Source organism: Tetragenococcus halophilus subsp. halophilus DSM 20339, from assembly GCF_003841405.1.
Classification (GTDB): Bacteria; Bacillota; Bacilli; order Lactobacillales; family Enterococcaceae; genus Tetragenococcus; species Tetragenococcus halophilus.
The window spans coordinates 346,030-403,700 of the sequence record NZ_PXYA01000001.1 but is presented as its reverse complement, the minus strand read 5'-3'; the positions used below and the strand labels follow the sequence as shown (position 1 = coordinate 403,700).

Genomic DNA, 57,671 nt, shown 5'->3' with positions numbered 1-57,671 from the left:
CTAAACGCTCACCATAAGGTGGATTGGCAACAATAACGCCGTCCTCTTTTTCGGTACTAAAATCTTTTAGGGCTTGTTGCTTAAATGTGATTGAATCTCCTAATCCTAATTCATCAGCATTGGCCCGGGCAATATCAATCATTTCACCATTAATGTCAAAACCTGTAATATCTAATTCAACATCATAATCAGCTGCTTGCTCTGCTTCATTACGCGCTTGTTCAAATATTACATCCGGCACCCACTCCCACTGCTCACAAGCAAAATCTCGATTAAAACCTGGTGCAAGTTGATGTCCGATCAATGCTGCTTCAATACATAAAGTCCCCGAACCACATACAGGATCAACGAAAGGTTTATCTTTATACCAATTTGTCAACTTAACTAAAGCTGCAGCCATGTTCTCTTTTAAGGGTGCTCCACCCTTTTCTAGACGATAACCACGCTTAAATAAACTCGGACCCGTTGTATCTAACAATATCATCACATGATCCTTACGTAAAGTCACTTCTAAGCTATACAATGCACCTGTTTCAACTAAAGGAACGTTTTGTGGACGATGATAATAAGTTCTCATTCGTTCTACGATTGCCTTTTTAGTGATCGCCTGACAATCAGGCGTGCTATACAATTTAGATTTAATTGACTTACCAGCTACTGGAAAAGCAGCATCTAAAGGTAAGTATTCTTCCCATGGCAAAGCTTTAACTTTTTCAAATAGTTCATCAAAACTATAAGCGTCAAATTCTCCCACAACAATTTTTACCCTGTCAGCTGTTCGTAACCATAAATTCGTTTCCGCTATGGTTTTTACGGTTCCTTGAAAACGTGCACGCCCATTTTCAACTTGACAATCAATTCCTAAGTTTCGCAATTCTTTTCCTGTTAGAGCTTCCAATCCGCTTGCTGCAGTTGCTATCAGATTAAGGCGTTGGTTATCTTCCATAATTTCCTCCGAAATAATTTTCATTTTTTAATAAAAAAACCTCCCGTACTGGAAGGATTTTTTCCCTGTTTATTGTGATTTTCTATAAGCCATGTTTTGTCCAGTCATCTTACAGGGCAAGATAACTTGGATAATCATCTGTCTACAATGAAACATTGTCTTTTTGCTAGCGTTGAATTCCGCCGCAAAAAGCGCCCCGACCTTTGTTTGGGTTGCTCACTCGAGGGGTTTACCGCGTTCCACCAATAAGATTTCTCTTATTGCTTCGTCACTGTGGCACTTTCAAGGATACTCAAGCATAGTGTATAAAATACACCTTAGCTTTTTTTCCTGCCGTTATCTTAAATAAATGAAATACCTCAGCTTATTTTTTCGCTGAGCACGAACACTACAGACATCTCAGTCTGTGTGAGCATGGACTTTCCTCAGTTAGATTTACTCAAACCGCGATTATCCGAAAACCACAATTTTATATTTTAAAACTGACGCGTTTTTTCTAGATCATCGTCACCTGATGAACGGTTAGTATTTGATCGACTTTCAGTTGTCCGATTATCTCGTAAGCGAGTATCATTAGAGCGACTATAGTCGTCAGTCGATTGAGAAGTACGTATTTCCTCATTTTCTTCTTGATCTAATTTTTTACCAAAAACTTCTTTTTCCAAATTAGACAAACGTTTTAGGATATCGAAATTCGTTACTGTCTGACTTTTTGAAGTACTTTCTGATTGGTTCCGTGAATTTGTCGCTTGATTCTTACTTAATTGCGCAATTTTTGCATTCAAACGATCATTTTCTTCTTGTAGCGTTAAAATTTCTTTATTATAAGCTTCGTAATCTTTAATGACGCCATCTAAAAATTCATCAACCTCCACAGGATCGTAGCCGCGCATTTTTGTTTTAAACTCTTGCTGTAAAATATCTTTAGGAGTATATGTTATATTTGCCATTTTTCCACCTCATTGTTTGTTTGTACTACTTCTTATCTCAATTCTATTCTATCCAAAAAAAAAGAATAAATCAAACAGAATCATCGAAAACTGCATTTTGTAAATCATCCATTGTAATTAAATGGAGTAAAAAATTGTGCTTTTCAGCGTATTCTCTTGCGTCGTGTACAAAATAAGTACTTTTACCAGAAAATTCATCATCATATACAACAATAGCACCATCTACATGAGTAAGTAAAAAGTGTGTATGATTTTTTAATTGACTTGGATCTTTATAAGATAAATGGCTCACAGCATCTACATAATCAGCTTTTTCTACAATTTTTTGTAACATCGCTTGGTTTGCTTCATTCCAATTATCGCCAAATTCCAAGTAAGGATAAATGATTGAAAATTTCAATTCTGGGTACTCTTCTTTTAATTCATCAATCAGTTGAGCTGTCCAAATTTCGACACCTAAATTACCACCTATGATAACCCATTGTAATCCTTCTTCTAAATACTGTTCGAGCGTTGTTTTTATAACTTTCTTAATAACTTTTATTTTAGGATCTGTTTCTTGAAAAACGCCTAACTCAAAGCTTCTATAACCGGTAACGAACAATGTGTGAACAGCTTGCATAATATTACCTTTTCTTTCTTTTTATCTTTTTGGTATAATATGGTCTAGGAGTGTGAGAATCATGGTCTTTCATTATCCCAATGGCCATCCTAGCCACTATAATGAAGCGTCAAAACAAAAAATGCAAGGAAAAGATAAATCAATTAATTTTGCCAATCGTGGGATGCGTTTTGAAGACGCGATTAATCAAAGTAATGATTATTATCGTAATCACAATCTTGCTGTGATACATAAAAAACCAATACCACTACAAATAGTAAAAGTAGATTACCCCAAAAGAAGCGCTGCTGTTATTAGAGAAGCTTACTTTAAAGAGGCCTCTACCACCGATTATAATGGCGTATATAAAGGTTACTATCTTGATTTTGAAGCAAAAGAAACCAAAAATAAGACATCATTTCCGCTTAAAAACTTCCATGAGCATCAGATTGCTCATATGGAAAAATGTATGGAACAAGACGGTTTATGTTTTGTTTTATTATGGTTTTCGTCGTTAAAACGTTGCTTTTTCTTAGATAGTAAACAGCTTGTTTATTATTGGCGTAATAAAGAAAATCAAAAAAAATCAATGCCAATAACTGCTATTGAAAAGAATGCTATCGAAATCCAACCTAAAATAGCACCACGCATTCCTTATTTAGAAGCAGTTGATCAGTATTTGCAAGCAAAGGAGAAAAACTAACATGGCAAATCAATCAGATTCACGAGTCAGTCGACATAAGCAAGATAAACCCAAAAAGCGCGGTGTCGGCTCTATTTTACTTAAAATTATTATTTCTTTGTTTATCTTTGCTTGTATCGTTTTAGTTGCTGGAGCCGGTCTGTTTATGTTTTATGCAAAAGACGCACCTGAGCTGAGCGAAGACGAGCTAGATGCAACCGTCTCTTCCAAACTGTATGCTGCAAATGGAGAGATTTTCCAGGATATCGGTTCAGAAAAACGTGAAGAAATTTCCCCGACCGATGTTCCCCAACAATTAGAAGATGCGATTGTATCAATTGAAGATCGTCGTTTTTATAAACATATCGGGGTCGATCCAATAAGGATTGCAGGTTCCGCTTTTTCTAATGTCACTACAGGAGGAAAACAAGGAGGAAGTACTTTAACCCAACAGCTGATCAAACTTTCCTATTTTTCTACCAGCGAAAAAGATCAAACGCTAAAACGTAAAGCTCAAGAAGCTTGGTTAGCAGTTAAATTAGAACGGCAAAAATCTAAGCAAGAAATTTTAACTTATTATATCAATAAAGTGTACATGTCAAACGGCCTTTATGGTATGCAAACAGCAGCAGAGTCCTTTTATGGCAAGCCTTTGGAGGAACTATCGCTTGCGCAAACTGCGATGATTGCTGGCATGCCAAATGCGCCCAATTATTATGACCCTTATGAACATCAAGAAGAAGCAAAAGAGCGACGTGATACTGTTTTATATACAATGTTAGATAATGACAAAATCACGCAACAAGAATATGATGATGCCAGTAATACACCAATTGATGATGATCTGCAAGAACTAGAAGAAGACGATGATGACGGGAAGTATTATGACAATTATACAAAAGAAGTCATCAAAGAAGTTGAAGATAAAACCGGAAAAGATGTATATCGAGATGGACTTAATATTTATACAAATTTGGATGAGGATGCGCAAAAACATCTATACGATATTGTAAACTCTGATGAATATGTTGATTACCCTGATGAGAAAATGCAAGTAGCTTCTACACTGATTGAGCCAGATACTGGCCAGGTTAAAGCACAAATCGGTGGCAGAAATGTTAAAGAAGGAACGGTTTTAGGCAACAACTTAGCTGTTAATACCTCAAGAGATTTCGGTTCCACGGTAAAACCAATAGTTGACTATGGGCCAGCTTTTGAATTTAAAAAATATTCAACAGCTAAAACCATTGTTGATGAACCTTATTCTTATGAAGGTAGCGATACCCAAATCAATAATTGGGACAACTCTTTTATGGGGTCTATGACGTTGCGTAAAGCCCTTGTGCTTTCAAGAAATATCCCTGCAGCTAAACTTTTTGCAGACGTAGGCACCGATTCGATTCAAGGATTTTTGGAAAATGTGGGGATACAATACAAAAATTTAAATCAATCAAATGCTATATCAAGCAACGCTGATGAACAAGATGGTGCTAATTATGGTATATCTAGTCTGAAAATGGCGGCTGCTTATGGCGCCCTTGCTAACGGTGGAACATATTATGAACCACAATATGTTAATAAAATCGTTTATCAAGACGGTTCTGAAGAAACAGATGCTTTTGAGGTTGAAGGTCAGAAAGCTATGGAAGACACAACAGCTTACATGGTCACAGACATCTTAAAAGACGTGATTACAGATTCTGATGGTACAGGAACGAATGCCGCAATTTCCGGTTTATACCAAGCCGGTAAAACTGGGACTTCTAATTACACAGATGAGGAATTAGAAAAGCTTGAGGGTAATCCATCCTCTCCTTCACCAGATTCTAACTTTGTCGGTTATACTAGAAACTATTCGTTAGCGGTATGGACAGGTTATAATGATAAAATGACGCCTGTAACTAGCGAATCTTCCCATGTAGCCTCTGATGTTTATCGTGAATTAATGGAATATGTATCGTCTTCTGTCGAAAATAACGATTGGACAATGCCTGATGGTTTGGTTCGTATTGGAAAAGAACTTTACTTAAAAGGACAAGATGATACACCTTCAACTTCAAGAAGGACAAGACGAAGCGCACCATCATCTTCTTCCACTCCTTCTTCGCAAAGACCATCACAGACATCAGAAGCGCCTTCGACGGAGACAGAAGAAGAAAGTAATACAGAAACAGAACCAACTAGCGAATCAGAAGAAAGTTCTTCAACAACTGAAGAAGAGGAAGAAACAACGGAAACAGAAGAAGAATCATCTCAAGAAGAAGATAGTTCAGAACCAAGCAGCGAACCAGAAGAAGAACCTTCATCATCAGAAGAAAATCCACCTGAAGAGGAACCAGATACTAGTGAACCTGATGAAGGAAACAACGATGATGGAGGAAGTAGTGAAGAAAACGGAGGCGGAAACGAAGAAGAAAGTCCACCTGATACAGGTGATGATGGGAATCAAGAGGAGTCTTCGGAATAACAAAAACGGCAAGAGAGCAATAAAACTCTCTTGCCGTTTTTTTATTTTCACTTGATGAAAGTCATTCGTCTTCTAACCAATTATGTAAAGAAACATTTGGTAAGTCTTTTTCATTCCTACTACTTTCTTTTTTCATCATATTCCTTTTACGTTTTTTTTGTTCTTCTTCTACTTGTTGCTCAGTCGTAATGTTTTTCCGTTCCCAAGAGAGCAAAACGCGATCAATATAATTTAAACTATAAGCTTGATTTAAAACAGCTTCTTTTAAAGCTAAACGTATTAAATCTGGAGAATATTGATCCTCCTCGATCCATTGACCGATGCGTTGAAACTCAATTGGCGATAACGCTCGACCAAATTCTTTTTCAAACAATTGATACAAAGATCGGATCTTTTGCTCGTAGTCTTTTTCTCCTTCTTTTTTGCGTTTTTGGCTTTGCAGTAATTCCAGTTTTTCAAAAATAGCTGAAAAATCATAAAAATCATTTCTAATTCCTTGCCTATTTTTTTCCGATTCAATAGTGATCACTTGTTTTTCTACCAGTTGATTCAATAAATTATAAATTTCTTTTTGGTCACAGCCCATATTTTCCGCAATAGGAGCTAAATCAGGAAAATCATTACCCAATTCATGATATTTATATAGCTGAATCCATAAAATAAATTCATCATTGCTTAATCCCAATTGCCTGTAGTGTTCAATTAAAAGGTTGGAAAGTACAGTTTGTCCACCCTTTAAATAATCTTGTAATGAAATCATAAAAATGCTCCTTTATAAGTTACGAAAAAGCTGTTTCTTTCTTTTTAATAGAAACAGCTTTTTTATTATATTATTTTTCAATTCTTGTTTGGCATCTTGGACAAAGTCCATATACTTCCAAACGATGGCTATCGATATTATAGCCTGTTAATTTTCCAGCTGCCATTTCCACATCTTCTAAACCTGGATAGTAAAAATCAGTCATTTGTCCACAATTTCTACAAATTGCATGATAATGAAGTTCTGTAAAAAAGTCAAACCGACTAGAAGCGTCTCCATAATTCATTTCTCTTATTAAGCCAATTTTAGTAAATAACTTTAAGTTATTATAAACTGTTGCTACACTCATTCCAGGAAACTTATCTTCAATTGATTTATAGATCGTCTCAGCAGTGGGATGTTCATTTGAGTGAGCTAAAAACTCTAGAATAGCTTTGCGTTGCGGCGTGATCCGGATATGTTCTTCTTTTAACCGTCGTAATGCTTCATCAAAACTTCTCAATGCGACCCCCTCCATTTTCTACTAATTTTATAATACTATGACTTTCGCTTTTTTTCTAGCATTTTTGTTAAGTTCGTGCAAAAATGGCTGAGATAAAAATCCCTAGCAATGTTCATTCTTTGAATAACTAGAAGAAAAATTCTTCAATTCAGTTGAGTTTCCCGTAAAAACTGAATTTGTTAATTAATGAATCATTGCTAAGGCTCTATATCTCAGCACTTGAAAAAAATATTAAACATTTAATTGTTGCCCTACTGTAACCATTTGGTCTGTTAGTCCATTATTAGCCATTAACTCATCTAGAGAAATTCCTTGGTTTTGTGCAATATCCCATAAAGTATCGCCTTGCTGTACTGTGTAGGTGGAGCCTGTATTAGAAGATGTCTGCGTTTTTTCAGAAGTCGACTCACTTTCTGCACTAACTTCTGTCTCTTGAATCGACTCTGTAGTATTCCCAGCTTGTGCTGGTGTATCAAACTGCGTTAAATTATAAGCTTCAATTAAGGCATTAAGTTTTTGACCATAATCCGGATCAGTAGCATATCTTCCCGTAAGATAAGCCGTTGCATCTGTATAACTAGATGTTTGGCTTTTCCAAGTTCCTTCATAATTAGGAGCACCAGATGAGTAACTAGAAGCTTTCAAAACAGCTGCATGATCTTGTAAAGACTCTTCATAACTATTGTAAACTCTAAATGGTTCGTCCATAGTTTCCCACTCTCCATCAACATATTCTTTGGTGGACATCCAAGTCGAAGGCTCTTGACCATAAGCCTTCACACCAAATAGGTTATATGTAGGAGAAGAAGAAAGAGAAGAGTTACCATTCCCGCTTTCTAACAAAGCTTGTGCAATCATAACAGAAGCATATAAGTCATTACTGTCTGCAATTTGTTGTGCTGAAGTACTAATTTGATTAATTAAATAAGAAGCCTCATTTTCTGATGGTTGATACTCTTCTGCATAGCTTTCCTGTGGAAGTAAAGCTGCCGTAGTCGGAGCAATAACCAAGCCTGTACCTACTAATGATAATACTGTTTTCTTATTAAACTTTTTATCAAGCGTTCTCTTTTTTTGATGACGCTCACTACGCGTTCTGTAAACCATAACATCCTCCTTCGGAAAACTTTAAAAAAACTTTATTAAGAAAATTAAGAATTCTATAAAAATAATTGTAAAGTAAAAAAGAAAATAAAACAACATTTTTACTCCGTTTTATTCAAAAACTCTTTATATTGATCTTTCTATATACTGATATAAAGGCAAAAACTTTTAAAAAATTTTTTAAAAGTTTTTGAAAAAATAACAAAAAAGCACGGAAACTTTACTAAGATTCCGTGCTTCTTAGCGCTAGTCCATTGATTTAAAAATCGATACAATGTTTTCTGCAGTAAATCCGTATTCTTCTAATACTCTACCACCTGGGGCTGATGCTCCAAAGCGATCGATTGTCAGTAACTCGCCATCGTCTTTAACGTATTTATGCCAACCAAATGAAGCTCCTGCTTCGATACCTAAACGTTTTTTAATACCGCTTGGTAGAACAGATTCTTTATAGGCTTCACTTTGTTGTTCGAATAAATCAAAACTTGGAAGAGAAACCACTGAAACATCAATATCGTCACTTGCTAATTTTTCTTGGGCTTCTACTGCCAGATGAACTTCGGAACCACTCGCAATTAAAATACCATCCGGTTTGTTGCCTTTTTGTGGAGAAATGACATATCCACCCTTAGCTAGATTTTCTTCAGCATCTTCTGTTGTACCTGCTAGTGTGGGTAGATTTTGACGACTTAAAACAAGCATTGTTGGATGAGTTTTAGCCTGCATAGCCATCTTCCAAGCTGCTCGAGTTTCGTTTCCATCAGCAGGACGGATAACACTCATGTTTGGCATAGCACGTAAACTAGCTAAATGTTCAACCGGTTCGTGAGTAGGTCCATCTTCACCTACAGCAACAGAATCGTGAGTAAACACATAAGTTGTAGGTAAATGTTGAATAGCTGCTAAACGTAATGCAGGACGACAATAGTCACTAAAGACAAAGAATGTTCCACCATATATCTTGGTCCCACCATGTAATTGGATACCATTCATAATCGCAACCATTGCAAATTCCCGTACACCAAACCAGATATTACGTCCTTCATATTGGCCAGGCGCAAAATCTTGATCGTCAGTTGCCATTGTATTGTTTGAAGAAGACAAATCTGCCGATCCTCCCCAGAAAGAAGGCAATGCTTTAGAAATCGCTTGAATGACATCCTGGCTGGATTTACGACTAGCTTGTCCACTATCTGTATCATAATAAGGTAACTCTTTATCCCAATCTGTTGGTAGTTCACCAGCAAAAGCTTTTTTCAATTGTTCTGCTTCATCTGGATATTTCTTCTCGTAAGCCGCAAATAAGTCGTTCCATTCAGCCTCCGCCTTTTCACCACGATCTATCATCGTTTCCTTAAAACGAGCGGCTGCTTCTTCTGGCACTGTAAATTCAGGATAATCCCAGCCAAAGAAATGCTTAGCTGCGGTAACACCTTCCTCACCAAGAGCAGCACCATGAACAGCTGCTGTTCCTTCTTTTGGTGAACCTAAACCAATGACTGTTTTTACTTCGATTAAAGTGGGTTGATCTGTATTTTCTTTTGCTTGTTCTATTGCTTTAGCAATGGCTTCCATGTCTGTGCCATCTTCCACTAATAAATATTGCCAACCATATGCTTCATAACGTTTGCCTACATTTTCAGTAAACGCTTTAGAAGTTGGGCCATCTAAAGAAATCTCATTGGAATCATACAAAACAATCAATTTTCCCAATTGTAAGTGACCTGCTAAAGAAGACGCTTCTTGGGATACACCTTCCATTAAATCACCGTCACCTGCTAATGCATAAGTATAATGATCAATAATGGAGAAATCTTCTTTATTATATTGTGCAGCCAAGTGAGCTTCTGTCATTGCCATACCTACGGCCATAGCAAGACCTTGACCTAAAGGACCTGTTGTTGCTTCTACTCCATCGATGTCACCAACTTCTGGGTGGCCTGGTGTTTGACTACCGTACTGGCGAAAGTTTTTTAGATCATCTATTGAAATATTATAACCAGAACAGTGCAATAAACTATATAATAAAGCTGAACCATGTCCTGCCGATAAAACAAAACGATCCCGATCGATCCAGTTCCGTGAAGTTTTCGGATTCACTTTTAAATATTTTGTCCATAAAGCATAAGCCATTGGCGCAGCTCCTAAAGGTAAGCCGGGGTGACCTGAATTAGCTTTTTGGACAGCGTCAATACTCAATGTTCGCAGCGTATTTACGCCTATTTCATCAGTCTCATCAAACAATACGAACCCTCCTATTTAGGTTAAATTTACTTTTAATACTATTTCATTATAAAAGATCAATCGCTTTTTTTCAACTAAAATTGAAAAGGGATACACCGCTTATCAACGATCATGTAATCCCTTTTTCTTTTGTATTTTCTTTAATTTTTCTGGTGTAACATCTTTTCCGTCAGGATCCACAACTTTCATACCTTCAATATGTTTTCTCATACCTCCGCGAAAATCTTGCAGATATTCCTTTCTTAGTGTATCTTGTTCATTTTGTTCTTTATCTGTTAAACCTTCTGTCTTTTTTTTATTTGCTAATTCATTAATACGATTTATTTTTTCATCTGATATCATTTCTATAGCCCCTTTCCTAACCTTTATCATACACAAGGATAATAAAAAAAACAAACAACAACATCTAAATTAATGCGAACGTTTGTTTGAATTCTATAACAACATATGCTAAACTTTAATTAATAAGAAAGAGAGAAGGTGTTAACTTTGGCAAAACGAACAGAGAATCGACAGATTGAAGTCCTTAAATTTATCCATACATGTGTCAGCCAAAAAGGATACCCACCTACTGTTAGGGAAATTGGTGAAGGCGTTAGTTTATCTTCTACTTCAACTGTTCATGGGCATTTATCACGTTTAGAAAAAAAAGGAATGATTCAACGTGATCCTACAAAACCGCGCGCTATTGAGCTAACTTCTTTAGGATTAGAAGCAATCGGTGTGCAGCAAGAAAATATTCCAATGCTTGGTACTGTCACAGCTGGTGAACCTATTTTAGCTGTTGAAGAAGCTTCAGATTATTTTCCCATTCCGCCTAATTTAACAAGTCTTGATGGGCAATTATTTATGCTTACTATTCGTGGCGAAAGTATGACCAATGCAGGGATTCTAGATGGAGATCAGGTCATTGTTCGCAAACAAAATTTTGCCGAAAATGGAGACATTGTCATCGCAATGACTGAAGATGAAGAAGCAACCTGTAAAAGATTCTATAAAGAAAAGGATCATATTCGTTTACAACCTGAAAATGATTTTATGGAACCGATCATTTTGCCAATAGTTAAAATCTTAGGACAAGTTGTTGGTCTCTATCGCCATTTCTAACAAAATACCAGTAAGATCTTCAAAAAAAATGAAGATCTTTTCTTTTTTGCTTTACAAAGGGAACAAATATTCGTATAATAGAATTACAAACATTTGTTCGCATATAAGGAAGGAGTAATTTACTATGAAAGGAATACGTCGTTTTGGGTTGATGATCGTTATATTATTAATCGGTATCACAATCGGTCACTTTGGTCTTTTTATTTCAATTTTATTTGTCTGTCCTTTAATAACCCTATGGCTATTACTCTGGGATGATAAAAAGAGTAGTCAAATAGAATATAAACGTCAAATACATCGTTATCAAACAAAGTCATAAAAAAGAAGCTTAAAACCAACTTATATGGTTTTAGGCTTCTTTTTATAACGCTTTACTCTTTTAAAAACAAGGGATTAATAGTCTAATAAAGTAAGTATCTCGTAGTCTTCAATCTTATCTCTTCCATGTAAATCTAATAATTCAATCAAGAAAGCACAACCGATAACGACTCCCCCTAATTTTTCAACTAGATCTATCGTAGCCTTTACAGTGCCGCCAGTAGCTAGCAAGTCATCACAAACAAGTACTCTTTGTCCAGGTTTAATAGCATCCTCGTGTAGCGTCAAGGTATCCTGACCATATTCTTTATCGTAGGTTACTTCAATCGTTTTACGAGGTAATTTGCCTGGTTTACGCACAGGAGCAAAACCTACACCAACCTCATAAGCCACGGGACAGCCTACGATAAACCCACGTGCTTCAGGACCTACCACCATATCAATTTGTTTTTTATCGGCATAATCAACAATTTTATTAACCGCTTCACGGTAAGCTTTACCATCTGCCATAAGAGGTGAGATATCTCTAAAGGTAACGCCTTCTTCGGGATAATCAGGAATACTTGCAATATAATCTTCTAAATTCACTTATTTTTCCTCCTAATAAACGTGCGTATAATATTTTTAATATCGAATACTTATTTTTTATGTTGCTAACCAACTTTTCAAAGAGGGTAAATCACTTAGCAATAAAAACTCTTCTGTTTTGATTTTGTTCAACCGTTTTTGATAAGCTTGGCTTTCGGTCAATGCTTGAGGTTTTGGATCTTGTACTTGATTCATAATCCCGTCTGTTATTGTAACAAATCCTAAGTCAAAAAACACTTGAATCATAAAAAACAATAATTTTTCTGGAATAGCTAAATATTGTGCAATAACGGGTAACTTGTATCTCACATCCACTTGCTGTTGTTTGGAGATAAAGTGAAATAACTTAGCATACTGTTCTCGCGTGCCTACGCCATCTAGATAAGCATCATCTTTAGCTGAACACAAGAAAAATACACGTGAGACTTGAGCTGCTTTAATAGCTGCTTTAGCCTCTTCTAATTGTATTGGACAGTTAAAAAGTACCAACTGATTAAAAGTAGTCTTTTCTATTGCAGCAAGAAAATCCTGTGAATCTTTATAAGTGACTACCGGATGTTCAATTCTTTCCTCAATCTTTTTGCTTTCTTTTTCAGAAAAACTAACAAACAATGTTGGCTCTACAAATGTTAGATTTTGTTGATGCTTTTTTGAACGATAGTCAAATACTTGCATGTGATTGATACGATAATCCTTTAAAATAATTTGAGGAATACGTTTATGATTCCACTCATTAATCGACAGTTGCGCTACAATATCAATAAATTCACTTTGAAATTCTAACATATCAGGACCAAAACCAAAGCCGATGCCTTCCACATTTTCTTCAGAAGAATCTTTTAAGGACAGTTTCAGATGTTTGCCATCCGCTCCAACAGTCCGGGTATTTATCGCGGAACAATCTTTAAACAAAATATACGGCAAAGGATTATCCATACCAAAAGGCGCTAAATTTTGCAGCGCTTCAATATGTTGTAATTTAACATCTGACAAGCTAAGTACTGCATCAACTGAAAGTTGATTAGCCGGCTGAATATTATTTGAATCAAGTATTTCATTCACTTTTTTTATTAGTAAAGACAAATTCTCTTTTTGTATACTAAGTCCAACAGCGGCATGGTGTCCGCCAAAACTGGTCATTAATTCGCGAGTTTGGTCTAAAAGCTTGAATAAATTAACTGTATCAACACTGCGTCCTGAACCCTTTAAGAGTCCTTCTTGCGTCTGAGTCAAAACAATCGTGGGTTTTCCTACTTTTTGTGCAATATTTCCTGCTACAATCCCTAGTACACCTTCATTCCAATTTTCACCTGCAATGATTTGAACTTTTTTATCCGGAGATAATTGTCGCATGGCTTCTTCAGTTATTTCTTGAGTAATTGCTTTTCTTTGTGTATTCACTTGATTTAATTGTTCAGATAAATAGGAAGCTTTCTCTTGATCAAAAGTGGTTAATAATTCTACCGCTTCGTTAGGATCTTGTAAACGTCCTAAGGCGTTTAATCTGGGAGCAATCGCAAAACCAATGGTTGACTCGTCTACTTCTTCTATACGGATTTGACTTCCCCGTAACAATTCAAGCAAACCGATGCGCTGTGTTTGTTTTAAAGCCTCTAATCCAAAAACAACTAACGCGCGATTTTCATCAGTAAGTGAAACCATATCAGCGACAGTACCGATGGCTACTAAATCTAAAAAGTCTGTGGGTACTTCATCAAGTAACGCACAAGCAAACTTAAAAGCAACACCAACGCCGGCTAGTTCACCAAAAGGGTATTGTCCTTCTGGATGACGCGGATGAATAATAGCATAAGCATCAGGCAATGACTGGGGTAATTCGTGGTGATCCGTAACGATTACATCTACATTCTGACTGTTAGCAAAATCAATTGCTTCATGGCCAGAAACGCCGTTATCAACTGTAAGTATCAGTTGAACACCTTCAGTTATTTTTTCTTTATATACCTCTATATTAGGACCATATCCATCTTTAAAGCGATTGGGTAAATAATAATCAACATCGGCACCTAAAAGCTCCAATGTTTCTTTTATCAGTGATGTACTCGTAATACCATCAGCATCGTAGTCACCATAAACCAAAATTTTTTCTTCATTTTCCAGTGCTTGTTGCACCCGTGAAACGGCCTCTTCCATATCAAATAGTTGAAATGGGTCATGTAATTGATCAAGCGACGGATGAAAAAAAGTTGCTATTTCCTGCGGACTTTGAATCCCACGTTGCCACAGAAGTTTTCCCAAAAAGCTAGGTATCTTTTCTTTTTTTAATTGATCAATAAATTCTTCTGGCAATTCTACATCTGATGGAAGTTGCCAATTATAATTCGCTGGTTTCAAACAATCACTCCTAACCACAACATTACATTATAGCAAACCTAAACAAATAAGCAAAGAAAGGATAATTTTTAGTTAAAGCATCCTTTCTTTGCTGGCTTTTATTAACTATCTGAAGAGTGTTCTTCTTCCTTTGCTTGTGCTGTTTCTTCTTCAACTGCAGCACTTTGGTCACTGTCTGCTTTTAAAGCAGCTAACTTATTATTGTATTCACGTTCTAATTCTTGTCGTTTATCCGCTACTTTTTGGTCAAGTGATTGTTCAAGTTCACCTAATTGTTTTTTTAAAGATTTGATTTCTTTTCTTTGATGCCAAATCGTACTAGTAGCAACCAATGCAATTACTATGGCGCCTAAAAATGCTGACCCAATAATAATAATAACAAGTGGTGCTGATAGTTGGGAAAATCCAAAATTTATAGGAACATCCATGTTATTCATCACCGCAAATAATACAATCAATAAGGTTAAAACAAATCCAAGAATAATTCGCCATTGACTTTTCATAAAAACACTCCCTCACTTTATACTAATGAAACTATTTTTGATTGAAGATACCCGCTGCTAAAAAATCACCGACTTTAGGAAATAGTTGATAGGCTCTAGCAGCAAATTCCATAATCGCCGGTTGGTTAATTTCTCGTTTAGGACGACTTATCTGTTTGACGATTTTATGTGCCAGCTTATTAGGTTTTATAACAAAAGCATCCACATTTTCCAGATAATTGCCACTAGGATCGGCTTTGTCGAAAAATTCAGTTCGAATCGGACCTGGATTCACAGTTGTCACTGCAATACCAAATGGTTTTAATTCTAAACGTAAAGCATTTGAAAAACCAAGAACAGCAAATTTAGTCGCAGAATAAATACTAGACTTAGGCGTAGCCATTTTACCTGCCATTGAAGCAATATTTATAATATGTCCGCGTTTACTTTCTAACATATCTGAAGCAACACGTTGCGTTAGAAGCATTAAGCCTAAAACATTCACTTCAAACATCTCTCTGATTTTTTCCTGTTCAAAAGAGACAAAATTATCAAAATGGCCAAAGCCTGCATCATTAACCAAACAATCGACAGCCCCTACTTCTTGTTTTACTCTTTCATACATACGCTCAATACTGTCAGGATCTGAAACGTCAAGTTGAAAAGCATAAGCTTCATTTTGGCTAAGTTGCTTACATTTTTCTTTTACTTGACCGATCAATTGGATACGTCTTGCACATACAATGATAATTGCCCCTCTTTTTGCTGCTTCGTAACAAATCTGTTCACCTAAACCTGAAGAAGCTCCCGTAACTAGAATAACTTTATTTTTTAAATTCATTGATTTTCCTCCCTTTCTTGAAATGGAATCATCATACAATAAAAATCTCTTGCTATGACCGTATGAGGAAAAACTTCTCGCGCTTCTTTTTCCAATTCTATCGTATCTTTATTAAGGTAGCGAGCGCTAATATGGGTTAAAATTAATTGGTTCACTCGCGCTTTTTTAGCCACTGTTGCCGCCTGTTGGGTTGTCGAATGATAATATGCCTTCGCAAGTTTGGCTTCATGCTTGTTAAAAGTACTTTCATGGACTAAAACATCAGCATCTTCAGCTAGAGCAATGGCATTTGCCGTATAACGAGTGTCACCCAAAATTGTTACCACTCGTCCTTTTTTAGCTTGACCAACAAAATCCTTTCCGTTAATTGTCTGACCATCTGTTAAAGTAACACTTTCACCTTGCTTTAATTTACCATAGATAGGTCCTGGTTTAACACCCAAAGCTTTTAGTTTTTCTACTTGCAATTCACCTTTATGATCTTTTTCTGTCACCCGAAAGCCAAAACTGGCAACACCATGGTCCAATCTTTTACAAGTCACAACAAATTGATCATCTTCAAATAAGGTTTCTTCATCACTTGATATTTCGATAAATTTTAAGGGATAGTTTAAATGTGTTTTCGAAATTTTAAGGGAGGTACGAATAAAGTCTTCTATGCCTTTAGGGCCGTATATCTCTAGCGGCTTATCTCCTGCTTGGTTTGATCGGCTAGTAATCAAACCGGGTAAGCCAAATATATGATCACCATGTAAGTGACTAATAAATATCTTCTCAATTTTACGTGGCTTGATTGTTGTATGTAAAATTTGCATCTGAGTTCCTTCACCACAATCAAATAACCAGATAGCATTACGCTCAGCCAAAAGCCGTAACGCAATACTAGTAACATTACGATGTTTTGCCGGTAAACCGGCCCCTGTTCCCAAAAATTCCAGTTCCATAATTTACCTATCTTTCTTTTCTAAACTCTGAATTATCGCTTTACTTTTGATGCTTTTCATCCCATTTTTGTTTTGTATTTTCCTTGGTCGTTTCTTCTACTTCTTGTGCTTTTTTGATTTCTTCTTGTACTTCTGCCAAATCAAAACGCGCAATTTCTCCGCCTATCTCCATCATAATAAGTTGGTTAAGCACACGATTATCTGTTTCATCTGCAATCAGAATCAAACCTGTTTGACCAGCATCTATTTTCTTACCAACAAAATCAAAAATCGTATGCGCCTCACGAATTTCCTTACTATCCCTAGAAGCTCCAATCACACTGCCGCCGAACCAGCCCAAAAGAATCCCTAAAGGACCGCCTAAAAGACCTACCATCATTCCGATAAGACCGCCTTTTGAACTTTGATTTGTACCGGTAAAATCTATAAAGTCTTCTACATCGAATTGGTGTTGGCCATTAGCCGAGTGTGTAACAACCGCCATCTGCTCACCACTGAGGTCCTTATTTCCTTGCGCTTTTTTAATCATTGAAAATGCTTGGTAGGCTTGTGCATTTTCCTCAAAGTTCATAATAATCACACGTCTTGTCATTTGCTTCCTCCTCTTAGAACTTTATTGCATACTATTTATTCAACAAATTCAAAAACAAAGTCACGAATTCTTACTAAATCACCATCTTGCGCGCCTCGTTGGCGTAGAGCTTCATCAACACCCATTTTACGTAATTGTCGGGTAAAGCGTCTAATTCCTTCCTCGTGTTCAAAATCTGTCATTTCAAATTGTTTTTCTAATTTTCTTCCTGTTAACACCCAAGTTGCATCTGGATCACGTTGAATTTCAAAGCTTGACTCTTCAGGAGTATAGCCATATTGTACAACATCTTCTGTTTCTGCCACTTTTTCATCAAGGAAAAAGGCAGGAGCTTTTTCTAGTAAATCGGCTGTAGCATTCACCAAAGGATCTATCCCTTGATTTGTTACACCAGAAGTTGGAAAAATTAAAGGCATTTCGCTGTTTTCATTTGCATATTGTTGCGCTAATTTTTCTTTAAACTCTTTTAACTGATCTTCTGCGCCTGGCATATCAATTTTATTAGCGACAATAATTTGAGGCCGTTCTAATAAACGAAGATCATAAGAAGACAATTCTTGATTAATGGTCAAATAGTCTTCGTAAGGGTCGCGCCCTTCCATACCGCTCATATCAACCACATGTAAGATCACGCGTGTTCTTTCTATATGACGCAAAAATTGGATACCTAGTCCTATACCTTGAGAGGCGCCTTCAATTAATCCTGGTAAATCTGCAATAACAAAATTAGCCCCATTTGAAGTAGATACCATACCTAAATTAGGAACGATCGTCGTAAAATGATAAGCGCCGATTTTAGGCTTAGCTGCTGAAATAATAGACAATAAAGTAGATTTTCCAACCGAAGGAAAACCAACCAAGCCCACATCAGCTAATACTCTTAGTTCTAGTTCTATTTTTCTTTCTATACCCGGCTCACCATTTTCCGCCAACTCAGGCGCTGGGTTTTTTGGCGTAGCAAAGTGAACATTACCACGTCCGCCACGTCCACCTTTTGCAACAGTTAACATTTGTCCTTCCTCTACTAAATCTCCAAGAAGTTCCCCTGTTTCCTTATCACGCACAATAGTGCCTTGTGGAACTTTAACATAAAGATCTTGTGAAGAGCGCCCATGCATATTTTTATGCATCCCATTTTCGCCTGCAGAAGCTTTAAAATGTCGATTATAACGAAAATCCATTAACGTACGTAAGCCTTCATCTACAATTAATATGACATCGCCGCCACGTCCGCCATCACCACCAGCAGGGCCACCGTTAGGAACGAACTTTTCCCGACGAAAAGCAACCATTCCATTACCGCCGTTTCCTGCTTTTACGTCAATTGTTGTTTGATCTAAAAACATGGACATACTTGTGTCCTCCATTCTATATACATACTGACTATCCTTGAACCTTTCCTATTGTACCTAGCATTTGTGTGTTTGTCCATCATTTCCTTACTACTCACTTATCATACTTTTCTAAAAAAGTTTGTACTTTATCTTGATAAAGAGCTGGATCTTGATTATAGCTATCCGCATGAACTGCATTATCCACTGCCCACTTTTCTTTTGGTGCGTTTGTGGCTTGATAAAGCTCATCCAACATAGAAAAAGGAACAAATTTATCTTTTTTTCCGTGAATAAAAAAGATGGGACGTGTATTTTTAGCCAATTGTTTGCTTGCATCGGCTTCATCAAAGAAATAACCTGCGCGAATTTTGGTCACTAAACTTGTAATTGGAATCATAGGAAAGGCAGGCAAATCAAACTGATCTTTTAACTGATAAGTTAATTCTTCTTTGACAGAGGTATAACCACAATCTTCTACAATCGAAACCACATTTTCAGGAAGTTTTTCACCAGAGACCATCATCACCGTAGCCGCCCCCATACTGACACCATATAGCGTGATTTTTTCCTGTTCACCTTGTTTTTGTAAAACTTGCTCAATCCACTGCAAATAGTCTTTTCTCTCATGCCAGCCAAAACCAATATAATCACCTTCGCTATTGCCGTGTCCACGCGCATCAGGAACTAATACATTATAGCCCATATCATGATACATTTTAGCATATTCTGCCATCGTTTCAGCTGTATCCATATAGCCGTGAGCCAAAATCGCTGTTTTTCCTTCCTGTTTTTCCGCCGGCAAAAAGAATGCTGACAATTTCAAACCGTCTTTTGAATACAAGGTCCATTGTTCGCGATTTTTATCATTTGTATACCAGTCTTCAATTTTTTGTGTCTCAGTAGTTTTGGTTTCTGTATCCGAACTTAAAAAATCTTTTTCCGAGGGAATAACAGCATATTCGTAAAAGTAATTACCGGCGTAAAGTAGACCCCCTATTGTTAAAATTGCTAGAATAAAAATAAACCATTTTAAAATTTTCACTATCTTTTTCCTCATCACTATTAAAAATTTCCAGTCTAGTATACGAAAAAAAACCAAGAAATAAAAATACTTTGCGTTTTTGTTTACATAATTTTTATACAGTAAACAAAAACTAGAACGTCAATTTTACGTTCTAGCCAATAATTTTATTTATTTTCAATTAAACGAAAACTAGACCAAGGTTTTAAAAACTGGAGTAAAAATAAATCTTCTTTAGAAATACTACCTACGACATTGACGCGACCGTCATTTTGCATAGCTTGTAAAGCAATCTGTGTCTCTCCTTTATACTGCTCATAATCTACATTATCGATCAGTACATCGCCGCGCTTCATATTTTTTGTATTATGTGCAGGAAAAGGTTTTTCCTTATAATAAACACGAGTCATTGTTGACCGCAGTAAATAATCAGAGGCGTCCCCGCGATAACTATGCAAGTTATCAAATAAACAAATCCGCTCATCTTCTGTAATATCGTCAGCTGCATCCACTCGCAAAGTTGGATAAAGCGCATAAAAACTTTCAGCCATTGCTTGTAATTCAGCTTCTGAAGCATAAGCATTCGCAATGGTGATATCATCAATTAAGCCTGTCAGAAGTAAGTGTTTTACTTGTGTTTCAATGGCCAACGTTCTATGTTCTTCTAAAGTACAGAGTCCATCTTGTGTGGGCCAAGGTCCAAAAGTTGCTGCTTGTGAATTAACAAAAGCCATCGTATTTAAATTATAATGACGAAATTTCTCAGAACAATAAGCAAAATGCTTATAACCTAGCCCTGTATAACGGTGAGGGTAGAAATTATGAGAACCGAGCAGATTTTCCTTGTTAGGCGAAAAGGACATAATATTGTCTACGTAATTTGTTCCGGTACTCATATTGATTTCTATTTTTAAATGATAAGGGTTACGCGTCATTTGAGCTTCCTCAGCCCCCGTAAATCCCAAATCCAGACGAACCCCATCTGCGCCTAACTCATGAAAAAAAGAAAGATCATCGTATGAAATTCCTAATTGTTCAAACAAGCTAGGATTAATATCCACCATAACTTCCATACCTAAAGTATTAGCATAGTCTACCACTTGTTTAAAATCAGCCAATACTTTATCTTTTTCTTCTTTGATCTGTAATAAACTAGTGAACACACGCTTAAAACCATATTTATACGCTAAATCTAAATACGCCTCGTCTTTTGCAAAATTCGAACGTTCAGGATAAAGTGAGATACCTAATTTTCCCATAAATTCCCTCCTATAAATAAGATGTTACTTCATTGTATTATAACAAAGCGCTAACAAGTGGTCTATATCTTAATTTTATAGATTTTAGAATTATTTTTGCCAAACTTATTGATTTACTAATAAAAAAACCCGGAAACGACGCAATAATCTAGTCGCTTTCGGTCTTTTTTTATTCATCGCCAACTATAAAAGTAAATTCACATTCAGCAGCTATTTTATCTTCAACCGTTGCTTTAGCTACGGCCGTACCTACAGATCCCTTCGTTTTAGTAATCTCAAAGGAAAGTTTTAAAGTATCCCCTGCTAGTACTTTTTGCCGAAATTTTGCTTTATTTATTCCACCAATGTAGGCTGTCTTTCCTTGAAATTCGTCAGATTTCAAAATCAAAATCGAGCCTGCTTGAGCTAAGGTTTCTAAGATTAACACGCCTGGCATTACCGGATTATCAGGAAAATGCCCCTGGAAGAAATCTTCGTTAATCGTCACATTTTTTGTCGCTATAATTTTCTTACCTGATTCAATATGATCGACATAGTCTATGTAAAGAATCGGATAGCGATTAGGTATTACCTTTTTTACTTCTTCTTCAGTTAAAAATTTTTCCATTTCATTTATCCCTCTCAAATTGCTTGAATACTTTGATTATCAAACTAACACACTTTCTTTTATTTCGCAATAAAAGAATAAATTAAGTAAATTTAGTTTGACAATCAAACAATTTTATCTAATAATAAGAAATCATGAACCTTTTCATGAATTGTACTTGAAATTATTATACTATTTTATTTAAGGAGTGTATTTATGGGCTTTCTAACTGGAAAAAAAATTGTTGTCATGGGCGTTGCTAATAAAAGAAGTATTGCTTGGGGTTGTGCACAAGCTATCACTGAACAAGGTGGCGAAGTGATTTATACCTATCAAAATGATCGGATGAAAAAATCTTTAGAAAAAATTCTCAACGGTGATGAATATCTAGTTGAATGTGACGTTGCTGATGATGACAGTATTAAAAGTGCTTTTGAACAAATTAAAGACTATGCCGGTGAAATCAATGGTGTTGTTCACGCAATTGCTTTTGCTGATAAAAATGATTTGCAAGGAAATGTTTCTGACATTTCTCGTAAAGGTTACGCTCTTGCACAAGATATCAGTAGTTACTCCCTAATTGCTGTAGCACATTATGCAAAACCTTTATTGGCTGAAAATAGTGGTATTGTCACATTGACTTATTTCGGTTCGCAACGTTCAGTTCCCAATTATAATATGATGGGCATTGCCAAAGCTTCATTAGAAGCAACTGTCCGCTATTTAGCAACCGAATTTGCGCAAGATCAGGTACATGTTAATGCTATTTCTGCAGGCGCAGTGAAGACATTAGCTGTAACAGGCGTTAAGGATTATCAAAAATTAATTCAACTATCTCAAGACCGCACAGCTGATGAAATAAGTGTTACTACGAATGAAATTGGTAATGTTTGTGCCTTTTTAGTGAGTTCTTTAGCCAGTGGTGTTATCGGAGAAACCGTCTTTGTCGATAAGGGTGTACATTTATCTTAATTTTTGTTTACTCCTATACTTTTTTGATTTTCTTTTTTCAAAAAGCTTGTTACAATAATTAAGCATTAATTTTGGAGGGATCATCATATGTCTTTACTTATAGGAGCGCAAAAAATCCTTGCGACGACAGCTAATACTAATTCTACTGTCGATACTTCGGATTCAACGGTCATAGAACCGACAACAGAAAAACTAAACGCTTTTCAGCGTTGGTGGAATAATATCAACTGGGAAGATGTAACAGGTACACTCATTTCAAAAGTAATTACTATTATTGCTTTAACCATTTTATTTTTTGTTTTGTTGCGCTTAGCCGACTACTTTATTAATCGAGGCTTTCGCCTTAATAAAAAGAAAAAGCAAAGTGAAGTACGAGTAAAGACGATGAACACGTTGGCAAAAAACGTCGCACATTACACATTAGGCTTTTTTTATGTGTATTCATTGCTCTCTTCAGTGGGTATTCCTGTAGGGTCTCTTTTAGCTGGGGCTGGAATTGCTGGCTTAGCCATTGGTCTCGGTGCGCAGGGGCTGATGAGTGATATTTTCACGGGTTTTTTCATTATTATCGAGCAACAATTTAACGTTGGTGATTATATCGGGCTATCGGATCTGGGGCTTGAAGGAACAGTTATTTCCGTTGGATTACGAACGCTTCAGTTACAGTCAGCCGATGGAACCGTACACTTCGTTCCTAACCGTAATATAACTACGATTAGTAACACTTCACGTTTTGACATGCGTGTATTAGTCAATGTAAGGGTTCGTCCAGAAGAAGGAATTGAAGGAATTCAACAATCAATAGAACGAGCCAATCAAAAAATCGTTGATGAGTATTCTGATTATATCCAAACCCCGCCGTATATTTTTGGTGTTGTTGACTTAGGAAATAGTAATTTTGCTGTTCGAACAATAATGTATGTCGAAAATGGTCAACAATACAAGCTGGAGGAAGAATTACTAAGTACCTCAGTACAAGAATTGACAAACGATGGATATTCTATTCCATCCTCACCTATTAATATCTAAGTAAGGAATAACAGACCTTAAAAAAACTGACTATATAGATACTGCTCCTACGATTTGCTAGGTTCATTGTTGCAACGAAGCAATAGTTAGCAGATGGTATCATATATAGTTCAGTTTTTTATACTTGTTTTTAAATATTCAATTCTTCTTTTATTTCATTTACCCTTGGTATAAATTCATATCTTTTTTCTAATTCATGTGCGAGATGATTTACCGATTTTAATATTTCTTTTCGCGTAATAATTCCTTCAAAAGTATTGTTGGCATCAACAATAGGTAAAAAAGAAGCCTCTACCAATAAATGAAGCACATCTTCTAAATCATCTTCTTGCTGTAATGAAGCAACATTAACTTCCATCACGTCAGATACTAAAAGCCCATCTAGAACATTTGAGTTAAAACCATCAATATCCATCATTTTATCTACGATATTTGCTAAACTGATAAGACCTACCAAATGATCCGATGAATCTAACACAGGAATTTTGCTATATCCTACTTTTGATAAAACTAATAACGCGTGCTCTAAAGGATGGCTATATAGCACGGTCGCCACATTGTCTGAAGGGATCAAAAATGAATCTTTGTTTTCTAAAAGTAAGGATTTTGTATATTTCCCAATCAATCTACTGCCTCCATTTCTAACAAAACTACATCTTTTATTATACCTTAAAATAATGTAGAAAAGAAGAAAAAGCGCTTTCTTTAAAAATTTATAATAACTATTCACTTTTTATTCTCAATTATAAAAAATCTCCTACATTTAAATTAAAAACTTATCAAAAAGTGCTCAAAAGCCGATAAAAGCAACTTTTGAGCACTTTTTTCTACTTATTAAACTCAAATGAAAGATCTTCCAGTGCTTCAAAATTTCGGTCATAATATTGTACTTGAAAAGAAGTTTCTGTGCTTTCAATAACGGCGTAAGTTTTTATTGGAAATGCTCCACGAGGCTGTAAAATGCTCCCTGGGTTTAAGAATAAACGTCCTTTATTAACTTCACAGCCAAGCTGGTGTGTATGACCAAATAAAGCAATATTTGCTTGATACTCTTGTGCCTGCATATCCAACTGGGTCATTCCCATTTTCACACTTGATAGATGCCCATGCGTTAGATAAACAATGTCTTTTCCTGTATCTACTACTTGAAACTTTTTATACTGAGAATCAAAATCAGTATTGCCAGTAACGACATAAACACCTTTCCATACTGAATCATCTTCTGCTAGCTCAGAATCCCCACAATGAAAGATATAATCAACCTGATCTTTATAATGTTCAAATAGATCCACTAGAATTTGACGATCTCCGTGATTATCACTAACAACTAAATATTTCAAACTAATTTCCTCCTTCTAGCCAATCTTGCCATTGGTTCTGTAACTTGTTTAATGCTTGTGCACGGTGACTTACCTTATTTTTTTCACTTTCACTCATCTCTGCAGCTGACTCATTTAAGCCCTCTGGTATAAAAAGCGGATCATAACCAAAACCGTTATCACCTTGCGGAATACGAGCGACTCGACCTGGCCAGTCAGCCTCAACAACCAAGCTTTCTTTTTTAGGTGCCGCAAATACCAGTGTACAATGGAATTGAGCCTTTCTTTGTTCATCGGCAATATTTGTTAATTCATGCAGTAGTTTTGCGTTATTGGCTGCATCATTTTTCTCTTCCCCTGCAAAACGTGCTGAATAAATGCCTGGCATCCCATCTAAAATGTCAACTTTTATCCCAGAATCATCTGCTAAAACAGGACATTGTAAAATATTTGCGATCGTTTCCGCTTTCAGTCGGGCATTTTCTTCAAAAGTAGTCCCCGTTTCTGCAACTTCGGACAACTCCGGAAAGTCTTTCATAGTTTTGACCTTATAATCAGCCTCATGAAACATTGTAGAAAACTCTCTGGCTTTGCCCGGGTTTCCAGTAGCGATCACTATAGTTTGTGCATTCACGTCTTGTTTTTGCTCTACGTTTGCATATAATGCTTCTTTTTGTCTGGTTACTAATGTATCAATTCCTTGTTTTGCCAACAATAATAATTCATTTAGTTGAGAACGATCAAAGGTCGCTTGTTCCCCATTACCTTGAATTTCTATAAAACGGCCGGATTCAGTCATAGCAATATTCATATCTACGGCACAAAGGCTGTCTTCTTCATAATCCAGATCAAGTACACAACTACCATCGGCTAAGATACCGACACTGATAGCCGCACAGAATTCCTTTACAGGATCTTCGCTTAACTCATTCGTTTGTAATAACTTATCGATTGCTAAACGTAAAGCGGTAAAAGCACCTGTGATACTAGCAGTTCTTGTGCCACCATCGGCTTGTACTACATCACAATCGATGATGATCGAACGTTCACCCAATTTATCCAAATCGATCACAGCACGTAAACAACGTCCAATTAAACGTTGGATTTCCATTGTACGTCCCTTTAATTTTCCTTTGACACTTTCTCTTTTATTTCTAGTTTGTGTTGCGCGCGGTAACATACTATATTCTGCTGTTACCCAACCTGTATTGCTATCTTTAAGAAATGGTGGAACTGTGTTTTCAATGGTGGCTGAACAAATAACCTGTGTATTACCAAAATTGATAACAACCGACCCTTCAGGTTGTTTGTAAACATTTGTCTTTATTTTTATATTCCGTAATTGATCAAAATACCTACCATCATGACGCATGATCTGTGCCTCCTAGAGCAATTTGTTTTGAACTAGCCATCGTTTTACCCAGCCAGTCTTGAGCAATTTGGTCAAATAATTGAGTTGAACCCGTCGTATAAAAAGTAGTATCCCCTTTTTTCTTATTTTCAGCATTAGCAATACTAAAATAATCTAAAAGCATACTAACTTCACTGATCGTTTCTGCGCCAGAATCAATTAAAGTAACATCTTTTCCCATAACATCTTGAATTACCGGACGTAATAAAGGATAGTGTGTACATCCTAAAATCAAAGTATCTAAATGTTTATTTTTAAATGAACGTAATGTTTCAAAAACGACTTTTTTAGCCACTGAAGAGTGAAATTGGTTGCTTTCTACGATGGGGACAAATTTAGGACAAGCAAGACTTTCAACCCGAATTTGAGAGAATTTTTCTTTGATTGCGCGCTCATAAGAAGCACTTTTAACAGTTCCTTGAGTAGCAATCACACCAATCCTCTTATTTTTAGTTGCTTTAACTGCAGCCCTAGTTCCTGGCATGATCACGCCTACAACCGGTATAGCCAATTGATCTTTAATCGTGTCTAAAGCCACCGCAGTCGCTGTATTACAAGCAATAACCAACATTTTAATATTTTTTTCCAATAAAAAATGCGTCATCTCCCAAGTAAATTCAATTACTTGCTCTTTAGGCCTTGGTCCATACGGGCAACGTGCTGTATCCCCTAAATAAATAAAATTTTCGTTGGGTAATTGTTTCATCGCTTCTTTTACAACAGTTAAACCACCCACACCGGAGTCAATAAATCCAATTGGTCGATCATTCATATTTGTCATCCCTTATTTTTCTTTAAACACACTCATTTCTATATTGTGTACTTTTTTTTAAAACTTTTCAAGCTTTAAGCAAAAAAACCCATCTATAAAAGATGAGCTTTTTCTTTAGTATTTATAACGTTTATGCTCCAAGTATCTAGACAGTAATGATAGCAAGTAACAAATCACAAAATAACTAGCTGTCATAGCCACAAACATCGGTAAAACATAATTTGTATCTTGTCCATAAATGATTCTAGCATGGTGAGTTAATTCCGGTAGCGAAATAATAATTGCCAGAGAAGAGTCCTTTACTAAAGAAATCAACTGACTGATAATCGCTGGTATCATTGAACGAAATGCTTGTGGAATAATAATAATTACCATCGTTTGTATATAACTTAGCCCTGTGGAAAGACCTGCTTCAAATTGCCCGTTAGGTACTGCATTCAAACCGGCCCGGAAAATCTCAGAAAGCATAGCAGATTCAAAAATTGTTAAAGCCACTACTGCCGACCAAAAAATATCAAAACGAATACCTATTTGCGGTAGTGCAAAATAAGTAAAGAAAATGATCAATAATAAAGGCAAATTTCGAATAATATCTATAATTAAGCCTAGTATTTTAGAAAAAACAGGGATATCTGAAAAACGCAATGTGCCAGCCAATACGCCGATCAAAAAACTAAGTACAATCGATATAGCTGATACCGAAACAGTGACCTGCAAGCCATCTAATAAAAAGCGCAGATTATCGAATGAAAATGCTCCTATAAAATCCATGAGCTGCTTCTCTCCTTCCTAAACTAGACATTTAAACGTTTTTCTAGATAACTCATCAAATAAGATAACGGTAATGTCAAAATTAAATAAAAAATTCCTACGATAATATAAGTATCAAAGGTAATAAAGGTTGAACTTGCGATCAAATCTCCTTGATACATCAGATCCAAACCTGCAACAATCGCAAGTATTGAGGAATTTTTAATTAGATTTATAAATTGTCCGCCCAATGGTGGGATAACAATTTTGAAAGCTTGCGGTAAAATAATATAGCGCATCACTTGTACATAAGTAAATCCTGAAGATAAAGCAGCTTCAGTTTGACCTTTAGGTACAGTTTGGATACCCGAACGTACTGTTTCAGCAATAAAAGCAGAAGTATAAATCGTCAACCCAATCGTTCCTGCTTGAAAGCCAGTAAAGGGTAGACTGTACATTGGTAAAACGACGTAAAAAAACATCGCTATAATCAACAAAGGAATATTGCGGAAAAATTCAACATAAGCTCTTGCTAAACCCTTAACAACTTTGTTTGAAGAAAGCTGTAGAATCGCCATTAAAGTACCAATTACTAGACTAAAAAATAAAGCAATTAAACTAGAGAGTATGGTGATTTTAAATCCATCAAAAAATATTGTCGAGTAGTTCTGAAATAAAGTTAACATCTCTTCTCCTCCTTATTCACTGACTCTACCCTCGTCATCATTTGGAAACCATTTTTCATATAACTCATCATAGCTTCCATCTTCATGCATTTCTTTTAACGCTTCATTTATCGCATTTAAAAAGTCTTCTTGGTTTTTATCTACGGCAATTCCGTAGGGCTCGTTAGTGAAGGTTCCCCCTACTAATTCGTAATTAGGGTTTTCACTTGCCATCCCTAATAAAATTGCGTTATCAGTTGTCATAGCATCACCTTGGCCAGCTTGTAGAGCTGTAAAAGCTTCTGCGTAATTTTCTAATTCGATCACATTAGCTTCAGGAGAGTGCTCACGAATATTTTCAGTAGAAGTTGAGCCTTTCACGGCCAAAACTGTCATTCCTGGTTCAATAGATTCAACATCGGTAATAGGACTTCCCTTTTTAACTAAAAGAGATTGGCCTGCATCAAAATAAACATCAGAAAAATCAACTTCTTTTTTCCGATCTTCAGAAATGGTCATCGTTGCGATAATAGCATTTATATTACCATTTTTTAATAAAGGAATCCGTGTTTTTGAGGTAACTTCCACAAAAGTTGCTTGCCCATCTCGACCTAGAATTTTTTCGGTGATCGCTTTGGCCATGTCAATATCAAACCCTTTTACTTCTCGTGAGGAAATATCCATCAAGCCAAATAAGCGAGTATCATTTTTTACCCCCCAAATAATTTCGTTTGAGTCTTCGCTAACTTCCAAGACATCTCTATCTGCAATACTTTCTGATTTACAAGCAGATAATGCAAATACAGTCATTAAAAGGGTTAAAAAGGAAAATATTTTTTTCCTGTTCATTGCTTTTCCTCCTTTTTTAGACCAGTTTTTTCAAAAACTTATGTAAAAATCTATAGTTTAGAAATAACAGGTTAATGATTAACAACTTTACTAATAAATTGTTGTGCTCGCACTTCTTTTGGTTTTTTAAAGAAGCTTTCCACATCATGACTATCCTCTAATACTTCTCCGTCGGTCATAAAGATGACACGATCGGCTACTTCTCTAGCAAAGTTCATTTCATGAGTAACAACGATCATTGACATTCCTTCATGAGCGATTTTTTTCATAACATCTAATACATCACCGATCATTTCCGGATCAAGCGCTGAAGTTGGTTCATCAAATAAAAGCATTTCTGGTTGCATCGCTAGCCCTCTTGCAATAGCAACACGTTGTTGTTGTCCACCAGAAAGCGTTGAAGGGTAAGAATCTTTTTTATCCAACATCCCCACTCGGTCAAGTAAACTTTCTGCTGTATCACCTGCATCTTTTTCACTTTTGTTTAAAACTTTAGTAGGTGCTAAAGTAATATTTTCCAGTACAGTTTTATTAGGGTATAAATTAAAGTGTTGAAAAACCATGCCAATATTCTTTCTTATTTCTGTTAATTTGGTTTTTTTACTACGAATATCTTGATCATTAATCAGAAGATTCCCCGAAGTAATCATTTCTAACCCATTGATTGTACGCAAAAGCGTACTTTTACCAGATCCCGAAGGTCCGATCACCACTACTACTTCGCCTTTTTCAAATGTAAGATTAATATTTTTTAAAGCATGGAAATTACCAAAGTATTTTTCAACGTTTTTAAATTCAATCATTGACATATTTTCACACTCCCTTTTTTTATTTAAAATTAATAAGATTTTTCTAATAAACAGCTAATCAACATTATAATCTTACAAATTCCTTTTTGTAAAGTTTTTTTAATCAGAAAGACGAAAATTTTTTATTCCTAACAAACTCATGTTAGCTTACTTATCGTATGAAATTTATTTTGTTATAAGTTAATGATTGTTTCTTCTATGAAAAAAAGGTAAGATTATTACAGACTACAATTAGAAAAGGTGAATAATGTGAATACAATTCTTACAGGAGACCGTCCAACAGGCCAACTGCATTTAGGACATTATGTTGGCTCGTTAAAGACTCGTAAAATGATGCAAGACGATCCAAATAATGAGTTATTTGTGATGATCGCTGATGTCCAAGCATTAACTGATAATGCTAAAACACCTGATAAAGTTTCTTCTAATGTGTTAGAAGTTGCCCTGGATTATTTAGCAGTTGGACTGGATCCCAAAAAATCAACTTTATTTATCCAATCACAGATCCCTGAACTTTCTGAATTGACTATGTATTTTTTAAATCTAGTTAGCGTTGGCCGTGTGCGGCGTAATCCGACGGTAAAAACAGAAATTGAACAGAAAAATTTCGGTGAAGGCGTGCCTACTGGATTTTTTATCTATCCCGTCTCTCAAGCAGCAGATATTACTGCTTTTAAAGGAAGTTTGGTTCCCGTTGGAGAAGATCAAAAACCGATGTTAGAACAGACACAAGAAATCGTTCATTCCTTTAATACCACTTATCAAGAGGTTTTAATTAATCCTAAGGGCGTATTTCCGGAAAAAGGTATGGGACGCCTTCCAGGGATCGACGGAAACGGAAAAATGAGTAAGTCTTTGAATAATGGTATCTATCTTGCCGATTCTAAAGATACTGTGGATAAAAAAGTGATGAGTATGTATACCGATCCTAATCACATCCATGTGCAAGATCCAGGAAAAGTTGAAGGAAATATGGTCTTTACTTATCTTGATGTTTTTGCAAAAGATAAAGCCTATGTAGAAGAATTAAAAAAACAATACCAAAATGGTGGATTAGGTGATGTAAAAATCAAACGTTATTTGATTGACGTATTAGACGAAGAGTTAACACCCATGCGTAAGCGTCGTGAAGCTTTTGCGCAAGATCCACAGTATGTTATGGATCTTTTAAAAGAAGGTAGTTTATCTGCTGAAAAAGTTGCTGCACAAACATTAGATGAAGTAAAAACAGCAATGGGAATTAATTATTTCCGCTAATAAAAAAAATTCCGAGTAAAATTTTACTCGGAATTTTTTTTATTTTTTAATTATTAGCGAATTGTTGCTGCTAATTGTTGAGTTAAAGCTTTTTCCACTTTTTCCATCGCTTTATTAACTTGTTCATCAGTTAATGTCGCTTCTTGATTTACAAAAGTTAGACGATAAGCCATTGACTTATATCCTATTTCGATATTTTCTCCCTGATAAACATCAAATAAGGTAACTCTTTGCAAGAATTTACCTGCAGCTTTTTCTATAGTTTGTACAATCGTTTGATTTGCTACACTTTCGTCAATAGCTAGCGCAATATCTCGTGTAACTTTCGGATATTTTGTGACTGCTACATAAGTAAATTCTGGCTTTGTTTTTAAAATGACGTCTAAATCTAATTCAGCAACATAAGTTTCTGGGGTTTCATAAGCTTTTGTAATCGTTGGATGTACTTGCCCTATAAAACCGATACTTTGTTCATTTAAAAAGACTTCTGCAGTTCTGCCTGGATGCATTTCCTTTAAGGCCGTAGTTTTTTCATAACTAATTTTGTCCGCTAAATTCAATTCTGTAAACAGCTCTTCTAAAATACCTTTGGCTTGATAAAAATCAACCCGTTCTTCCTTACTTTGCCAATCACGACTTGTCCACTTTCCAGATAAAGCAAAAGCAACATGATTTTTTTCTTGAGGCAAATTTGCTTTAGGATCATCTGTTTGATAGAAAACACGTCCAATTTCATATAATGCCACTTGTTCATTTCTACGAGCAACATTGTAAGAAATATCATCTAGGAGTCCAGTGATCAAATTCAAACGAAGGACCGTACGATCAGATGTCATCGGCCAATCTAAATGAGTAAGCTTTGAGCTTGTATTGGTAAATTGCAGTGATTTTTTTTCAGATGTTAATGCATAACTAATCGCTTCACTTAGACCCGCTGATTCAAGAAGTGTACGTATCCTGCGTGTTTTCAACTGATCGTTTGTCAAGCTACCTGCAACGGTTTCGCCGCTAGGTAAAGTTGATGGTAAGTTATTATATCCATAAATGCGGGCAACTTCTTCTACAATATCTGCTTCAATAGCAATATCCCAGCGACGCGGCGGAACGATTACTGTATAGCTTCCCCCATCTTCTTGATAACCAAAACCTAAAGCCGCAAAAATATCATTGACATCAGCTACTGTTAATTCCGTTCCCAGATAGTCATTCAAACGTTGCAGTGTTGTCATAACCTCTTTATCTTGCGGTTGTACCTGGCTAGCCTTTACACTACCCTGAAGTACCTTTCCGTCAGATAGTTCAGCGATCAAAGCACAAGCTTGTTCGCAAGCTTCGTCAATTGTAGCTACGTTGATACCTTTTTCAAAACGAGCCGAAGACTCACTGTGTAAATTAAACTCTTGCGATGTATGTCGAACAGCCGCTGCGTCAAACATTGCTGATTCAAGAGCGACAGTCGTTGTTGTTTCCGTAATCTCTGAATCAAGTCCTCCCATCACACCTGCTAGGGCCACTGGTTGTTTGCCATTTGTAATAACGATATTTTGCTCAGAAAGCGAGCGTGTTTCCCCATCTAAAGTTATAAGTTTTTCATCTTCTTGTGCACGACGTACGACAATTTCCTGACTATCTAAACGATCATAGTCAAATGCGTGTAATGGTTGACCGTAATACATCAAAATATAGTTTGTCACGTCCACTACATTATTAATAGGACGAATTCCGATATTCATTAAACGATTTTGCAACCAATGGGGACTCGGCTTAATTTTTACGTTTTCAATCAAACGTATCTGATAACTAGGTGCATCTTTTTCATCTGTTACTTTGACCTTGATCTGATCTTCTGCTTTAGCAGTCGTTTCAGTTAGCTCTTGTTTTTTAAACACTGGTTTTTCAGAATAAATTGCAGCTGTTTCAAAAGCAACCCCTCTCATACTCAAGGCATCCGCACGATTAGGTGTGATTTCTAATTCAATAATCGCGTCATCCATTGCTAAATAAGGAAATACTTCATCACCAACGACAGCCTCTTCTGGTAAATAATAAATTCCATCTGCATACTCTTTAGGTATAACACTTTCGCTATAACCGATCTCTTGTAAAGAACAGATCATCCCATAAGAGATTTCTCCTCGGATTTTACCTTTTTTTATTTTTTCATTTCCAGCAATTCGTGCACTCGGTAAAGCAACGATTACTTTAATGCCCGCTTTAATATTAGGCGCGCCGCAAATAATTTGTAGCAAGTCTTCTTGTCCTACATCTACTTGGCAGATGGAAAGATGATCAGAATCTGGATGAGATTTACAAGATTTTACATAACCCACAACGATCTTTTTTAATCCTTCGTATGGATAAGAAATTTCTTCTACTTCAATACCGGTTAACGACATTTTATCGGCTAAAGTTTGAGGCGTGACATGAGACACATCTACCAATTCATTTAACCACTTATATGAAACTAACATTTACTTATTCCCCCTTGAACTGATCAATAAAACGAGTATCGTTTAAATAAAAGCTACGAATATCTTCTACACCGTAACGCAACATAGCGATCCGGTCAGGACCCAAACCAAAAGCAAAACCGCTATATTCTTTAGGATCAATCCCAGACATCTCTAAGACGTCAGGGTGAACCATACCGGATCCTAAAATCTCGATCCAACCTGAATGTTTACAGACACTACATCCTTTACCTCCACATTTGAAACAAGAAACATCCGCTTCAACAGAAGGTTCCGTAAAAGGAAAGTAACTAGGACGTAAGCGAACTTCGCGATTTTCACCAAACATTTTTTTCATCAGTTCTTCTAGTGTCCCTTTTAAGTCCCCCATTGTTATATGCTTGTCAACAACAAGTCCTTCGATTTGATGAAATTGATGACTATGTGTGGCATCATCTGTATCTCGACGAAACACCTTACCAGGAGAGATCATCCGTAGTGGCCCTTTAGAAAAATCATGTTTTTCCATCGTTCTAGCTTGTACAGGAGAAGTATGCGTGCGTATCAATAATTCATCTGAAATATAGAAGGTGTCTTGCATATCTCGAGCTGGATGATTTTTAGGAATATTCATTCGCTCAAAATTATAATGATCTTGCTCAACCTCTGGTCCTTCAATAATTTGATAGCCCATACCTACAAAAATATCTTCAATTTCTTCTACAATTTTAGTTAAAATATGTCTTGTACCTTGTGGGATCTGTTTACCAGGTAAAGTAACATCAATACTTTCCTCTGCCAAGGCTTGATTTAACGCTTCTTCTTCCAACTTAGCTCTTTTTTCTTCAATTTGTTGTGTTAAATGATCCCTTACCTGATTGGCAAAACTTCCCACCTTAGGTCGGTCCTCAGGTGTTAAATCTTTCATACCGCGTAATACTTCAGTAATAGGACCTTTTTTACCCAGCGTTTTTACTCGAATGTCATTGAGAGAATCCAAATCTGAGATATTACTGATCTTTTCCATTGTTTCTTTCTCTAAATTTTCTAGCTGTTCTTCTAAAGTCATTTATTTCCCTCCTTATTTTTAAACAAAAAAAGACCTCATTCCATAAAGGAACGAGGTTTCGTGTTACCATCCTAATTCGCAACAATCATCGCGCACTTAATTAATTAACGGTAGTCATTACCGGCTTTATATCAAAGCAAGCTACAGAAGTGAACTTCATTTTTCGAAACCAGCAATTGCTTTCAGTCTGTGGCAATTTTCCCTGTTACTGTTTCAACCAAACTACTCTTTTCTATTAACGCTTTTTATTATCTAATTATTTGTTAGTCTACTAAATAATAAAGAAGAAATCAATAACTGTTTGTTGAATTCTTGAAATTACATTCTTTTTCGCTTGCCCAATCTTGGCTCCAATTTCTTACTGAATCTAGCACCTCTTCAAGGCCTGCGCCCTTATCAGTTAATTGGTATAGTCCGTCTGATTTGCTAACGATTCCTTCATTTTCTAATTCTTTCAAACGTTCTGTTAACACACGATCACTTAACATAGGAATTTTATGTGCCATATCAACAAATCGTTGTGATTTTTCTTGAAGTAATACATCTATAATCAGACCGTTCCACTTTTTCCCCAAAATAGAAAAAGCTTTTTCAAATTTAGGGCAAAGTGTATAAGTTGTTTCTCTTGTTTCCATCATGAGCCCTCACCTCTTTTTAAAATTATAACATAATTATTCGATTTCTTCCCAAAAATTGCTTTACTCGGTAAATAACTCAATATTTTCTTTACTATTTAAAAGAACTAAAAAAGTATGTTGCACAGGTTTATTTAGTGCCTGTTCCAAAGCTTGGCAATATAAGCGTAATTGCCCTTGATACTTAGCAATGAACTGTTGTCTGCTTGTCTCATTATACACAGCATCTGTTTTAAAGTCATATAAAATAACATAATCCTCATATTCGATAAAACCGTCGACAATACCGTGTATTAATAATTCAGCATCTGCTTCATGAAAGTCTAAAAATACATCACGAGCATCTTTTAGCATAGAAAATGGTTGTTCACGATGGACAAGTTGTGGTTTTTTTAAAATTTCTTTGCCTAATTCTGTTTGGAAAAACCACAGAATAGCTGTTAAATCAATTTTTTCAGCAACTTGTTTTTCGATTTGATGATTATCTACTAACTGTTTTAATTTTTCTTGTATACTGTCAAATGTTGGCAAAGTCGTTAATGGGATCAACTGTAATAAACTATGAGTCGCACTGCCTACAGTCGTTGGATCAATACGATCTGCTTGCATAAATTTAGGTTTAGCCAATTCTTCTGTTACATACCGATAATATTGTGCTTGTTGCTGCTCGACATTACTTTGCCAAGAGATTCTATTAAGTTGCTGGTCATCAGGGTCGTTATACAAACGTTTCATTTCAGAAACGGACTGATAACTAGTGGTTTTGGTTGATTTTTCTAATGGATAAACAAAGTCCAAACGTTGCTGTAAGTCATTTACTTCAGTTTTTTCTGAATTACTTAATGAAAAATCTTCAGCAACTGATGTTTTAGGCTTATTCAACTCTTTTTGTAGTTGTGCTTGATTTACCCAATGTATTTCAAAATGAGCTGGATGATCAAGTACTTTTTTACTATCTTTGGCTTCAGCAAAAACTTTTTGCATATCTGGATGACGCATCAAAGTCATTCCTACCCAATCCATTAAGTTCCCTTTGCCTTTTAGACGTAAAGCTGTATCTAGCACCAAATTTTCTTGATCTAGCGCTTGTTGCCAATTCTTTAAGGCTTCTTCTTTGGTTTTGTAGGAGCCAACTAGATAAAGCTTCTGTTCTGCTCGGGTCAAGGCAACATACAACTTACGCATTTCCTCTGATAACATTTTTTGGATTCTTTGCTGTTTGATTGCTTGATACGGCAAAGTATCATAGCGAACTTGTGCTTGATCTATATATTGAATACCTGCTCCTAAACGTTCTTCAAAAATATAGCGTGTCGAAAAATCACTATAATTAAACTGCTTAGTCATATCCAAAAGAAAAACCACCGGAAATTCGAGTCCTTTACTAGCATGGATCGTCATAACCTTTACCGCATTTTCTTGAGTTAAGGCAAGAGGTTCGGCTAAGTCCTTATCTTTTTCCTGCATTTTTTCGATAAAACGGATAAACTGATACAAACCTCTAAAACTACTCTTTTCATAAGTTTCTGCCCGATGAGCTAAAGCAACTAAGTTGGCATGACGTTGTCGACCTGAAGGAAGGCCAATGACGTAATCTAAATAGGCCGTTTCTTGATAAATCGACCAGATCAATTCACTAAGTGAACGTCTTCTAGCTAGTGTTCGCCACAATTCTAATTGTTCATTAAAAGTTCGCAGACGACTAGCAAGTTCGTCGTCTTCTGACAAATACGCCAAAAATGCCTTATAATAATCATCATTTTTTTTAGCTAAACGAATTTTAGTTAGCTCTTCTTCATTTAAACCAACTATCGGAGAGCGCAGAACTGCTACAAAAGGAATATCCTGATAAGGATTATCGATAATTTCTAATAGTGAAATCATAATTTGGATTTCTGATGCTTGAAAGTAGTTTTGTGCATCATTGACTTCCAAAGGAATTTGAAACTGTTTAAATATGTCCATAATCACTAGATTATTTTTGCGTGTTGGCGTCAATAACACAATATCATTGTAAGTAACAGCCCGTTTTTCTTTAGCATGTTTATCATAGATCATAAACTTATTTTCAACTAGTTCTTTGATCTTTAGCGCAACCAGATATAATTCTCCTTCAGTTTTATCGTCAACGACTGTTGGATCTTCCTCAACTTCTTTTTCACATAAGAGTAACTCAGTATTAAATGCATCACTTTCGGGAAAATCTGAAAAACCAGGGACTAATTGATCTGCTTCATCATAAGGGATCTGACCTACCTTTTCATCCATCAATTGCTCAAATACCAGATTGGTAAAGTGTAGTACTTCCTTTCTAGAACGAAAGTTTTCCGCTAAAATAATTCTTCGGCCACCATTTTGCTGTGCAAAAGCTAAGTATTTATCTACAAATAATGTCGGATCAGCCAAGCGAAAGGCATAAATAGATTGCTTCACATCTCCTACCATGAATAAGTTTCCTTGTGCGGGATCTGGTTTACGGATCCAAAACAAAATAGCTTCTTGCAGGCGATTGGTATCTTGGTACTCATCAACTAGAACTTCTTCAAAACGATCTCTATAGTAAGAAGAAGCTTCACTACCTTCGCCATTAGCTTGTAAAATATCTAAGGCATAATGTTCAAGATCATTAAAATCTAATACACCCTTAGCCTGCTTACGCTTTTGATATCTATCAATAAAGCTTAAAGTTACTTCGCTCATCTTTTTAACTAAAGGTTTGGCTTGCTCCATTAATTCGAGCATTTTTTCAGGAGGCTGCGCAAAAAATGTTTCAGAATCTTTAATGAGTTCCTTAGCATGATCACGTCGAGGTTTAATGAATTGTTTTGATAGTTCCTTTTCTTCTTCTTTTTTATAAGTTGGATAGCGTTTAAAGTCAAAGCTTGTTAACTGCGCGTAAACTTGTTCTACATTATCCTCCTTGATGTAAGCATATAAACGATTCGCTTGTTCTAAATCATTGGCGACTACAACGACTGCTTTTTCCATCGATTCCGAACTTTGAGCTACTTGCAAAGCTGCTTGTAATTGACCAATAGCCGTTTGTAAATTAGCTAAAACAAGCGGCTTAACTTGGGTTTGATACATCTGATTTCCTGCTAAACCATGTGTCGTATCATAACTTTGTACCAGCTGGTTTAACCAAGTGGTCGAATCAGGATTGGCTCTAGCAAAATTATATAAAGACATGATCAGATCAGTAAATCCATCATCTGAGCGATCACTAGAAAAATTCTCTGCTAATTGATAAAATTCCTGATCAGAAGCTTCAAAGTATTCATCCCGTAACTCTTCCCAAACCTCTTCTTTTAATAATATCCGCTCCGTATCATCAGTAAGCATACGAAATACTGGATCCAAGTCAATCAAAAAGTAAAAACGGCGAATAACAGTTAGACAAAAAGCATGCAAAGTAGAAATATGAGCTCGAGGTAGTAAAGATAGCTGTTTAACAAAGTGATTACGCCGCGATTGCTGACTTTCTTTATTAATTGCATCTTGTAAAGAACTTTGAATACGCTCCTTCATTTCTCTAGCTGCTGCTTCGGTAAAGGTGACAATCAATAATTCGTCAATATTACTTCCACTCTTTAATTTTTCAATCACGCGACGTACCAAAACAGTCGTTTTTCCTGAACCTGCTGAAGCAGATATTAGTAAATTATCACCAGTGTCAAATACTGCTTGCCATTGTTTGTCAGTAAATGTTTCATTTTTTGGTTTTAAAGGAATATCAGTCATCTTTTTCCTCCTTTAAGCGTTCCATAATTTCTTCTTTTGATAAGGAATGAATGCGATGATAGTCATTTTCTTCTAACATCGGATCAAATAAAGAGATACTACGAAACGGAGAATATTGTGTTGCTCGCCTTTTATCTTTCATCTTATAAGAAGGATTCATTTTAATTTCACCAGAAAGTATTCTTTCAGCCGCTTCTTTTAACTTCTTGCGATTGTGTGCCATCAGCGTGTTCATCTCTTCTATAGTATAAAACTTTTCTTTACTTCTAACAGAGCCTTTTATTTGCTCATTTTTATCTTTTTGAATAGGAAATACTAGTGAATGTTCGGACTTATTAAGCGTTTCATCAAAAGCTTCAAACACTTCCGGGTCATCTGCAAAAAGCCCATCAAGCTTGTATTGCTTCAAGCGTTCCTTTTCACTAGCTTTTTTAGGGGCCAGAATAGGATCGTAAACATGGAAGTAATAAGCACCAGCACCACTTACATCTTTTTTGCCTATGAGTTCAACAGCATCTTTTAAAGCAATATCTAAATAAGTGAGCAGTTGCATGGCAAGACCATAGTAACTATCGGTAATATCAAACTGATGAGCGCTTGATTTATAGTCCATCACCGCAAGCCAAGGTTTTCCATCAATAGTCGTTGTGTCGACACGATCAATTTTTCCTCTTAGATAAAGTTTGCCCCCGTTAGATAAAGGGATTTCTAAACCGGGAATCCCTTGGTTTCCTGCAATTTCTCCAAATAAGACTTCAGTCTGAACAGGCGTTAATTGTGTTTTTTCAGCCTGTTTTTTTAACCCCCAGGAAACATGTTGGACTGTTTTGCCTAAACGATAACGAATAAAACTCATACGAGCATTTTTTTCCATAAAAGCATAACGTTCTTGTCCAAATATATTTTTTAACACACGATCGATTAAAAGTTGTCGCTGTTCTTCTGACATTTGCGTCAGTGAAAGGTCATCTTGAAAAACAGCCTTTAAAAAGTTATCTAAAGCCTCATGGAAGATTTCTCCAGTCATCGCAGAATTGAGACCGTAAATTTCTCTTTCTTTTAGCCCCAAACCGAATTTAAGGAAATAATCATACTGATAATCATAAAAAGTTTCTATTTGTGAAATCGAGCTATAAATATTTTTCCCATATAACTGCTCAGCCAACTCAGGTGAGAGGTTCACTGGAACATTACGATGCACTTGACTTTCAAATACTTTAGTTGCTAATGACCGATAATCAGACATCAAGAGTAAGTCTTTTAAGGATTGCCATTTCCCGGAAAGAGCGCTTTTTTCCTCTTGTGCTTGACGATATAAGCTGTTCAATTGGCGGATTAGGCTCTTATAGCTTCCAACGTAATGATGCGGATCACAAGTTAAATCCAAGCTACATCGATCTTGCAGCGTTAGATCAGTCCACTTTAATATACGAGCAAGATAAGAAGACATCTTGATATTTTGCTTGGAATCTGCATTTTTGGGATAGCTTAAATATAATTTTTCAGAAGCTGACAATAACATATTATAAGCGACAAAAGGCTCTTTACGAATCGTTTCTTCTGCTTGATCCTTTAAATATTGTCCTGGCTGTAAATTTTCGTTTAATTGTTGTCTTTCTTCTGTGGAAATTAAACTTTTATTTTCCACAGTACGAGGAAAACTTGTTTCGTCTAAACCAATTGCAAAAGTCACTTTTGCTTGTAAAGGACGAGTTAAATCTAGTGGGTTAATTTGTACTTGGTCAATAGCCGTGGGAACTTTACCAAATGTAAGATTTTCCAACCCGCTAGATAATATTTCCTTAAAAAGGTCAAAGTCAAAAGGATCTTCCCCATAGATTTCTACAAGTTCATCTAATAAGTCCATCAAAGAAGCCCATGTTTGCTCGTGATCACGTGCTTGCTCCAAATTTCCCCATACAATTTCTTGTTCTCGCCAATAGATCAACTGCTGTTCAACACCAATTTTTTGTAAAAATTGATAAAAGATTATAATTGCTTCTTTCGTTGTATCTGCAGCTTTTAAACTGATAAAAAAGCTGACAATATCATTACGAAAATTATTACGAAGCTGATTTGTAAGTACTTCTGTATTTTCAGTATCAATAAGTTCTTCTTTTTCAAAATCAAAATTAAATAAACGCCAGTCTTGCTCACGTGTCCAGTCAGCACCATGAAAATTATGTGCCAAAGCTTGATTTTCCGTTATATCAACTATCCAACGATATTTATCACGTGCTTTTTGCCAATCTTGTGTATCTTCTTGTAGTTGCTTTGGTATGTATAGTTCGGTGCGCAAGAAACGGAAAACATCAGATGTCCGGTAATAATAATTATCTAAAGCAAATAAAGCTTGGATAAATTCTACTAAGGGGTGTTGTTTCATCTGCCGATCTTCATCTAAATAAAAAGGAATATCTAATTCTTCAAAAATCGACGGAATGAAAGAATAATATAGTTCCGGATTCAAAGTTAATAGCTGAATATCTCGATAATAAAGTGGCTTATTCCCTTTAGTAAATGAAAGAGAAACTAATCGTCGAATTTCTGTTGCTACTTGTCTTAACTCTTCTTCTGGGTTCTCGGCTTTCCAAATTTCCACATGATCACTCAGAGCACCTGCTTGTTCATATCTTCCGTGATTCGTCTGTCTGAAACAGCGTTCTAACTCTAAGTAACTAGTAGATACATTATTTAAAAGAGGGGCCTTTTTATCAAATAAGACATGGCTTTGTTGATTTTGCGCAAAGTTTTTTAAAAGATGGTAAGTTTGTTTTGGATCAAAAAATAAATCTAAGGCGTCACTATCTGTATGCACAGAGTCAACATACAGATCAATACACACATGACTTTTACCAAATAAGACTTTTAAAAGTTCTTGTTCTTGCATACTAAAATTCGAAAAACCAGTGACTATAAAAAGCTTTTGTTCTAACTGAGCTGTATCCTGTAAATCACTAGCTGCTAAAAAATTAGTTAACATCGAAATCGGTTGTTCTACTTGTAAGTTTCTTTTAGCCAGTTCTTTTTCATAAGCGGTAAATATCAGTCTAATTTCATACATCTTAAGTTCAAAATCTTTAGCCTTAGTTGTTTCCTGACTGCTAGGAAGAAAGCCAAGCGTATCAATTGTAATGTTGCCTAGTTGAAATTCTTTATAAAGTTCAAGTAATTTTGCAATAAAACCTTCCTTATTGATCTCACCACGGAAAATAATCAGTTTATCGCTTAAAGTTAGAAGAACTTTACGCATAATCATAGCTGAGCCTGTATCCGAAATTGTCTGTCCATTTATATTTTCACTATCTTGTAAAAAATACCATGCTAAACGGTTAAAACTATAAACTTGTCCCCGAATCGTACTAAAATCCTTTTTTTCTTGTCTATGTTTTAATTGCGACAAAATTTCTTGTTCACGTTCAAATTTATTGTAGTTAGGGACTAAAAAAAAGACTTCATTATGATCATTTGCTAACCAGTCACAAGCGGTATCTAATACCACTTTTTCATGGTCGCAACTACCATCTCCGGTTATAAATTGTAAACTCAAAAAGCCCCGTCTCCTTTTCTATCTAATATTATCAATGGAATTGACTCATATTATCATATTCAATGACCAGTGTAACACATTAGTAAAGTTAAATTTAATAACAAAAATAAGCATTTTTATTTACTAACTTTTAGTAAGAGGGTATACTTTATTTTGTAGCAAAAAACCAAAGGTGGAATTTTTTTATGTCAAATTTTTTAAATGCGATTAAAAATCGTCGTTCTATTTATTCCTTAGGACGCGATATTTCTTTAACTGAACTTGAAATTACAGAATTAATCAAAGAGGCTGTAAAACAAAGTCCTAGCGCGTTTAACGCCCAAGAGCCCCGCGTTATTACTTTGTTTGGTGACGCTCATGAAAAGTTATGGGAACTAACGGAACAGGCTTTAAAACCATTAACTCCAGCAGAAGCTTTTGAAAATACAAAGCAAAAACTAGCAGGTTTTAAAGCAGGACTTGGTACAGTGATGTTTTTTAATGACACTGACATCACCAAGCAATTACAAGAACAATTTAGCCTATATGCAGATAATTTTCCTACTTGGGCTGAACAAGCAAACGGTATTGCGACGGCAAATACTTGGACAGCTTTAGCAGAAGTTGGTATGGGGGCCAATTTACAACATTATAATCCAGTCATTGATGAAGCAGTAACTAACCAATGGGATATCCCTACAAACTGGCGCTTACGCTCGCAACTTGTTTTTGGCTCACCCGAGAAACAAGCCAGTAATAAAGACTTTATAGCAGATGATGAACGCTTTAAAGTATTCAAACAATAAACAAATAATAAATAGTACAGCTTGCATCATACCAGAGAACAAGCTGTACTATTTATTATTTGACTCCATTACAACATCAATAGGCGTCCCTTCTTTTAAATGTTTTGACAAAAACTTAACTAGTTCATCCATGGGCGTACTAAATTTCATTAAAGGACCGCGTAAACCAAATTTAAAGAAATTCATCTTGACCTCATTTTTCTTTTCATCTCGAAATAAAACAACTCGATCCACTTCATCAAATTTGATTCCACGATTATCTAAAGGATGGATAACAAATCGATCGCTAGCAATTCCTCTGCCATTAACAGCATAACTAATAATTGCTAAACTAACTGCAACTCCTCTTACTATTTCATCTAAAGTTCCTGTGGTTATAAATAAGCTACCCGCAAAAATACCCAGTAATATAGGAAGAAAAATTGAAAAGAGTGATTGATGTTTTGCAGTAAAGATCAATTCTTTTTTTACTAAAAATAAATATAAATATAAAACCGTTGTAAACGCAACAAACAATAAGGTAAATACTGTCAAAGTAAACACCACCCTTCTAACTCCTTCTATTTTATCAGAAGATAGAACAATCTACAAAGAGAAACCACCAATTCAAAATTTTGCAAGCAAACTAAAAAACGATTGTCCTTAACTAAAAAATAGCCCCCTATAAAAAACTAAAACTTCTGAACTTTTTATCTAGCAGATAGTCCAAAGGTTTTAATAGTTTGCAAAATTAGTGGTCTAAAGAATTGATAATATAAAATATTCCAATCAATATAAAGTATAAACCAACTAAAAATGAGACAGTAAGTGCCGAAACGATTGGGTCGAAAAATAACATAAGCCCCACTATAATTCCAATAATGTTTATAAATAGCGTTAGCCAGTAGTGCCCGTTACCAAATGTTCGAGCGTGATCTAAGAAGAATAAGTTTCTAACAGAATCCGCAATAAACCAAACAGCAAAGACATAGGATAGTGCAATAACACCTGCGCTAAGGTTAAATAATAAAATAATTCCCAGGATCAATTCGATGATACCTAGTACTAAAAAAGCGGTCGCGCGAAAACCAGTCATATTCTTGATCTGGTTACGGACTACAATACTAAAAATTCCATTGATAATCGCAATAATAGCAAAGAAGATGACAAGAGCTGACAAACTTCCAGCTGGATTATTAAACGCTAATAGCGCAATTAAAAGAAATAGTATCCCTAAAATTAAGCCGCCCCAATTAACAGATTTTCGTTCATTCATTTTTTCACCTCCTCTTTTCTCACTAAGGAGTATTATGACACACGTTTATCTTATTTAGCAAAGAAAAGGAAAACGATCGATCTCTTTTTTTAGATCGATCGTTTTCCTTTATTCATCTAAACCTATTTCATTTCTTACTACATCAGCTATTTGGTTAACGTAATAATCAACTTCTTCATCCGTTGGCGCTTCTGCCATAATGCGTAATAAAGGTTCTGTACCAGAGGCCCGAACTAAAATACGTCCTTCGTCTCCAAGTTTGGCTTCGACATCATCAATAATTTTTTTGATTGCTGGAACTTCCATAGCACCGTATTTGTCAGAAACACGAATGTTAACTAATTTTTGCGGATAAATCGTCACATTAGCCGCTAATTCAGAAAGCTTTTTACCCGTTTGCTTTATGATGTTAAGTAATTGAATGCCCGAAAGCATGCCGTCACCCGTAGTATTCAAATCAAAAAACACCATATGTCCTGATTGTTCGCCACCAAAATTGTAGTCATTTTTACGCATTTCTTCAACTACGTAACGATCACCAACTTTGGTCACAACATCATTCAAACCAGCAGCTTCTACTGCCTTGTGAAAACCTAAGTTACTCATTACAGTGGTTACAATCGTATTTTGTTTTAACAAATCATTTTCCGCTAAATAATTTGCACAAATGTACATAATTTTATCGCCATCAACGATCTGCCCATTTTCATCAACCGCAATGACTCTATCACCATCGCCATCAAATGCAATACCTACATCGGCTTGTTTTTCTACTACAAAATCAGCTAGTTGTTCTGGGTGAGTAGAACCTACACCATCATTAATATTAACACCGTTAGGAGAAGTACCTATTGTATAAAAATCTGTTTCCAAATCAGCAAATAAACGATTCACAGTAGGCGCAGTTGCTCCATTGGCAGCATCTATACATACCGTAAGTCCAGATAAGTCGTCTTTAATTGTTTGTTGCAAATACTGCGAATATTTCAGCATCCCTTCAGGAAATTCTTCTAAAGATCCTAGACCATCAGCCGAAGGGCGTGGAAGATCATCTTCCTCAGAATCAAGTAAAGCTTCAATTTCTAGCTCTTTTTCGTCTGCCAATTTAAATCCATCATTTCCGAAAAATTTAATCCCATTATCTGCTGCTGGATTATGTGAGGCAGAAATCATTACACCAGAGCTGGCTTTTTGGACACGAGTTAAGTAAGCAACTCCGGGTGTTGAAATCACGCCCAACTGAAAGACTTCAATTCCCACCGAAAGCAAACCGGCAATCAGCGCACTTTCTAATAGCTGACCTGACATCCGTGTATCTCGTCCTACTAAAACTTTTGGTTGTTCTTTTTCGTCTTCATGACGACTTAGTACATAACCCCCACAACGTCCTAATTTAAATGCCAATTCAGGTGTTAGCTCTTTATTTGCAATACCTCTAACACCATCTGTCCCAAAATATTTTCCCATAATCAACTTACCTTTCTGTTTCTTCTTCATTTTCTTGTGAATCTATTTGTTCATCTGTTGAATCTTGCTGTTCCTGTGAATCTTCTGTTTGTGTTTGCTCTTGACTTTCTTGAGTAGTTGTTTCTTCTTCCGGCGAGTTCTCCTCTATCTGACTGCTATCTGTAGTTTCTGTTGTTGTATCTTCTACTTCTGCATTTTCATTTTCTTCATTATTTTCCTCACTTGCTGGAGCTTGATTATCTGGCGCTGACTCATCACCGTTACTTTCTTCTGTAGTTGAATCTTCAAATACCGGCGTAATATTAACAGTTACCGAATCAATATTAGAAGTCAACTGAGAAGGAGCTTGAACATCAATATTTCTGGTTGTCGGTTCTGTAATATCAGTTACGTCAATCGGCACTTCAAGAGAATCTACATCATCTAATAAATTTTGTGCTCCAGTTATTGTAGCACTATTTTCGCTCAATTGAAAATCGTAATCAGTTACTCCTTCTGCAACTTCACCTGTCTGAGAGGGTTCTAAACTAACTTCCTTATCTGGCGCAGAAACCTCCATACTAAGGTCCACATTTTGTGGACTCAAACTTGCAGACAAGCTTTCCCCGTTTTCATCGACAGCTTGTAAAGGAAAACTATCAGAAATATTTTCATTAATTGTTTCTAAATCAGAGGAAACAACCACTCTAGAAATATCTTTCATTGTCTCTTCTCCTGAAGTAACTTCTACTTCTTGCGGGGAAACAGCCAGATTATCTAACTCAAAACCATCTTGCAGTTTATCTTCTAGATCTTGTGTATCAATTTGAAAATTTTTCGTCTCTTTTTTTTCAATCGTAACTGTTAAAGTATCTGGCTCTGCGCTAGCGTCTACACTATTACTTAAGTTATCTATTTCAAGAGGAACATCGTGAGTACCTTCTTCTAAATCAGTTAAATCAGCAACTACTTCAAAATTTCGTGTTTCTTCGTTAGCTTCTGCATTTAACTGAACTCGGTTAGCACCACTTAATGTCACATCAGCCGTTTTTTCATAACCTTGAATGTAATACTCATCAGAATCATAGTCAATGGTAATAGGAACATCATGTGCTGTTTCATCAAAAGTTTCTGAAGAAGCAATACTATTTTGAAAATTTGAACCATTAGCATTGAAAAACAGAAGCAGACTGATAAATAAAGCTAAGAGTCCGTAGACAACATTGCTTTTTTTCTTTTTCTTAAGCATCATTTGCCTCCTTTACTCAACTTATTCAATTCATCTAAAAGGCTTCTGAAAAAATTCTTTTTACTCTTCTCAGTATTTTCTACAACCAGTGTATCTCTAAGCAATTTTAAATACTCTTCTTGACTTAATTCATTGTACATCTGGTTATTCAAAGTCAAAGTTACGCCGCCAGTTTCTTCAGAAACCACAATTGTTAAAGCGTCGCTAACTTCTGAAACACCAACAGCTGCTCGGTGCCTAGTACCATACTCTTTAGAAATCATATTACTATCAGATAACGGTAGATAAGCGCTCGATACCGCAACTTTTCCATTTCTAACAATTACAGCACCATCATGTAGTGGCGTATTGGGAATGAAGATATTGATTAAAAGTTCTCCAGTAATATCCGCATCTAAACTAATCCCAGTTTCCACGTATTCTTCTAGTCCTGTATTACGTTCAATGGTAATCAAGGCGCCAATCTTACGTTTGGCCATATATTGGATCGCCTTATCAAAGGCTTGAATCATTGTTTCTCCCTGATCCTTCTCTGTTTTTGTCGGGGTAAAAAAGGTTGTTCGCCCCAAGTGTTCCAAGCCGCGACGAATCTCAGGCTGAAAAATGACAATTGCAGCAATAACACCATAAGTAATGACTTGATCCATCAACCAAGACAAAGTGTGAAGTCCAATCACTTCAGCTAAGAAGCGAATAGCAATAAACATCACAACGCCCTTGAATAGTTGGATCGCCTTTGTCCCTTGTACCATCTGTATCAATTTATATACAAGATACCAAACAACCAAGATATCTAAAATATTGATAAAAAAAGGAACAGAAAAAAAATCCACAGATAATAACTGTCTCCAATAATCTAAATCAAAAAGTTCTGCAATGTTAAACGACATATAAAGCCTTCCTTTACTCTAAGACTACACTCTCTGTTACAGTATAGCATAGCTTTTTTCTGTTGTTGATAAAAAAGTTACTTCCTTTTTATTTTTTCAAAAAAAAATAACATTTTATTCACTTTGAAAAATATAGATCAGAAAAACGTTAATAACCTTGGCTAAAATATCAACTCAATAGCTTATTTTCATTTTGTATTTAACCTTTATTAAAACCTTATTTTCATATACCAAAAACGAATTGATTCACAATCGTTAAAAAAAACGTTACACTGGAAGAAAATAAAGGAGGAATTCTCGTATGGATATCTCAGCAATTAATAAAGAAGAGGTAAACACTGACTACGGTATTTTCATTGGAGAAAAAGCACCCAAAACAACGGCGGAATTTATTAATTTAAACTGTCCTTTTTGTAAACAATGGTTTACAGAGTCCAAAGATACTTTGAGTAAAGCTGTCTCAGACGGAAAATTAAATCGTGTTATTAAGTTGTTAGATCATACTAAAGAATCGCTACAGCGCGGAAATGTAATGCATCGCTTTGTGACAGACGATGACCCCGATCAAGCTCTTGAAGATATAACTCGTATTTTTGATTCTCAAGATAAGTGGGGGGATTTACCTTTACAAGAGGTAGCCAATTACGCTAGAAACGAATTAGGATTGAGTGAACATCATCATTTAGATATTGCCGAAGAAATCGTACAAGAAAGTAAAAAAGCAAATATTACATTAGTACCAACCTTAATTCTTGGTGAACATATCTTTGATGAAAATATCGATCAAAAAACATTAAACGATTATATTAGTGAATAAAAAACACTGAGCGCTATTTAAAACACCCCATAATTATTAGATGTTATGTCTAACAATTATGAGGGTTTTTTTATACTACATCTTTTTTTAATTTATCTGCAAATTCATTGATTTTTCGAATACGATGGTTGATCCCCGATTTAGATATGGCACCTGAGGGCAGCATTTCTCCTAGTTCTTTCAGACTAATTTCTGGATGAACCAAACGCAGTTCCGCGATTTCTTGTAGTTTATCTGGCAAGGCAGACAAACCGACACGATCTTCAATAAATTGAATATTTTGAATCTGTTTAGAAGCAGCATCGATTGTTTTATTCATATTTGCTGTCTCACAATTCACCAGTCGGTTAACAGAATTTCTCATGTCGCGTACAATCCGTACATCTTCAAATTTAAGCATAGAATTCGTTGCGCCGATCAAAGTAAGAAAATCAGCGATATGCTCCGCGCCTTTTAAATAAGAAATATGGCCATTTCTTCTTTCTAATGTCCGTGCGTTTAAATCATAATAATTTAACATCTTACAGATATCTTGATTATGCGCTTCATATGTAGAATAAATTTCCAAATGATAACGACTCGTTTCCGGGTTATTGATAGATCCCGTAGCCATAAAAGCACCTCGTAAGTACGAACGCATTTTCTGCGTATCTCCTATAATATCGTTACTTACCTGAGTAGTAGGCATTCCACTTTCCATAATACTTAGTTCATCTAAAACACGTCTTGTATCTTGTTTTAAACGGACAATATAGACATTGTTTTTCTTTAATTTCATCTTTCGTCGCACTAAAAGTTCGCTACGCACATTAAAGTGTTCTTTTAATAAAGAATAAATTCGTCTTGCGATCGCAGCATTTTCTGTCTGTATATTTAAGATAAGACGTTGGTTAAAAAGACTTAATGAGCCATTCATGCGAATTAAGGCAGCAAGTTCGGCTTTAGCATGTTCACGATGCACTTCTAGACTTGTTAACTCTTTTTTTACATCCGCAGCAAAAGACATAATTGCACCCCTCTCAAATTCTTTTTAATTTTTGGCTTCATAAACAATTCGTAACAATTCTTCGACAACTTTATTGCCATCGTGGAAAACACCACCGTTTCTTAGCTCAAGAAAGTCGGTGGATACCACACGACAACCTAGGCTCCTTAGTCCCTTAAAATCGTGCTGCACTTGTAATAAATACTCATCATAAACTTCAACATTCATATAACCATCCGGTACCTTTTCAGTATTCACTAAGACAGTATCAATAAAAGCCTTACCTAAATGTTCATTTAACACACGTACATGATCTGCATCTGTAAAACGTTCAGTTTCACCTTTTTGTGTCATGATATTACAAATATAAACTGTTTCTGCCTCTGTCTGCAGCATTGCTTGTCCGATTTCTGAAATCATCAGATTAGGTAAAATACTGGTAAATAAGCTTCCCGGTCCTAAAACGATCATATCTGCTTCTAAAATAGAGGAAACAACCTTTTTAGCTGCTTTAGGTTTACCATCATTTGCTTGATTTCTAACAGAAACATTGTCGATTGTTTTACGGTCCAAAGCAATTTTTGATTCGCCTATCACACTCGTCCCGTCTGTAAAGTTTGCTTGTAGTACAAGTGGTTCATCAGAAGAAGGATAAATATTGCCTTTAACATGCATCATTTTGGATAACAATTGAATCGCTTCATAAGTGCTGCCGCGCATCTCAGACATGCCAGCGATAATTAAATTTCCTAATGCATGGTTAGCCAAAAACTTATCTTCTTTTTTAAAACGATATTGAAAAATATCTGAATAAAGTTTTGGCATATCAGATAAAGCAACTAGTACATTACGTAGATCTCCAGGAGGTGTTACTGAAGTCACTGAGTCACGCAACTGTCCACTGCTTCCTCCGTCATCAGCGACTGTAACCACAGCAGTAATATCTACCCCTTGGTTACGCAAACTTTTGAGTATTACAGGTAGTCCAGTACCTCCACCCATCACAACAACCTTAGGACGTCTAATACGGTAGGTTTTCATTCTCACGAGCGATTCACCGTCTCTTTCCTTTTAGCCTTGTCTCTATGAGTGATATTCACCTTATAATCTTGTGCCAAGGCTTCTCCGATTCTTTGCGTCAATGCGACTGAACGGTGCTGGCCCCCTGTACAACCAATAGCAACTAATAGATTGCTTTTTCCTTCCTCTACATAGCCAGGTAAAATCGATTGCAATAGAGATAGAAATCGCTGATAAAAATTTTCAGTTGAAGAAAAACTCATCACATAATCATAAACTGGTTCTTCTAGTCCAGTTAATGGACGTAATTCAGCGATATAATGCGGGTTAGGCAAAAAGCGCACATCCATCACGATATCAGCATCAATCGGCAGGCCATATTTATATCCAAAAGATACCATTTCAATTCGAAAGCCGGCATCGTTTGAACTACGAAATTCTTCATTGATTTTTTCTCGCAGTTGTCTTGGTGATAATTCTGTTGTATCTATAACAATCGACGCATCTGCTTTTAATTCTTCTAAAACAGCTCGTTCTTTTCTGATACCTTCTGTAATCAAACCATCCATAGCTAACGGATGCGTACGACGTGTTTCTTTATAGCGCGAAACTAGCTCACTATCTGAAGCATCTAAAAACAATACACGTGTATTGATAAAGGCCGTATTTTCAATTTCTACTAACATCGCTTGAATTTCTTCAAAAAAAGACCTGGAACGCAAGTCCACAACTAAGGCAATTTTTGTTATTTTGCCCGACTCTTTAATCAATTCCCAAAACTTAGGAATTAAATTAGGCGGCATGTTATCTATACAAAAATAACCTAAATCTTCAAAACTTTGGATGGCTACAGTCTTTCCTGCGCCACTCATCCCAGTGATGATTACTAAATCTAAATTATCAGACATCTTCTTCTCCCCTTGCTCAAACTTTCTATTCTTCTAATTATAACACTCCGGGCGTATCTTTCCGAATGGTTTTTAAAATAATTAAAAAATTTTTTTATGAACGATAAAAAGAGCAATCACTTGAAGTAATTGCTCAAAAAAGTTGTCATTTTTCCACTAATTTTTTTAAGTACTGCCCAGTATAGCTATCTGGACTAGCTGCAATTTGTTCTGGCGTACCTGTTGCTATAACTGTACCACCATTTTCTCCACCTTCTGGCCCTAAATCAATCACGTGGTCAGCAGATTTTATGACATCTAAATTATGTTCAATCACTAAAATTGTATTGCCAGCATCAACTAAACGATCTAAAACCTGTAATAATCTAAGAATGTCATCTGAATGTAAGCCGGTAGTCGGTTCATCTAGAATATAAAAGTTTTTACCGTTAGAATTTTTTTGTAGTTCACTAGCCAGCTTCATTCGTTGCGCTTCCCCGCCAGATAAAGTAGTCGCAGGCTGACCCAACTTAACATAGCCTAAGCCTACATCCACAATCGTTTGAAGCTTACGACTGATTTTAGGGATATTTTGGAAAAAGTCAAAAGCGTCATCAACGGTCATATCTAATACTTCGGAGATATTTTTACCCTTATAATGTACTTCTAAAGTTTCGGAATTATATCGTTTGCCATGGCAAACTTCACAAGGAACATAAATATCTGGTAGAAAATGCATTTCAATTTTTATGATACCATCGCCCTTACAAGCTTCGCATCGTCCGCCCTTGATATTGAAGCTAAAACGTCCCTTCTTATAACCACGTATTTTTGCTTCATTCGTTTGCGCAAATAGTTCGCGAATATCGTCAAACACACTCGTATAAGTAGCTGGGTTACTACGAGGCGTTCGACCAATTGGACTTTGATCAATATCGATGATTTTTTCAATATTTTCAAAACCTGTGATCTTTTTAAATTTCCCTGGTTTTTTTGAATTTTTATTCAAACGCTGAGCAAGGGCTTTTTTCAAGATATCATTAATCAAAGTTGATTTTCCTGAACCTGATACACCTGTTACTGTAATAAATTTCCCAAGAGGAAACTTAACATTAATATTTTTCAAATTATTTTCTTGGGCGCCCGTTAAAGTAATATTTTTTTTATTTCCTTTACGACGTTTTTTAGGTAAAGGAATTTCCCTTCTTCCACTAAGATACTCACCTGTTAAGGAATGAGGATTCTCGACCACCTGCTCTGGCGTACCAGAAGCTACGATCTCGCCACCATAATCTCCTGCACCTGGACCCACATCGATTAAATAATCAGCAGAGCGCATCGTATCTTCGTCATGTTCCACCACAATCAAAGTATTGCCTAAATCGCGCATTTTCTTTAAAGAGCCTAGCAAGCGATCATTATCCCGTTGATGTAAGCCAATAGAAGGTTCATCTAGAATGTATAATACGCCAGATAAATTAGAACCAATCTGCGTTGCTAAACGAATCCGTTGTGCTTCACCGCCAGAAAGCGTGCCTGCCGAACGACTCAAAGTCAAATAATCTAAACCAACATTTTGTAAAAAGCTCAAACGATCTCCGATTTCTTTAACGATAGGTTGAGCAATCATTTGTTCCTGTTGTGATAATTTGAGGTCTTCAACAAAATCATAGGCATAATTAATCGCTAAATCACTAACTTCTCCGATATGCTCCCCATTTATTTTTACGGAAAGAGCCTTATCATTTAAACGGTAACCGTGACAAAGTTGACAAGTCAACTCTGTCATATACAAACGCATTTGTTCTCTAGTAAAGTCACTGTTTGTTTCATGATAGCGACGTTTGATATTGACCATCACTCCTTCAAAAGGCATATCTACATCACGAACATTACCAAAATCATTTTTATAATGAAAGTGAAAATGACGACCATTGGACCCATTTAATACAATATCTTTCTGTTCTTTTGTAAGCTCTTCAAAAGGTGTATCCATATCAATCCCAAAATCCTGACAAGCTTGTTCTAACATCTGCGGATAATATTGAGAACTGATAGGATTCCAAGGAACAATTGCCCCCTGGTGTAAAGTTTTTGTTTGATCAGGGATAACTAAATCAATGTCTACTTCTAATTTTATCCCTAAACCGTCACACTCTGGGCAAGCACCAAAAGGCGCATTAAAAGAGAATAAACGTGGTTCTAATTCACCTACGGTAAAACCACAGTAAGGACAAGAATAATGTTCACTAAAAAGCATATCTTCTCCATCAGTCACATCGACGATGGCGTAACCATCAGATAACCGAAGCGCTGATTCAAGGGAATCAAATAAACGAGAACGAATGCCCTCTTTAATGACGATACGATCTACAACGATCGCAATATCATGTTTTTTATTTTTCTCAAGTTCAGGCACCTCTGTTATGTCATAAATCTCATTATCAACTCTTACACGTACATATCCTTCTTTTTGTACCTGTTCCAAAGTCTTCTTATGTTGACCCTTTTTTTGAGAAATGACTGGCGCAAGCAGTTGAATCCTACTTCTTTCTGGTAATTCAAGTACTTGGTCAACCATTTGTTCCGGTGACTGACTGGTAATTTCCACATGGTCATTAGGACAAATCGGATGTCCAACACGAGCGTACAGTAACCGCAAATAATCATTGATTTCAGTCACTGTACCGACGGTTGAACGAGGATTTTTACTAGTCGTTTTTTGGTCAATCGAAATAGCTGGACTTAAACCATCAATACTATCAACATCCGGCTTATCCATTTGACCTAAAAATTGTCTGGCATAAGAGGAAAGACTTTCTACATAACGCCGCTGTCCTTCTGCATATAGCGTATCAAAAGCCAAAGAACTTTTTCCTGATCCAGACAAACCTGTGACCACTACCAGTTCATCTCTGGGAATGGTCACATCTACATTTTTTAAATTATGGGCACGAGCACCATGTATCACTATATTATCGTTTGGCATATTCTTCCCCCGAACTATTAAGCTTTTAATTCTAAAATCGAATCACGTAAATTAGCTGCTTTTTCAAAATTCTGCGATTTAGCAGCTTCTTTCATTTCTGTATTTAATTTTTCAATTAAATCTTCTTTTTCATCTTTTGTAAGATCTTCGTAAGAGACTTGTTTTTCTTCGCCTTCTTCGGTAACAGAAGAAATTGAAATTAAATCTCGAACATCTTTTTTAACTGTTTGTGGAACAATCCCGTGTTCTTCATTGTATGCTTCTTGAATTTTACGACGACGAGTGGTTTCATCTATAGCATTTTGCATAGAATCAGTCACTTTATCAGCATACATCACAACCTCACCATCAGCGTTTCTAGCCGCTCTTCCCATCGTTTGTACAAGGGAACGTTCGCTACGCAAAAAGCCTTCTTTATCAGCGTCTAATATCGCGACAAGAGAAACTTCAGGCACATCTAAACCTTCTCTTAGTAAGTTAATTCCTACTAAAACATCAAACTCACCTAATCGCAAGTTGCGGATAATTTCTGTTCGTTCTAATGTTTTAATATCACTGTGAAGGTACTTGACTTTTATTCCTAATTCTCGGAAATAGTCGGTTAAATCTTCCGCCATTTTTTTAGTTAAAGTTGTAACAAAAACACGCTCGTCTCTTTCCACACGTTCATTGATTTCCCCTACAAGATCATCGATCTGTCCCATAATAGGACGGACATCAATCACTGGATCCAATAAACCAGTTGGACGAATGATTTGTTCAACCACCGTATCTGTCTGGTCGTATTCGTAAGGACCTGGTGTCGCAGAAACATAAATAATCTGATTCACATGTTTTTCGAATTCTTCTAACCTTAATGGTCGGTTGTCTAAGGCTGAAGGTAAACGAAAACCATAGTCAACCAGCATCTGTTTTCTGGCCCGGTCTCCATTATACATCCCGCGAATTTGCGGCATAGTTACGTGAGATTCATCGATCACTATTAAAAAGTCCTCAGGGAAAAAGTCTAATAGTGTATACGGGGGCTCTCCTTCTTCTCTTCCGTCCATATGTCTAGAGTAGTTTTCAATGCCTGAAGTATAGCCCATTTCTCGCAACATTTCAATATCATAATTCGTTCTTTGTTCTAATCGTTGTGCTTCTAATAATTTATTATTTTCTTTTAAAATTGCTAAACGAGTATCTAATTCCTGCTTAATCGAAGCAATAGCAGTTTCCATATGATCTTCATCTGTCACAAAGTGAGTCGCCGGGAAAATAGAAACATGCTCTGTTTCATTTAATATTTCACCCGTTAACGCATCAACTTCACGTATTCGATCGATTTCATCACCAAAAAATTCAACTCTTAAAGCACGTTCAGCACGTGAAGCCGGAAAGATTTCAACAACATCGCCTCTTACACGAAAACGTCCCCGTTGAAAATCTATATCATTACGTTCAAATTGGATATCGATCAATGAGTGTAATAATTCATCTCGAGAGATTTCCATTCCTTGACGCAAAGAAACAACTTGTTTTTGATATTCCATTGGTGAACCCAAACCAAAAATACACGATACTGAAGCAACAACAACAACGTCATTACGTTCTAATAACGAGCTAGTGGCTGAATGGCGTAATTTATCAATTTCATCATTAATACTGGAATCTTTTTCAATATAAGTATCGCTTGATGGGACGTAAGCTTCTGGTTGATAATAATCATAATAACTTACGAAGTACTCCACCGCATTATTAGGGAAAAATTCCTTAAATTCTCCATATAGCTGACCCGCTAGTGTTTTATTGTGAGCAATAATCAGTGTTGGCTTATTTACATTTTGGATCACATTTGAAATAGTATAAGTCTTCCCCGTTCCGGTAGCACCTAAAAGAATTTGAGCCTTTTTATGATCTAACACCCCATCAGTTAATTCTTCAATTGCTTCAGGTTGGTCCCCTGACGGCTGATAATTTGAAACAAGTTCAAATTGATGTGATAATTCTTTTTCAATCATAAACGTCTGCCTTCTTTCTGGATAAAACTATCCTATATGCAAATCATTGCTTTTCCTATACTATTCTAACACACCGAACGTACTTTCGCTATTTTTTTACTTTTTTCTATAATTTCTCTAAAATGTTAGGTTTTCTTACGTAATTCGTGATTTTTTTAGACATTTTTGTATTTTTTATTCTAATTTTCTTGCTTTGTTTAAAAACTTTAGGATATAATCTTCTTTATTAAGACAATTTAACGGAAATAATTTATTTTAATCTAGACCCTGATTTTCAATTGTCTTTAAAGGAGGAATTTTTAAATGAAAAAAAGAACGATACTTATTTCGTTACTTTCTGTGTTTATTACTTTATTTTTTTGTGGGAGTAAAACTGTTTCAGCTGCG

51 protein-coding genes and 1 other RNA gene (2 of these 52 only partly in view) are annotated in these 57,671 nt (G+C 35.9%); 10 read left to right on the top strand and 42 right to left on the bottom strand.

Annotated elements, in window-relative coordinates; genetic code table 11:
- The 4 genes from C7K42_RS01920 to C7K42_RS01905 form a co-directional block, all read right to left on the bottom strand.
- Window positions 1-946 carry the 5' portion of a THUMP domain-containing class I SAM-dependent RNA methyltransferase gene (locus C7K42_RS01920; protein WP_014124733.1) on the bottom strand. 197 nt of this gene lie to the left of the window's left edge, so only the first 946 of its 1,143 coding nucleotides appear in the window; the start codon lies at window positions 944-946; its stop codon lies off the left edge, out of view.
- Between the two features lie 80 nt (window positions 947-1,026).
- An RNA gene (rnpB, locus tag C7K42_RS01915) (RNase P RNA component class B) lies at window positions 1,027-1,408 on the bottom strand.
- 14 nt (window positions 1,409-1,422) lie between these two features.
- Entirely contained in the window at window positions 1,423-1,896 is a 474-nt protein-coding gene (gene gpsB, locus C7K42_RS01910) for a cell division regulator GpsB (protein WP_014124732.1), read from the bottom strand.
- A 70-nt stretch (window positions 1,897-1,966) separates the two neighbouring features.
- Window positions 1,967-2,518, bottom strand: coding sequence for an SLOG family protein (locus C7K42_RS01905; RefSeq protein ID WP_014124731.1), 552 nt, complete (start codon window positions 2,516-2,518; stop codon window positions 1,967-1,969).
- 61 nt (window positions 2,519-2,579) lie between these two features.
- Here C7K42_RS01905 and recU point away from each other — a divergent pair, with 61 nt between their 5' ends.
- Both recU and C7K42_RS01895 read left to right on the top strand, forming a co-directional pair.
- Window positions 2,580-3,200: a Holliday junction resolvase RecU gene (gene recU / locus C7K42_RS01900; protein ID WP_014124730.1), complete on the top strand. Its 621-nt coding sequence runs from the start codon at window positions 2,580-2,582 to the stop codon at window positions 3,198-3,200.
- Window position 3,201: 1 nt separating this feature from the next.
- Window positions 3,202-5,646 carry a PBP1A family penicillin-binding protein gene (locus C7K42_RS01895; protein ID WP_094243576.1) on the top strand — a complete coding sequence of 815 codons (2,445 nt, stop codon included), beginning with the start codon at window positions 3,202-3,204 and terminating at the stop codon, window positions 5,644-5,646.
- A gap of 61 nt (window positions 5,647-5,707) precedes the next feature.
- On the opposite strand, the gene C7K42_RS01890 is transcribed toward C7K42_RS01895, so the two are convergent.
- The 5 genes from C7K42_RS01890 to C7K42_RS01870 all read right to left on the bottom strand — a co-directional run bounded on the left by C7K42_RS01890 (window position 5,708) and on the right by C7K42_RS01870 (window position 10,598).
- Complete coding sequence (locus C7K42_RS01890; RefSeq protein ID WP_014124728.1) at window positions 5,708-6,406, bottom strand: DnaD domain protein; 699 nt, start codon at window positions 6,404-6,406, stop codon at window positions 5,708-5,710.
- A 70-nt stretch (window positions 6,407-6,476) separates the two neighbouring features.
- A complete protein-coding gene (locus C7K42_RS01885; RefSeq protein ID WP_014124727.1) occupies window positions 6,477-6,923 on the bottom strand; it encodes a Fur family transcriptional regulator in 447 nt (148 codons plus the stop codon).
- Between the two features lie 216 nt (window positions 6,924-7,139).
- Window positions 7,140-8,015, bottom strand: a complete 876-nt coding sequence (locus C7K42_RS01880) for a glucosaminidase domain-containing protein (RefSeq protein WP_014124726.1) — start codon at window positions 8,013-8,015, stop codon at window positions 7,140-7,142.
- A 243-nt stretch (window positions 8,016-8,258) separates the two neighbouring features.
- On the bottom strand, window positions 8,259-10,256 hold the full coding sequence (gene tkt / locus C7K42_RS01875) for a transketolase (RefSeq protein ID WP_069028917.1): 1,998 nt from the start codon (window positions 10,254-10,256) through the stop codon (window positions 8,259-8,261).
- A gap of 102 nt (window positions 10,257-10,358) precedes the next feature.
- Window positions 10,359-10,598 carry a DUF896 family protein gene (locus C7K42_RS01870; RefSeq protein ID WP_014124724.1) on the bottom strand — a complete coding sequence of 80 codons (240 nt, stop codon included), beginning with the start codon at window positions 10,596-10,598 and terminating at the stop codon, window positions 10,359-10,361.
- 147 nt (window positions 10,599-10,745) lie between these two features.
- Between C7K42_RS01870 and lexA the strand changes: the two genes are divergently transcribed.
- Together lexA and C7K42_RS01860 are read left to right on the top strand one after the other, a co-directional pair.
- Window positions 10,746-11,363 (top strand): transcriptional repressor LexA, encoded by a 618-nt coding sequence (lexA, locus tag C7K42_RS01865; RefSeq protein WP_061840978.1) that lies wholly within the window; start codon window positions 10,746-10,748, stop codon window positions 11,361-11,363.
- 124 nt (window positions 11,364-11,487) lie between these two features.
- Window positions 11,488-11,682, top strand: a complete 195-nt coding sequence (locus C7K42_RS01860) for a hypothetical protein (RefSeq protein WP_061840977.1) — start codon at window positions 11,488-11,490, stop codon at window positions 11,680-11,682.
- A 74-nt stretch (window positions 11,683-11,756) separates the two neighbouring features.
- On the opposite strand, the gene C7K42_RS01855 is transcribed toward C7K42_RS01860, so the two are convergent.
- The 10 genes from C7K42_RS01855 to fabZ form a co-directional block, all read right to left on the bottom strand.
- The gene (locus C7K42_RS01855; RefSeq protein ID WP_014124721.1) at window positions 11,757-12,269 is read right to left on the bottom strand and encodes an adenine phosphoribosyltransferase; all 513 of its coding nucleotides are present in this window, start codon (window positions 12,267-12,269) and stop codon (window positions 11,757-11,759) included.
- A 57-nt stretch (window positions 12,270-12,326) separates the two neighbouring features.
- Window positions 12,327-14,624: a single-stranded-DNA-specific exonuclease RecJ gene (gene recJ, locus C7K42_RS01850; RefSeq protein ID WP_061840975.1), complete on the bottom strand. Its 2,298-nt coding sequence runs from the start codon at window positions 14,622-14,624 to the stop codon at window positions 12,327-12,329.
- Window positions 14,625-14,725: 101 nt separating this feature from the next.
- Entirely contained in the window at window positions 14,726-15,127 is a 402-nt protein-coding gene (locus tag C7K42_RS01845) for a LapA family protein (RefSeq protein ID WP_014124719.1), read from the bottom strand.
- 31 nt (window positions 15,128-15,158) lie between these two features.
- Window positions 15,159-15,947 (bottom strand): SDR family NAD(P)-dependent oxidoreductase, encoded by a 789-nt coding sequence (locus C7K42_RS01840; RefSeq protein WP_014124718.1) that lies wholly within the window; start codon window positions 15,945-15,947, stop codon window positions 15,159-15,161.
- The gene (gene rnz / locus C7K42_RS01835; protein WP_103099712.1) at window positions 15,944-16,891 is read right to left on the bottom strand and encodes a ribonuclease Z; all 948 of its coding nucleotides are present in this window, start codon (window positions 16,889-16,891) and stop codon (window positions 15,944-15,946) included. The genes C7K42_RS01840 and rnz overlap by 4 nt, the downstream gene beginning before the upstream one ends.
- Before the next feature lie 40 nt (window positions 16,892-16,931).
- On the bottom strand, window positions 16,932-17,483 hold the full coding sequence (locus tag C7K42_RS01830; RefSeq protein WP_014124716.1) for a DUF1269 domain-containing protein: 552 nt from the start codon (window positions 17,481-17,483) through the stop codon (window positions 16,932-16,934).
- Between the two features lie 35 nt (window positions 17,484-17,518).
- Entirely contained in the window at window positions 17,519-18,835 is a 1,317-nt protein-coding gene (gene obgE / locus C7K42_RS01825; protein WP_014124715.1) for a GTPase ObgE, read from the bottom strand.
- A gap of 94 nt (window positions 18,836-18,929) precedes the next feature.
- Complete coding sequence (locus tag C7K42_RS01820; RefSeq protein ID WP_050989816.1) at window positions 18,930-19,874, bottom strand: alpha/beta hydrolase; 945 nt, start codon at window positions 19,872-19,874, stop codon at window positions 18,930-18,932.
- A 131-nt stretch (window positions 19,875-20,005) separates the two neighbouring features.
- The gene (locus tag C7K42_RS01815) at window positions 20,006-21,097 is read right to left on the bottom strand and encodes a DUF871 domain-containing protein (RefSeq protein WP_014124713.1); all 1,092 of its coding nucleotides are present in this window, start codon (window positions 21,095-21,097) and stop codon (window positions 20,006-20,008) included.
- A 169-nt stretch (window positions 21,098-21,266) separates the two neighbouring features.
- The gene (gene fabZ / locus C7K42_RS01810) at window positions 21,267-21,704 is read right to left on the bottom strand and encodes a 3-hydroxyacyl-ACP dehydratase FabZ (RefSeq protein ID WP_014124712.1); all 438 of its coding nucleotides are present in this window, start codon (window positions 21,702-21,704) and stop codon (window positions 21,267-21,269) included.
- 195 nt (window positions 21,705-21,899) lie between these two features.
- On the opposite strand from fabZ, the gene fabI reads away from it, so the two are divergent.
- Window positions 21,900-22,655 carry an enoyl-ACP reductase FabI gene (fabI, locus tag C7K42_RS01805; protein ID WP_014124711.1) on the top strand — a complete coding sequence of 252 codons (756 nt, stop codon included), beginning with the start codon at window positions 21,900-21,902 and terminating at the stop codon, window positions 22,653-22,655.
- An 87-nt stretch (window positions 22,656-22,742) separates the two neighbouring features.
- On the top strand, window positions 22,743-23,684 hold the full coding sequence (locus C7K42_RS01800; RefSeq protein WP_014124710.1) for a mechanosensitive ion channel family protein: 942 nt from the start codon (window positions 22,743-22,745) through the stop codon (window positions 23,682-23,684).
- A gap of 130 nt (window positions 23,685-23,814) precedes the next feature.
- On the opposite strand, the gene cbpB is transcribed toward C7K42_RS01800, so the two are convergent.
- The 8 genes from cbpB to C7K42_RS01760 form a co-directional block, all read right to left on the bottom strand.
- Window positions 23,815-24,309, bottom strand: a complete 495-nt coding sequence (gene cbpB / locus C7K42_RS01795; protein ID WP_014124709.1) for a cyclic-di-AMP-binding protein CbpB — start codon at window positions 24,307-24,309, stop codon at window positions 23,815-23,817.
- A gap of 202 nt (window positions 24,310-24,511) precedes the next feature.
- Window positions 24,512-25,024 carry a metallophosphoesterase family protein gene (locus C7K42_RS01790; protein WP_014124708.1) on the bottom strand — a complete coding sequence of 171 codons (513 nt, stop codon included), beginning with the start codon at window positions 25,022-25,024 and terminating at the stop codon, window positions 24,512-24,514.
- Between the two features lies 1 nt (window position 25,025).
- Window positions 25,026-26,375 carry a ribonuclease PH gene (gene rph, locus C7K42_RS01785; protein ID WP_103099711.1) on the bottom strand — a complete coding sequence of 450 codons (1,350 nt, stop codon included), beginning with the start codon at window positions 26,373-26,375 and terminating at the stop codon, window positions 25,026-25,028.
- Window positions 26,365-27,186, bottom strand: a complete 822-nt coding sequence (gene racE / locus C7K42_RS01780) for a glutamate racemase (RefSeq protein ID WP_373852847.1) — start codon at window positions 27,184-27,186, stop codon at window positions 26,365-26,367. The genes rph and racE overlap by 11 nt, the downstream gene beginning before the upstream one ends.
- 114 nt (window positions 27,187-27,300) lie before the next feature.
- Window positions 27,301-27,957 (bottom strand): amino acid ABC transporter permease, encoded by a 657-nt coding sequence (locus tag C7K42_RS01775; protein WP_014124705.1) that lies wholly within the window; start codon window positions 27,955-27,957, stop codon window positions 27,301-27,303.
- Between the two features lie 23 nt (window positions 27,958-27,980).
- Window positions 27,981-28,622 (bottom strand): amino acid ABC transporter permease, encoded by a 642-nt coding sequence (locus C7K42_RS01770; protein WP_103099709.1) that lies wholly within the window; start codon window positions 28,620-28,622, stop codon window positions 27,981-27,983.
- Between the two features lie 12 nt (window positions 28,623-28,634).
- Window positions 28,635-29,450 carry a transporter substrate-binding domain-containing protein gene (locus C7K42_RS01765; RefSeq protein ID WP_014124703.1) on the bottom strand — a complete coding sequence of 272 codons (816 nt, stop codon included), beginning with the start codon at window positions 29,448-29,450 and terminating at the stop codon, window positions 28,635-28,637.
- Window positions 29,451-29,521: 71 nt separating this feature from the next.
- A complete protein-coding gene (locus C7K42_RS01760; protein WP_014124702.1) occupies window positions 29,522-30,259 on the bottom strand; it encodes an amino acid ABC transporter ATP-binding protein in 738 nt (245 codons plus the stop codon).
- Window positions 30,260-30,508: 249 nt separating this feature from the next.
- On the opposite strand from C7K42_RS01760, the gene trpS reads away from it, so the two are divergent.
- Window positions 30,509-31,516: a tryptophan--tRNA ligase gene (trpS, locus tag C7K42_RS01755; protein ID WP_014124701.1), complete on the top strand. Its 1,008-nt coding sequence runs from the start codon at window positions 30,509-30,511 to the stop codon at window positions 31,514-31,516.
- A 53-nt stretch (window positions 31,517-31,569) separates the two neighbouring features.
- On the opposite strand, the gene pheT is transcribed toward trpS, so the two are convergent.
- The 5 genes from pheT to C7K42_RS01730 all read right to left on the bottom strand — a co-directional run bounded on the left by pheT (window position 31,570) and on the right by C7K42_RS01730 (window position 42,961).
- Window positions 31,570-33,987, bottom strand: coding sequence for a phenylalanine--tRNA ligase subunit beta (gene pheT, locus C7K42_RS01750; RefSeq protein ID WP_124175383.1), 2,418 nt, complete (start codon window positions 33,985-33,987; stop codon window positions 31,570-31,572).
- A 4-nt stretch (window positions 33,988-33,991) separates the two neighbouring features.
- Window positions 33,992-35,035 carry a phenylalanine--tRNA ligase subunit alpha gene (gene pheS / locus C7K42_RS01745; protein ID WP_014124699.1) on the bottom strand — a complete coding sequence of 348 codons (1,044 nt, stop codon included), beginning with the start codon at window positions 35,033-35,035 and terminating at the stop codon, window positions 33,992-33,994.
- A 290-nt stretch (window positions 35,036-35,325) separates the two neighbouring features.
- Entirely contained in the window at window positions 35,326-35,670 is a 345-nt protein-coding gene (locus C7K42_RS01740) for a winged helix-turn-helix transcriptional regulator (RefSeq protein WP_200811703.1), read from the bottom strand.
- Window positions 35,671-35,733: 63 nt separating this feature from the next.
- The gene (gene addA, locus C7K42_RS01735; RefSeq protein WP_124175382.1) at window positions 35,734-39,411 is read right to left on the bottom strand and encodes a helicase-exonuclease AddAB subunit AddA; all 3,678 of its coding nucleotides are present in this window, start codon (window positions 39,409-39,411) and stop codon (window positions 35,734-35,736) included.
- Window positions 39,404-42,961 carry a PD-(D/E)XK nuclease family protein gene (locus C7K42_RS01730; RefSeq protein WP_103099706.1) on the bottom strand — a complete coding sequence of 1,186 codons (3,558 nt, stop codon included), beginning with the start codon at window positions 42,959-42,961 and terminating at the stop codon, window positions 39,404-39,406. The genes addA and C7K42_RS01730 overlap by 8 nt, the downstream gene beginning before the upstream one ends.
- Before the next feature lie 185 nt (window positions 42,962-43,146).
- Here C7K42_RS01730 and C7K42_RS01725 point away from each other — a divergent pair, with 185 nt between their 5' ends.
- Complete coding sequence (locus tag C7K42_RS01725) at window positions 43,147-43,746, top strand: nitroreductase family protein (protein ID WP_014124695.1); 600 nt, start codon at window positions 43,147-43,149, stop codon at window positions 43,744-43,746.
- A 48-nt stretch (window positions 43,747-43,794) separates the two neighbouring features.
- Here the strand turns inward: C7K42_RS01725 and C7K42_RS01720 are convergent, their stop codons facing one another.
- The 5 genes from C7K42_RS01720 to cdaA form a co-directional block, all read right to left on the bottom strand.
- Window positions 43,795-44,289 (bottom strand): hypothetical protein, encoded by a 495-nt coding sequence (locus C7K42_RS01720; RefSeq protein WP_234976208.1) that lies wholly within the window; start codon window positions 44,287-44,289, stop codon window positions 43,795-43,797.
- Window positions 44,290-44,476: 187 nt separating this feature from the next.
- A complete protein-coding gene (locus tag C7K42_RS01715; protein ID WP_014124693.1) occupies window positions 44,477-45,001 on the bottom strand; it encodes a DUF308 domain-containing protein in 525 nt (174 codons plus the stop codon).
- A gap of 108 nt (window positions 45,002-45,109) precedes the next feature.
- Entirely contained in the window at window positions 45,110-46,468 is a 1,359-nt protein-coding gene (gene glmM, locus C7K42_RS01710; protein ID WP_014124692.1) for a phosphoglucosamine mutase, read from the bottom strand.
- A 7-nt stretch (window positions 46,469-46,475) separates the two neighbouring features.
- Window positions 46,476-47,696 carry a CdaR family protein gene (locus tag C7K42_RS01705; protein WP_159459073.1) on the bottom strand — a complete coding sequence of 407 codons (1,221 nt, stop codon included), beginning with the start codon at window positions 47,694-47,696 and terminating at the stop codon, window positions 46,476-46,478.
- The gene (gene cdaA, locus C7K42_RS01700; protein WP_014124690.1) at window positions 47,696-48,586 is read right to left on the bottom strand and encodes a diadenylate cyclase CdaA; all 891 of its coding nucleotides are present in this window, start codon (window positions 48,584-48,586) and stop codon (window positions 47,696-47,698) included. The genes C7K42_RS01705 and cdaA overlap by 1 nt, the downstream gene beginning before the upstream one ends.
- 301 nt (window positions 48,587-48,887) lie before the next feature.
- On the opposite strand from cdaA, the gene C7K42_RS01695 reads away from it, so the two are divergent.
- A complete protein-coding gene (locus tag C7K42_RS01695; RefSeq protein ID WP_103099704.1) occupies window positions 48,888-49,403 on the top strand; it encodes a thioredoxin domain-containing protein in 516 nt (171 codons plus the stop codon).
- Window positions 49,404-49,473: 70 nt separating this feature from the next.
- Here the strand turns inward: C7K42_RS01695 and whiA are convergent, their stop codons facing one another.
- From whiA to uvrB, 5 genes are all read right to left on the bottom strand, one after another.
- Window positions 49,474-50,409: a DNA-binding protein WhiA gene (whiA, locus tag C7K42_RS01690; protein ID WP_103099703.1), complete on the bottom strand. Its 936-nt coding sequence runs from the start codon at window positions 50,407-50,409 to the stop codon at window positions 49,474-49,476.
- A gap of 24 nt (window positions 50,410-50,433) precedes the next feature.
- Window positions 50,434-51,435, bottom strand: coding sequence for a gluconeogenesis factor YvcK family protein (locus C7K42_RS01685; RefSeq protein WP_014124687.1), 1,002 nt, complete (start codon window positions 51,433-51,435; stop codon window positions 50,434-50,436).
- The gene (gene rapZ / locus C7K42_RS01680) at window positions 51,432-52,316 is read right to left on the bottom strand and encodes an RNase adapter RapZ (RefSeq protein ID WP_014124686.1); all 885 of its coding nucleotides are present in this window, start codon (window positions 52,314-52,316) and stop codon (window positions 51,432-51,434) included. The genes C7K42_RS01685 and rapZ overlap by 4 nt, the downstream gene beginning before the upstream one ends.
- Window positions 52,317-52,461: 145 nt before the next feature.
- Complete coding sequence (gene uvrA / locus C7K42_RS01675) at window positions 52,462-55,284, bottom strand: excinuclease ABC subunit UvrA (protein WP_103091832.1); 2,823 nt, start codon at window positions 55,282-55,284, stop codon at window positions 52,462-52,464.
- Between the two features lie 17 nt (window positions 55,285-55,301).
- On the bottom strand, window positions 55,302-57,284 hold the full coding sequence (gene uvrB, locus C7K42_RS01670; RefSeq protein ID WP_014124684.1) for an excinuclease ABC subunit UvrB: 1,983 nt from the start codon (window positions 57,282-57,284) through the stop codon (window positions 55,302-55,304).
- 303 nt (window positions 57,285-57,587) lie between these two features.
- Between uvrB and C7K42_RS01665 the strand changes: the two genes are divergently transcribed.
- A protein-coding gene (locus tag C7K42_RS01665; RefSeq protein ID WP_103083934.1) for an amino acid ABC transporter substrate-binding protein/permease crosses the window boundary here: on the top strand, window positions 57,588-57,671 show its 5' end (the start). Its footprint extends 2,082 nt past the window's final position; only the first 84 of its 2,166 coding nucleotides appear in the window; it begins with the start codon at window positions 57,588-57,590; its stop codon lies off the right edge, out of view.

Excerpts from the sequence above, each read along its gene's own strand:
- recU (WP_014124730.1), top strand. The coding sequence starts at position 2,580 with ATGGTCTTTCATTATCCCAATGGCCATCCTAGCCACTATAATGAAGCG.
- C7K42_RS01725 (WP_014124695.1), top strand. The coding sequence starts at position 43,147 with ATGTCAAATTTTTTAAATGCGATTAAAAATCGTCGTTCTATTTATTCC.
- C7K42_RS01695 (WP_103099704.1), top strand. The coding sequence starts at position 48,888 with ATGGATATCTCAGCAATTAATAAAGAAGAGGTAAACACTGACTACGGT.
- C7K42_RS01860 (WP_061840977.1), top strand. The coding sequence starts at position 11,488 with ATGAAAGGAATACGTCGTTTTGGGTTGATGATCGTTATATTATTAATC.
- C7K42_RS01715 (WP_014124693.1), bottom strand. The coding sequence starts at position 45,001 with ATGAATGAACGAAAATCTGTTAATTGGGGCGGCTTAATTTTAGGGATA.
- pheT (WP_124175383.1), bottom strand. The coding sequence starts at position 33,987 with ATGTTAGTTTCATATAAGTGGTTAAATGAATTGGTAGATGTGTCTCAT.
- C7K42_RS01845 (WP_014124719.1), bottom strand. The coding sequence starts at position 15,127 with ATGAAAAGTCAATGGCGAATTATTCTTGGATTTGTTTTAACCTTATTG.
- C7K42_RS01880 (WP_014124726.1), bottom strand. The coding sequence starts at position 8,015 with ATGGTTTACAGAACGCGTAGTGAGCGTCATCAAAAAAAGAGAACGCTT.
- C7K42_RS01775 (WP_014124705.1), bottom strand. The coding sequence starts at position 27,957 with ATGGATTTTATAGGAGCATTTTCATTCGATAATCTGCGCTTTTTATTA.
- C7K42_RS01800 (WP_014124710.1), top strand. The coding sequence starts at position 22,743 with ATGTCTTTACTTATAGGAGCGCAAAAAATCCTTGCGACGACAGCTAAT.
- C7K42_RS01765 (WP_014124703.1), bottom strand. The coding sequence starts at position 29,450 with ATGAACAGGAAAAAAATATTTTCCTTTTTAACCCTTTTAATGACTGTA.
- fabI (WP_014124711.1), top strand. The coding sequence starts at position 21,900 with ATGGGCTTTCTAACTGGAAAAAAAATTGTTGTCATGGGCGTTGCTAAT.
- fabZ (WP_014124712.1), bottom strand. The coding sequence starts at position 21,704 with ATGGAAAAATTTTTAACTGAAGAAGAAGTAAAAAAGGTAATACCTAAT.
- C7K42_RS01870 (WP_014124724.1), bottom strand. The coding sequence starts at position 10,598 with ATGATATCAGATGAAAAAATAAATCGTATTAATGAATTAGCAAATAAA.
- uvrB (WP_014124684.1), bottom strand. The coding sequence starts at position 57,284 with ATGATTGAAAAAGAATTATCACATCAATTTGAACTTGTTTCAAATTAT.
- uvrA (WP_103091832.1), bottom strand. The coding sequence starts at position 55,284 with ATGCCAAACGATAATATAGTGATACATGGTGCTCGTGCCCATAATTTA.
- glmM (WP_014124692.1), bottom strand. The coding sequence starts at position 46,468 with ATGGGAAAATATTTTGGGACAGATGGTGTTAGAGGTATTGCAAATAAA.
- C7K42_RS01890 (WP_014124728.1), bottom strand. The coding sequence starts at position 6,406 with ATGATTTCATTACAAGATTATTTAAAGGGTGGACAAACTGTACTTTCC.
- rapZ (WP_014124686.1), bottom strand. The coding sequence starts at position 52,316 with ATGTCTGATAATTTAGATTTAGTAATCATCACTGGGATGAGTGGCGCA.
- C7K42_RS01770 (WP_103099709.1), bottom strand. The coding sequence starts at position 28,622 with ATGTTAACTTTATTTCAGAACTACTCGACAATATTTTTTGATGGATTT.
- rnz (WP_103099712.1), bottom strand. The coding sequence starts at position 16,891 with ATGGAACTGGAATTTTTGGGAACAGGGGCCGGTTTACCGGCAAAACAT.
- C7K42_RS01705 (WP_159459073.1), bottom strand. The coding sequence starts at position 47,696 with ATGCTTAAGAAAAAGAAAAAAAGCAATGTTGTCTACGGACTCTTAGCT.
- whiA (WP_103099703.1), bottom strand. The coding sequence starts at position 50,409 with ATGTCTTTTGCTGCGGATGTAAAAAAAGAGTTAACAAGTCTAGAAGTG.
- C7K42_RS01895 (WP_094243576.1), top strand. The coding sequence starts at position 3,202 with ATGGCAAATCAATCAGATTCACGAGTCAGTCGACATAAGCAAGATAAA.
- rph (WP_103099711.1), bottom strand. The coding sequence starts at position 26,375 with ATGCGTCATGATGGTAGGTATTTTGATCAATTACGGAATATAAAAATA.
- C7K42_RS01820 (WP_050989816.1), bottom strand. The coding sequence starts at position 19,874 with ATGAGGAAAAAGATAGTGAAAATTTTAAAATGGTTTATTTTTATTCTA.
- gpsB (WP_014124732.1), bottom strand. The coding sequence starts at position 1,896 with ATGGCAAATATAACATATACTCCTAAAGATATTTTACAGCAAGAGTTT.
- C7K42_RS01830 (WP_014124716.1), bottom strand. The coding sequence starts at position 17,483 with ATGACAAGACGTGTGATTATTATGAACTTTGAGGAAAATGCACAAGCC.
- C7K42_RS01740 (WP_200811703.1), bottom strand. The coding sequence starts at position 35,670 with ATGGAAACAAGAGAAACAACTTATACACTTTGCCCTAAATTTGAAAAA.
- racE (WP_373852847.1), bottom strand. The coding sequence starts at position 27,186 with ATGAATGATCGACCAATTGGATTTATTGACTCCGGTGTGGGTGGTTTA.
- pheS (WP_014124699.1), bottom strand. The coding sequence starts at position 35,035 with ATGACTTTAGAAGAACAGCTAGAAAATTTAGAGAAAGAAACAATGGAA.
- addA (WP_124175382.1), bottom strand. The coding sequence starts at position 39,411 with ATGACTGATATTCCTTTAAAACCAAAAAATGAAACATTTACTGACAAA.
- C7K42_RS01885 (WP_014124727.1), bottom strand. The coding sequence starts at position 6,923 with ATGGAGGGGGTCGCATTGAGAAGTTTTGATGAAGCATTACGACGGTTA.
- C7K42_RS01840 (WP_014124718.1), bottom strand. The coding sequence starts at position 15,947 with ATGAATTTAAAAAATAAAGTTATTCTAGTTACGGGAGCTTCTTCAGGT.
- C7K42_RS01905 (WP_014124731.1), bottom strand. The coding sequence starts at position 2,518 with ATGCAAGCTGTTCACACATTGTTCGTTACCGGTTATAGAAGCTTTGAG.
- cdaA (WP_014124690.1), bottom strand. The coding sequence starts at position 48,586 with ATGTCGTTTAACATTGCAGAACTTTTTGATTTAGATTATTGGAGACAG.
- C7K42_RS01815 (WP_014124713.1), bottom strand. The coding sequence starts at position 21,097 with ATGGGAAAATTAGGTATCTCACTTTATCCTGAACGTTCGAATTTTGCA.
- C7K42_RS01760 (WP_014124702.1), bottom strand. The coding sequence starts at position 30,259 with ATGTCAATGATTGAATTTAAAAACGTTGAAAAATACTTTGGTAATTTC.
- obgE (WP_014124715.1), bottom strand. The coding sequence starts at position 18,835 with ATGTCCATGTTTTTAGATCAAACAACAATTGACGTAAAAGCAGGAAAC.